Source organism: Curtobacterium sp. C2H10 (assembly GCF_025407985.1).
In the GTDB taxonomy this organism is placed as follows: Bacteria; Actinomycetota; Actinomycetes; order Actinomycetales; family Microbacteriaceae; genus Curtobacterium.
Genome location: NZ_JABXGF010000001.1, coordinates 1 through 57671, shown reverse-complemented (window position 1 = coordinate 57671; position 57671 = coordinate 1). Strand labels below are relative to the sequence as shown.

50 protein-coding genes and 1 tRNA gene (1 of these 51 running past the window's edge) are annotated in these 57671 nt (G+C 71.7%); 35 read left to right on the top strand and 16 right to left on the bottom strand.

The genetic code is table 11. From position 1 onward, the window contains the following. Positions 1–358 carry the 3' portion of a GNAT family N-acetyltransferase gene (locus HWD93_RS00255; protein WP_261645675.1) on the top strand. It extends 227 nt beyond the left edge of the window, so the window shows 358 of its 585 coding nt (coding positions 228–585); the start codon falls outside the window, past its left edge; its stop codon occupies positions 356–358. Here the strand turns inward: HWD93_RS00255 and uxaC are convergent. Continuing rightward, positions 348–1787, bottom strand: coding sequence for a glucuronate isomerase (gene uxaC / locus HWD93_RS00250; RefSeq protein ID WP_261645674.1), 1440 nt, complete (start codon positions 1785–1787; stop codon positions 348–350). The genes HWD93_RS00255 and uxaC overlap by 11 nt on opposite strands. 11 nt (positions 1788–1798) lie before the next feature. Continuing rightward, entirely contained in the window at positions 1799–2836 is a 1038-nt protein-coding gene (locus HWD93_RS00245; protein ID WP_261645673.1) for a LacI family DNA-binding transcriptional regulator, read from the bottom strand. Positions 2837–3023: 187 nt separating this feature from the next. On the opposite strand from HWD93_RS00245, the gene HWD93_RS00240 reads away from it, so the two are divergent. From HWD93_RS00240 to mfd, 13 genes are all read left to right on the top strand, one after another. Further along, positions 3024–4382, top strand: coding sequence for an extracellular solute-binding protein (locus HWD93_RS00240; RefSeq protein ID WP_229086828.1), 1359 nt, complete (start codon positions 3024–3026; stop codon positions 4380–4382). Then, complete coding sequence (locus HWD93_RS00235; protein WP_092384320.1) at positions 4382–5413, top strand: carbohydrate ABC transporter permease; 1032 nt, start codon at positions 4382–4384, stop codon at positions 5411–5413. Before HWD93_RS00240 ends, HWD93_RS00235 begins: the two co-directional genes overlap by 1 nt. After that, the gene (locus HWD93_RS00230) at positions 5410–6363 is read left to right on the top strand and encodes a carbohydrate ABC transporter permease (protein WP_071303147.1); all 954 of its coding nucleotides are present in this window, start codon (positions 5410–5412) and stop codon (positions 6361–6363) included. The genes HWD93_RS00235 and HWD93_RS00230 overlap by 4 nt, the downstream gene beginning before the upstream one ends. 93 nt (positions 6364–6456) lie before the next feature. Next, positions 6457–7293, top strand: a complete 837-nt coding sequence (locus HWD93_RS00225; RefSeq protein WP_261645672.1) for a sugar phosphate isomerase/epimerase — start codon at positions 6457–6459, stop codon at positions 7291–7293. Then, positions 7290–8486: a Gfo/Idh/MocA family protein gene (locus tag HWD93_RS00220; protein ID WP_071303149.1), complete on the top strand. Its 1197-nt coding sequence runs from the start codon at positions 7290–7292 to the stop codon at positions 8484–8486. Before HWD93_RS00225 ends, HWD93_RS00220 begins: the two co-directional genes overlap by 4 nt. Continuing rightward, positions 8483–9370: a sugar phosphate isomerase/epimerase gene (locus HWD93_RS00215; RefSeq protein WP_261645671.1), complete on the top strand. Its 888-nt coding sequence runs from the start codon at positions 8483–8485 to the stop codon at positions 9368–9370. The genes HWD93_RS00220 and HWD93_RS00215 overlap by 4 nt, the downstream gene beginning before the upstream one ends. Then, positions 9367–10653 (top strand): mannitol dehydrogenase family protein, encoded by a 1287-nt coding sequence (locus HWD93_RS00210; RefSeq protein WP_261645670.1) that lies wholly within the window; start codon positions 9367–9369, stop codon positions 10651–10653. Before HWD93_RS00215 ends, HWD93_RS00210 begins: the two co-directional genes overlap by 4 nt. Continuing rightward, positions 10650–12002, top strand: coding sequence for a D-mannonate dehydratase ManD (gene manD, locus HWD93_RS00205; RefSeq protein ID WP_229086823.1), 1353 nt, complete (start codon positions 10650–10652; stop codon positions 12000–12002). Before HWD93_RS00210 ends, manD begins: the two co-directional genes overlap by 4 nt. Before the next feature lie 17 nt (positions 12003–12019). Continuing rightward, a complete protein-coding gene (locus tag HWD93_RS00200) occupies positions 12020–12979 on the top strand; it encodes a hypothetical protein (RefSeq protein WP_261645669.1) in 960 nt (319 codons plus the stop codon). A 321-nt stretch (positions 12980–13300) separates the two neighbouring features. Continuing rightward, the gene (locus HWD93_RS00195; protein ID WP_261645668.1) at positions 13301–14686 is read left to right on the top strand and encodes an RbtT/DalT/CsbX family MFS transporter; all 1386 of its coding nucleotides are present in this window, start codon (positions 13301–13303) and stop codon (positions 14684–14686) included. Between the two features lie 278 nt (positions 14687–14964). Then, positions 14965–15597: a 50S ribosomal protein L25/general stress protein Ctc gene (locus HWD93_RS00190; protein WP_261645667.1), complete on the top strand. Its 633-nt coding sequence runs from the start codon at positions 14965–14967 to the stop codon at positions 15595–15597. A 30-nt stretch (positions 15598–15627) separates the two neighbouring features. Further along, positions 15628–16212: an aminoacyl-tRNA hydrolase gene (gene pth / locus HWD93_RS00185; RefSeq protein WP_070416779.1), complete on the top strand. Its 585-nt coding sequence runs from the start codon at positions 15628–15630 to the stop codon at positions 16210–16212. A 79-nt stretch (positions 16213–16291) separates the two neighbouring features. Then, on the top strand, positions 16292–19903 hold the full coding sequence (mfd, locus tag HWD93_RS00180; protein ID WP_261645666.1) for a transcription-repair coupling factor: 3612 nt from the start codon (positions 16292–16294) through the stop codon (positions 19901–19903). A gap of 286 nt (positions 19904–20189) precedes the next feature. Here the strand turns inward: mfd and nhaA are convergent, their stop codons facing one another. Further along, positions 20190–21368 (bottom strand): Na+/H+ antiporter NhaA, encoded by a 1179-nt coding sequence (gene nhaA / locus HWD93_RS00175; protein ID WP_261645665.1) that lies wholly within the window; start codon positions 21366–21368, stop codon positions 20190–20192. A 121-nt stretch (positions 21369–21489) separates the two neighbouring features. Between nhaA and HWD93_RS00170 the strand changes: the two genes are divergently transcribed. The 8 genes from HWD93_RS00170 (at position 21490) to HWD93_RS00135 (ending at position 29740) form a co-directional block, all read left to right on the top strand. Beyond that, positions 21490–22272 carry a MazG family protein gene (locus HWD93_RS00170; RefSeq protein WP_261645664.1) on the top strand — a complete coding sequence of 261 codons (783 nt, stop codon included), beginning with the start codon at positions 21490–21492 and terminating at the stop codon, positions 22270–22272. Between the two features lie 304 nt (positions 22273–22576). Then, complete coding sequence (gene hisS / locus HWD93_RS00165; RefSeq protein WP_261645663.1) at positions 22577–23821, top strand: histidine--tRNA ligase; 1245 nt, start codon at positions 22577–22579, stop codon at positions 23819–23821. A gap of 98 nt (positions 23822–23919) precedes the next feature. After that, on the top strand, positions 23920–25203 hold the full coding sequence (gene eno / locus HWD93_RS00160; protein WP_071294716.1) for a phosphopyruvate hydratase: 1284 nt from the start codon (positions 23920–23922) through the stop codon (positions 25201–25203). A 299-nt stretch (positions 25204–25502) separates the two neighbouring features. Next, the gene (locus HWD93_RS00155) at positions 25503–26036 is read left to right on the top strand and encodes a septum formation initiator family protein (protein WP_070416773.1); all 534 of its coding nucleotides are present in this window, start codon (positions 25503–25505) and stop codon (positions 26034–26036) included. A gap of 35 nt (positions 26037–26071) precedes the next feature. After that, complete coding sequence (locus tag HWD93_RS00150; RefSeq protein WP_229085142.1) at positions 26072–26620, top strand: DUF501 domain-containing protein; 549 nt, start codon at positions 26072–26074, stop codon at positions 26618–26620. Positions 26621–26663: 43 nt separating this feature from the next. Next, positions 26664–28151, top strand: coding sequence for an NAD(P)/FAD-dependent oxidoreductase (locus HWD93_RS00145; protein ID WP_070416771.1), 1488 nt, complete (start codon positions 26664–26666; stop codon positions 28149–28151). A gap of 72 nt (positions 28152–28223) precedes the next feature. After that, positions 28224–28297, top strand: a tRNA-Leu gene (locus HWD93_RS00140). 102 nt (positions 28298–28399) lie between these two features. Then, complete coding sequence (locus HWD93_RS00135; protein ID WP_261645662.1) at positions 28400–29740, top strand: threonine/serine exporter family protein; 1341 nt, start codon at positions 28400–28402, stop codon at positions 29738–29740. Positions 29741–29834: 94 nt separating this feature from the next. Here the strand turns inward: HWD93_RS00135 and HWD93_RS00130 are convergent, their stop codons facing one another. Both HWD93_RS00130 and HWD93_RS00125 read right to left on the bottom strand, forming a co-directional pair. Continuing rightward, positions 29835–31508, bottom strand: coding sequence for a class I adenylate-forming enzyme family protein (locus HWD93_RS00130; protein ID WP_261645661.1), 1674 nt, complete (start codon positions 31506–31508; stop codon positions 29835–29837). Between the two features lie 145 nt (positions 31509–31653). Further along, positions 31654–34047, bottom strand: a complete 2394-nt coding sequence (locus tag HWD93_RS00125; RefSeq protein WP_261645660.1) for an Ig-like domain-containing protein — start codon at positions 34045–34047, stop codon at positions 31654–31656. Positions 34048–34285: 238 nt separating this feature from the next. On the opposite strand from HWD93_RS00125, the gene HWD93_RS00120 reads away from it, so the two are divergent. Together HWD93_RS00120 and HWD93_RS00115 are read left to right on the top strand one after the other, a co-directional pair. Continuing rightward, entirely contained in the window at positions 34286–34867 is a 582-nt protein-coding gene (locus HWD93_RS00120) for a LemA family protein (RefSeq protein ID WP_070416768.1), read from the top strand. Positions 34868–34889: 22 nt separating this feature from the next. Then, entirely contained in the window at positions 34890–35789 is a 900-nt protein-coding gene (locus HWD93_RS00115) for a M48 family metalloprotease (protein ID WP_071302385.1), read from the top strand. A 73-nt stretch (positions 35790–35862) separates the two neighbouring features. Here the strand turns inward: HWD93_RS00115 and HWD93_RS00110 are convergent, their stop codons facing one another. Further along, positions 35863–37122, bottom strand: coding sequence for a winged helix-turn-helix domain-containing protein (locus tag HWD93_RS00110; RefSeq protein WP_261645659.1), 1260 nt, complete (start codon positions 37120–37122; stop codon positions 35863–35865). A 95-nt stretch (positions 37123–37217) separates the two neighbouring features. Here HWD93_RS00110 and HWD93_RS00105 point away from each other — a divergent pair, with 95 nt between their 5' ends. Both HWD93_RS00105 and ilvA read left to right on the top strand, forming a co-directional pair. Next, complete coding sequence (locus HWD93_RS00105) at positions 37218–38483, top strand: AI-2E family transporter (RefSeq protein WP_261645658.1); 1266 nt, start codon at positions 37218–37220, stop codon at positions 38481–38483. Positions 38484–38528: 45 nt separating this feature from the next. Continuing rightward, entirely contained in the window at positions 38529–39773 is a 1245-nt protein-coding gene (ilvA, locus tag HWD93_RS00100; RefSeq protein WP_070416764.1) for a threonine ammonia-lyase, read from the top strand. A gap of 82 nt (positions 39774–39855) precedes the next feature. Here the strand turns inward: ilvA and greA are convergent, their stop codons facing one another. Both greA and HWD93_RS00090 read right to left on the bottom strand, forming a co-directional pair. Continuing rightward, complete coding sequence (greA, locus tag HWD93_RS00095; RefSeq protein WP_070416763.1) at positions 39856–40344, bottom strand: transcription elongation factor GreA; 489 nt, start codon at positions 40342–40344, stop codon at positions 39856–39858. 67 nt (positions 40345–40411) lie between these two features. Next, positions 40412–40903, bottom strand: a complete 492-nt coding sequence (locus HWD93_RS00090; protein ID WP_175473661.1) for a DUF4307 domain-containing protein — start codon at positions 40901–40903, stop codon at positions 40412–40414. Between the two features lie 33 nt (positions 40904–40936). Here HWD93_RS00090 and mca point away from each other — a divergent pair, with 33 nt between their 5' ends. Together mca and HWD93_RS00080 are read left to right on the top strand one after the other, a co-directional pair. Beyond that, positions 40937–41827: a mycothiol conjugate amidase Mca gene (mca, locus tag HWD93_RS00085; protein WP_139201848.1), complete on the top strand. Its 891-nt coding sequence runs from the start codon at positions 40937–40939 to the stop codon at positions 41825–41827. Then, positions 41824–42171: a hypothetical protein gene (locus HWD93_RS00080; RefSeq protein ID WP_261645657.1), complete on the top strand. Its 348-nt coding sequence runs from the start codon at positions 41824–41826 to the stop codon at positions 42169–42171. The genes mca and HWD93_RS00080 overlap by 4 nt, the downstream gene beginning before the upstream one ends. Positions 42172–42296: 125 nt before the next feature. On the opposite strand, the gene HWD93_RS00075 is transcribed toward HWD93_RS00080, so the two are convergent. Then, positions 42297–43031, bottom strand: a complete 735-nt coding sequence (locus tag HWD93_RS00075; RefSeq protein ID WP_070419188.1) for a hemolysin III family protein — start codon at positions 43029–43031, stop codon at positions 42297–42299. Positions 43032–43130: 99 nt separating this feature from the next. On the opposite strand from HWD93_RS00075, the gene HWD93_RS00070 reads away from it, so the two are divergent. The 3 genes from HWD93_RS00070 (at position 43131) to HWD93_RS00060 (ending at position 46662) form a co-directional block, all read left to right on the top strand. Then, positions 43131–43916, top strand: a complete 786-nt coding sequence (locus HWD93_RS00070; protein WP_229085150.1) for an isoprenyl transferase — start codon at positions 43131–43133, stop codon at positions 43914–43916. Positions 43917–44002: 86 nt separating this feature from the next. Further along, complete coding sequence (locus HWD93_RS00065) at positions 44003–45112, top strand: aminotransferase class V-fold PLP-dependent enzyme (protein WP_071294707.1); 1110 nt, start codon at positions 44003–44005, stop codon at positions 45110–45112. Between the two features lie 188 nt (positions 45113–45300). After that, positions 45301–46662 (top strand): PhoH family protein, encoded by a 1362-nt coding sequence (locus HWD93_RS00060; protein WP_175473660.1) that lies wholly within the window; start codon positions 45301–45303, stop codon positions 46660–46662. A gap of 155 nt (positions 46663–46817) precedes the next feature. Here HWD93_RS00060 and HWD93_RS00055 read toward each other — a convergent pair whose 3' ends face one another. The 4 genes from HWD93_RS00055 to HWD93_RS00040 form a co-directional block, all read right to left on the bottom strand. Continuing rightward, complete coding sequence (locus HWD93_RS00055; RefSeq protein ID WP_092384906.1) at positions 46818–48218, bottom strand: aspartate ammonia-lyase; 1401 nt, start codon at positions 48216–48218, stop codon at positions 46818–46820. Between the two features lie 119 nt (positions 48219–48337). Then, positions 48338–48952 carry a carbonic anhydrase gene (locus HWD93_RS00050; RefSeq protein ID WP_070416758.1) on the bottom strand — a complete coding sequence of 205 codons (615 nt, stop codon included), beginning with the start codon at positions 48950–48952 and terminating at the stop codon, positions 48338–48340. Positions 48953–49020: 68 nt separating this feature from the next. Next, positions 49021–49659 carry a DUF4245 domain-containing protein gene (locus HWD93_RS00045; protein ID WP_261645656.1) on the bottom strand — a complete coding sequence of 213 codons (639 nt, stop codon included), beginning with the start codon at positions 49657–49659 and terminating at the stop codon, positions 49021–49023. Further along, positions 49656–49901: an exodeoxyribonuclease VII small subunit gene (locus HWD93_RS00040; protein WP_022906010.1), complete on the bottom strand. Its 246-nt coding sequence runs from the start codon at positions 49899–49901 to the stop codon at positions 49656–49658. Before HWD93_RS00040 ends, HWD93_RS00045 begins: the two co-directional genes overlap by 4 nt. 85 nt (positions 49902–49986) lie before the next feature. On the opposite strand from HWD93_RS00040, the gene HWD93_RS00035 reads away from it, so the two are divergent. Next, a complete protein-coding gene (locus HWD93_RS00035; protein WP_261645655.1) occupies positions 49987–50730 on the top strand; it encodes an alpha/beta hydrolase in 744 nt (247 codons plus the stop codon). A 76-nt stretch (positions 50731–50806) separates the two neighbouring features. Here the strand turns inward: HWD93_RS00035 and xseA are convergent, their stop codons facing one another. Then, complete coding sequence (xseA, locus tag HWD93_RS00030) at positions 50807–52042, bottom strand: exodeoxyribonuclease VII large subunit (protein ID WP_261645654.1); 1236 nt, start codon at positions 52040–52042, stop codon at positions 50807–50809. Between the two features lie 124 nt (positions 52043–52166). Between xseA and HWD93_RS00025 the strand changes: the two genes are divergently transcribed. After that, positions 52167–53231, top strand: coding sequence for a 4-hydroxy-3-methylbut-2-enyl diphosphate reductase (locus HWD93_RS00025; protein ID WP_083295030.1), 1065 nt, complete (start codon positions 52167–52169; stop codon positions 53229–53231). Further along, a complete protein-coding gene (locus HWD93_RS00020) occupies positions 53228–53959 on the top strand; it encodes a DUF6264 family protein (protein ID WP_261645653.1) in 732 nt (243 codons plus the stop codon). Before HWD93_RS00025 ends, HWD93_RS00020 begins: the two co-directional genes overlap by 4 nt. Positions 53960–53982: 23 nt before the next feature. On the opposite strand, the gene HWD93_RS00015 is transcribed toward HWD93_RS00020, so the two are convergent. Beyond that, entirely contained in the window at positions 53983–55242 is a 1260-nt protein-coding gene (locus HWD93_RS00015; protein ID WP_071302380.1) for a M18 family aminopeptidase, read from the bottom strand. Positions 55243–55336: 94 nt separating this feature from the next. Further along, complete coding sequence (fbaA, locus tag HWD93_RS00010; protein ID WP_261645652.1) at positions 55337–56365, bottom strand: class II fructose-bisphosphate aldolase; 1029 nt, start codon at positions 56363–56365, stop codon at positions 55337–55339. A 160-nt stretch (positions 56366–56525) separates the two neighbouring features. On the opposite strand from fbaA, the gene glpX reads away from it, so the two are divergent. After that, positions 56526–57515 carry a class II fructose-bisphosphatase gene (gene glpX, locus HWD93_RS00005; RefSeq protein WP_079238384.1) on the top strand — a complete coding sequence of 330 codons (990 nt, stop codon included), beginning with the start codon at positions 56526–56528 and terminating at the stop codon, positions 57513–57515. Positions 57516–57671 lie beyond the last annotated feature (156 nt).

Genomic DNA, 57671 nt, shown 5'->3' with positions numbered 1-57671 from the left:
AGCGGTGCACCCCCGTCCGGACACCACGTTCGCGCGGAACCGGAAGATCCCGCACCTCGACGACCCGGGCGACCGGAGCGTGTGGAGCGTCTGGTGCATCCGGGTGCGGCCGGGCCACCGGGGCGAGGGCATCTCGCACGCGCTCCTGGCGGGCGCGGTCGACTTCGCCCGCGAGCACGGCGCCCGCACGGTGGAGGGCTACCCCGTCGACAACCGCGGCGAGCGGGTCGACCTGACGATGGCGTACGCCGGGACCCGCGCACTGTTCGAGCACGCCGGCTTCGAGCACGCGGCGGACACGACGTCCGTCCTGAACGGCTTCCCCCGCGTGCTCGTGCGCAAGCGCCTCAGAGCTTGAACGTCGCCCTCGGGATGTCCGACACGATCCGACGCGCCGTCCGTACCGCGTCCTCCTCGGACAGCTCGTGCGTGACCACGAGCGACGCCAGGTAGGCCGCGTCCGCTCGGCGAGCCATGTCGTGCCGCGCCGGGATCGAGCAGTACGCCCGGGTGTCGTCGATGAACCCCGAGGTCTTCGTGAACGACGCCGAGTCGGTGATGGCCGCCCGGTACCGGCCGATCGCCGCGGGCGTGTCGATGAACCACCAGGGAGCGCCGGCGTACACGGCGGGGTAGAAGCCGGCGAGCGGGCCGATCTCGCGCGAGAACACGGTCTCGTCGACGGTGAAGAGCACGAGGTGGAACCCCGGCGCGGTCCCGAACGACTCGAGCAGCGGCCGCAGCGGTTCGGTGAAGGACCCGACCGCGGGCAGGTCGTGCCCGGTGTCCGGCCCGAAGCGCTCGAGCGTGGGGGCGTGGTGGTTCCGCAGCACACCGGGGTGGAGCTGCATGACGAGACCGTCCTCGACGCTCATCTCGGCCCACCGGTAGAGCATGTCGTGCCGGTACGCGACGGCCTCCGACGCGGTCACAGCGGACGGACCCTGCATCGCGGCCGTGTGGATCCGCGAGCGCTCCGAGGCCGACAGCGGCGTGGACCCGGCGTCGAGGACCCCGGTGTCCGTGGCGGTGGCACCGTGCTGGATGAAGTACTGGCGACGTGCGCGCAGAGCCGCCAACAGCCCGTCGTGGGTTCCCGTGTCGATGCCGGCGGCCTCACCGATCGACGCGACCACGTGCCTCCAGTCCGACCCCGACGGGTCGAACACGGCGTCCGCGCGGAACGTGGGGACCACCCGGCCGGTGAAGGTGGGGTCGGCGGCGAGCCGCGCGTGCGCGGCGAGGTCGGCGGTGGGCGCGTCCGTGGTCGCGAGGACCTCGATGCCGAAGGCGTCGAACAGGGCGCGCGGACGGAACGCGGACGTGGTGAGGAGCTCGGCGATGTGGTCGTACTGGGCGTCCGCGTTCGCGGCCGACGGCTGTTCCGTCAGTCCGAAGACGTCGTGCAGCTCCGTCTCGAACCAGTAGCGGACGGGGGTGCCGAGGAAGTCGTCCCAGTGCTCGGCCAGGTTCCGCCAGATGGATCGTCCTGGAGGCACGGTGCCGGTTCCCGACAGGTCGACGCGACCCAGCGCCTCCAGTCCGACACCGTTCGCGTGCAGGAGCCGCAGGACGTAGTGGTCCGGCGTGATGAGCAGCGACGCGGGGTCCTCGAAGGGCTGGTCGTCCGCGATGAGGGCGGCGTCGACGTGCCCGTGGGGGGAGATGATCGGCGCGTCCTTGACGGCGTCGTAGACCGTGCGGGCGACCGCTCGCGCTCCCGGGTCGGCTGCGAAGAGCCGGTCCGGGTGCGGGGCGAGCGGTGTGGCGGTGGTGGTCTGGGTCATCGTCGACTCCTTCATGACGCGTGGGGGACGGGTGCGGGACCGGTGGACTCGCGGACGGTGAGGTGGGTCGGCAGCGCGACCGCGCCGCTCATGTGCTCGCCGGGCAGTTCGTCGGCGGGGATCGCGCCGAGCCGTCCGAGGAGCATCCGGATCGCGACCCGGCCGGCGCGCTCGATCGGCGACGTCATCGTGGTGAGCGGTGGGTTGCAGAAGTCCGCGCCGAAGATGTCGTCGCAGCCGACGATGCTCATGTCCTCGGGGACGCGGACGCCCCGCTCCCGGAGTCTGGCGAGCATGCCGATCGCGATGAGGTCGTTGAACGCGATGCAGGCGGTGGCACCGGCGTGCACGGCGGCGTCGGCGGCCGCTGCTCCGGAATCGACGAACGGCGCGTGCGGCCCGGCGCGGCCGACCCGCACGCCGAGGCGCTTGGCGACGCGGACGAGGGCCTTCCACCGGCGTTCGTTCGACCACGAGCTGTCCGGGCCGGCGACGTAGAGGATGTCCCGGTGGCCGAGGGACACCAGGTGCTGCACGGCCTGCTCGACCCCGCCGGGGGTGTCGATCAGCACGGAGGGGACCCCGGCGGGCCGGCGGTTCACCACGACGAGCGGGGTGCGTTCGGCGAACCGGGCGATCTGCGCGTCGGACAGTCGCGACGCGGTGAGCACGGCCCCGTCGGCCTTCCCGGCGATCGCGCTGAGGGCGGCCATCTCGGCGTCGGCGGACTCCTCGGTGTCGACGAGGAGCTGCGTCCACCCGGCACCGGCGAGCTGGTGCTGCGTCCCGCGGATGACGTCGAAGTAGAAGGGGTTCGTGATGTCGGACACGAGCACGGCGACCGCGCGGGTCCGGCCGGACGTGAGCGCCCGGGCCTGCGAGTTCGGGACGTAGCCGAGTTCCCGGGCCGCCTGCTGGATGCGCTGCTGCGTCGCCTGGTTCACACGGTCGGGCAGGGAGAGCGCCCGGGACACCGTGGACGGCGCCACACCGGTGGCGTCGGCGATGTCGCGGATGGTCACCCGCCGGGCGGTGTCGGTGTCGGTCACGGTTCCTCCGTCGTCCGGCCTGCGCGTCGGTGCGCCGGTGCGGTCTGCCGGTGCCTCGGTGCGCCGGTGCAGCGAACGTAAACCGGTCTGGCAACAAGTGGCAACCGATTGCCGCATGTTGCCAACCGCGGGACAGTGGATCGACCGGGCAGTGCCGCCCGGAGGAGGTCTCGAGGAGGAAACCCCCGTGAACACGCGAAGACTTCATGCCCGCACCGTGATCGGTGCCGCGGCCGTGGTCGCCCTCGCCGCGCTGTCCCTCCAGGGATGCGCCGTGGTGAACGGCAGCGGCGACGACCCGAACACCCTCCGCGTCATGATGGGCGCGGACACCACCTACCCCAAGGAACGCAAGCAGTGGCAGCAGGACGTCGCCGCTGAGTTCAAGCGCACCACCGGTGCGAACGTCCAGTGGGAGACGTACTCGTCCGCCCAGGAGGAGCTCACCGCCATCCAGACCAGCGTCATCTCCGGGCAGGGTCCGGACGTGTACGCGATCGGCAGCACGTTCACGCCGACCGCGTACGCCACCGGCGCCTTCGTCGAGATGGGCTCGAAGGAGTGGAAGGCCGTCGGGGGCAAGGACCAGTTCGACCCCGCGTCCTTCGGGATCTCCGGACCGAGCACCTCGAAGCAGATCGGTATCCCGTTCGCCAGCCGACCGTTCGTGATGGCGGTGAACAAGGACCTGCTCGCCGACGCGGGGATCACGGAGATGCCCACGACCTGGGACCAGCTGACCGAGGACGCCAAGGCCACCACCACGGGCGGCCGGCACGGCCTGGCGATCGCCTACGCCGACGGCTTCGACCCGTGGAAGTTCGTCTGGGGCATGGCGCAGAACGCCGGCAACACGATCGTCTCGAAGGACGGCAAGGCGGAGATCGACTCCAAGGCCGTCGAGAACGCCTACCGCACCTACTTCGACTGGGTCACCAAGGACGGCGTCGTCGACAAGGCCGCGATCGGGTGGAACAACGCCCAGGCCCTCGCGCAGTTCACCGAGGGCAAGGCGGCGTTCTTCCCGATGACGACCACCACCGCGATCAACTCGTTCAAGAACACCCCCGTCGACGGCAAGTACGAGTTCGCTCTCCTGCCGACGGTGCCCCCGGGAGCGACGTCGCGTCCGTCCGGCGGCATCGAGGCGGCGAGCATCCTCTCCGGCGACAACTGGGTCGTGGCCGACTACGGCAAGAAGCAGGACCTGTCGTTCGACTTCATCAAGCAGCTCAGCACGCCCAAGGCGCAGCTCGAGTACTACAAGCTCTTCGGCAACCTGCCGACGAACTCCGACGCCGCGGCCGAACTCGCGGCGGCGAACCCCCAGCTCAAGCCGATCATCGACGCCGGCAAGCTCTCGAAGCCGACCGCCTTCACCGGTGCCTGGTCGGACATCCAACTCTCCCTCGTGGACGTCGTCGTGCAGTCCATCCCGTCGCTCAAGAGCGGTGAGGTCACCGACGACCAGCTCCGGAAGCGTCTGCAGGACGCCCAGAAGGACGCCCAGTCCACGCTCGACCGGCAGAAGAACGGAGGCCTGTGATGACGCAGGTCCAGACCCCCGCGCCGCGCGCGACCGAGCCGCGGGACCGCGAGGTCCGTCCGCACGGCACGACCCCGCTCTACAAGCGGGAGCGTCCCCTCTGGATGCTCCTCCCAGGCGGCGTCCTCATGCTCGCCGTCATCGTGGTGCCGCTCCTCGTGGGCTTCTACATCGCGATGCTCGACCTCGACCAGTACACGCTCCGCCAGTGGTTCAGCGCCCCGTTCGTCGGGTTCGCGAACTTCGCCGAGGCGTTCACGGACTCGCCCCTGCTCCACTCGATCTGGATCTCGGTGTCCATCTCGGTGCTCGTCACCGCGGTCACCGTCCCGATCGGCGTCGCCGCGGCGATCTCGACGCAGAACCGGTTCCCCGGTCGCGGACTCGTCCGGTCGATCTACCTCATCCCGTACGTGCTCCCCGCCTTCGTCGTCGGCACGTTCTTCCGGACGATGCTCCAGCCGCAGGGCGTCGTGAACTCGATCCTGCACACCGACGTGCTCTGGTTGAACGGCTCCGCGTCGTACTGGGCGCTCGCCGGCGTGATGATCTGGACGAGCTGGCCCTTCGTCTACCTGCTCTCCCTCGCCGGACTGCAGGCGGTCGACAACGAGGTGCACGAGGCCGCCGCACTCGACGGGGTGACCTGGTGGGCGAAGCTCCGCTACATCATCTTCCCGTACCTGCGCGGACCCCTGAGCCTCGCGGTGATCATCGCGATCCTGCACAACATCAACAACTTCACCCTCCCGTTCGTGCTGTTCGGCATCCCACTGCCGTCGAGCGTCGAGGTCATGCCCGTCCTCACCTACATCGCGAGCTTCCAGTCGTTCCGCTTCGGCCTGTCCGCGGCGATGGCGATCTGCTCCCTCGTGATCGTCGCGATCCCGCTGTTCGTCTACCTGCGGGCCGTGAAGCTCGACACCGGTGACGACGCGGGCCCCAACCGCAAGCAGCGTCGTGCCGACCGGCGCACCCTCGCGGCAGCGACCCCGGCCGCTGCCGCCGACATCGACGGAGCCCGAGCATGAGCGCCTTCACCACCTCCACGCGGACCCGCCCCACGGCGACGCTGACCGAGAGCATCACCGCCGGCGACCGCGGCCGTCGGCACAAGCGCCCGTACGACACCGACGTCACCCGGCTCCTGCCGCGCTGGCTGCTCATCCTCGTGATCGCGGTGATCATCGCGTTCATCGCCGTCCCCGTGCTCTACATCCTGTTCGGGTCGGTCAACTCCGACGTCGCGGTGGCCCGGGGCGAGTACTTCCCCTCGGAGTTCACGCTCGCGAACTACGTGGACATCTGGTCGACGGTCGCACTCGGCGAGGGGCTCGTGAACTCGATGCTCACCGCCGGTGCCGTCGCCGTCGCCAGTGCGGCGCTCGCCGTCTCCACCGCGTACGTGCTGGTCCGGTTCCGCTTCCTCGGACGCCTGACGTTCCTCCGCGGCCTGCTCGCGCTGCAGTCGATCCCCGGCACGCTCCTGCTCCTGCCCGTGTTCGTGGTGTTCTCGAACATCGCGAGCGCCACCGGCGTGCAGATCATCGGCACCCGCTGGGGACTGTTCGTCACGTACCTGACGTTCGCCCTGCCGTTCTCGACGTGGGTGATGGTCACGTACCTGCGCGGCCTGCCGAAGGAACTCGAGGAGGCCGCCCGCATCGACGGCGCGTCCAGCACCAAGATCCTCACGAAGATCGTCCTGCCGCTCTCGTGGCCCGGCATCGTCGTGTCGGCGATCTTCGCCTTCCTGCTCGGCTGGAACGACGTCCTGTTCTCGACGATCATGACCACCCCCAACACCCGCACGGTGGCGGTCGTCCTGCAGGTCCTCGGCACCACGCAGGAGGGCGGCGCCGTCCCGATCTACGGCCAGATGATGGCCGCCTCGATCGTCTGTGCGGTCCCGGTCGTGGCGCTCTACCTGATCTTCCAGCGCTACCTGGTCGGCGGTCTCACCGCCGGCTCCGTCAAGTAGCGCTGTGCAGTCTGCCGACTTGTCCACAGACTGCCTGGAGGCGCGGTGCCAGCCCGCCCCGCGCCTCCAGGCTGGTCGCATGAAGGGAATGCAATGACCCAGCCCAGTTGGGAACTCTCCGGTTTCGGCGACGAGATCGACGCCGATCCGGCGATCCAGGTCGCGGTGCTGCAGGCGCTCGGCGCCAGCGCCATCGAGGTCCGCAGCGCGTGGGGGGTGAACGTCGTCGACCTCGACGAGGACCAGCTCGCCGGCCTGCACCGCCTGTTCGAGGAACGCGGGCAGACCGTGTCCGCCATCGCCTCGCCGATCGGCAAGGTGTCGGTCGACGAGCCCGTCGAGCACGAGGTCGGTCGACTCGGCCGCGCGATCGCCGCCGCGCACGCCCTCGGCACCACGAACATCCGGATCTTCTCGTTCTACTTCGAGGGGCGGCAGCCCGAGGACGTCCGCGACGACGTCCTCGTGCGGATGCGGGCCCTGGCCGACCTCGCCGAGCGCGAGGGCGTGACGCTGCTGCACGAGAACGAGAAGGACATCTACGGCGACGTCCCCTCGCGCGTGCTCGACATCGTCGAGAGCGTCGACTCGCCCGCGCTCCGCCTCGCCTGGGACAACGCGAACTACGTGCAGTGCGGCGTCAAGCCGTTCACCGACGGATGGGCGCAGCTCGCGCCGTACGTCGACTACCTGCAGGTCAAGGACGCCCTCGCCGCCGACTCGTCGGTGGTCCCCGCGGGTGAGGGCGACGGCGAACTGCTGCAGACCCTCACCGCGCTGCGCGACGCCGGGTACTCCGGCTACGCCTCGCTCGAGCCGCACCTCAGCGACTTCACCCACCTCGGCGGGTTCTCCGGCCCCGCGGCGTTCGGCCGCGCCGGTCGTGCCCTCCGGAAGCTCACCGACCAGATCGGAGTCACCCTGCGATGACCGAACCCACCCCGCTCAAGCTCGCCGTCGTCGGCGCCGGCGTCATCGGACGCCACCACGCCAAGGTCGCCGTCCACCACCCGGACCTGCAGGTCGTCGCCCTCGTCGACGCGATCCCCGCAGCGGCCACGAGCGCCGCCGACGAGATCGAGGCGATGGGCGTCACCCGCCCCATCACGACGTCGACCATCGAGGAAGCGATCGCGCAGACCGACATCGACGTCGTCGCGATCTGCTCGCCGTCCGGCATGCACGTCCAGCTGGCCGAGGCCGCCCTCGCCGCCGGCAAGCACGTCGTCATCGAGAAGCCCCTCGACACCACGATGCCCCGCGCACGGCAGATCGCCGCCCTCGCCGCCTCCGCACGAGCGCGCGGACTGGTGACGAGCGTCATCAGCCAGCACCGCTTCGACCCGGCCTCCGCCGCCGTCGCAGCAGCCGCCCACGACGGCGGGTTCGGCACCGTGACCTCCGGCCTCGCGAGCGTCGCCTGGTACCGCTCGCAGGGCTACTACGACTCCGGCGACTGGCGCGGCACCTGGGCGCTCGACGGCGGCGGCGCGGTGATGAACCAGGGCGTGCACACCGTCGACCTGCTCGTCTGGGCGCTCGGACGTCCGGTCGAGATCTCGGCGCAGACCGGCCTGCTCGCGCACGACCGGATCGAGGTCGAGGACACCGCGGTCGCCACCGTCCGGTTCGCCGGGGGAGCGCTCGGCGTCATCCACTGCACGACCGCCGCGTACCCGGGCCTCTCCGCCCGGTACGCCGTCTACGGCACGCACGGGTCCGCGATCGTCGACGACGACCGCCTGGCGTACTTCCACATCGCCCCCGACGCGGCGACGCTCGAGTCCGCGTCCACCACCGCGAACGCCACGGCGGTCGCCGGTGCGGTCGACCAGAAGGACGAGGTCGTCCCGCCGGAGCACGTCGTCGGCGGTCCGGCCGAACCCGACCACTTCGCCGCCGGTCACGCCCGGCAGTACACCGACATCGTCGAGGCGATCCGCGACGGCCGCGAACCCGGCGTCACGGTCGACGCGGCCCTCGTGTCCCTCGCCACCGTCCGCGGCCTCTACGTCAGCGCGACGCTCGGCAAGCCCGTCCGGATCGACGACGTGATCGAGGGCGCGTACGACGACGTCGTCCCCGTCGTCGGCGCACACGCAGCAGAAGGAGCCACCCGATGAAGTTCTCCGTGTTCACCGCCTCCACCCCCGACTGGACCCCGTCACAGGCCGCGCAGACGCTCGCCGAGCAGGGCTGGGACGGCATCGAGTGGCGCATCGTCGACGACCGTCCGGCCTCCGGCGAGGCCGTGCCCGCCGGGCGCTCGTTCTGGGCCGGCAACGACTCCACGTGGCAGTTCACCGGCATCGAGGACCAGGTCGGCGAGATCGCCCGCACCACCGACGCCGCCGGGCTGGAGTACTCCGGCATCGGCGGGTACCAGCAGGCGTCGAACCGTGACGGCGTCGACACCATGCTCCGCGTCACGAGCGAGCTCGGCGCCCGCCAGGTCCGCGTCTCGATGCCGATGTACCGGCAGGAGAAGGAGCGCACCGGCGAGACCTACACGCAGATCTTCGACCGCACCCGGGCGGACCTCGAGTGGGCCGTCTCCCGTGCGACGGAGCTGGGCGTGAAGGCGCTCGTCGAGCTGCACCACATGACGATCACGCCCTCGGCCTCGGCGGCGCTGCGGCTCGTCGACGGCCTCGACCCGGAGCACATCGGCGTCATCCACGACCTCGGCAACCTCGTGATCGAGGGCCACGAGGACCACCTCGCCGCGTTCGAGCTCCTCGGCCCGTACCTGGCCCACGCGCACGTGAAGAACGCCCGCTGGGTCGACACCGGCGACACCCGGGCCGACGGCAGCACGGTCTGGCAGAACGAGTGGGCACCGCTGCGCACCGGCCAGGCGTCCGTCTCCGAGTACCTCGACGCGCTCCGCCAGGTCGGCTACGACGGCTGGGTCACGATCGAGGACTTCTCCACCGACCTCCCGCTCGAGGCCCGCACCGCCGACAACCTGGCGTACCTGCGGTCCCTCGTACCGGTGTCGGCATGACCGATCGCCGACCCGGCATCGTGCACCTCGGGGTGGGTGCGTTCGCGCGCGCCCACCTCGCCTGGTACACGGCGCACGCCGACGGCGAGCCGTGGGGCATCACCGCCTTCACCGGACGCTCGCCGGACACGGCCGACGCGCTGGACGCCCAGGGATGCCGGTACACGCTCGTCACCCGGGCCGCCTCGGGCGACGACGCCGAGGTGGTCGACACGATCGTGGCCGCCCACCCGGGCAGCGACTCCTCGACCTGGAGGCACGTGGTCGCGTCCCCGGCGACCACCGTCGTCACGCTGACGGTCACCGAGCAGGGCTACCGGTCCGGTTCCGACGTCCCGGCCCGCCTGGTCGAGGGGCTCGAAGCCCGCCGCGCCGCGGGGTCGGGGCGCATCGCGCTCGTGAGCCTCGACAACCTGACCCACAACGGCGACGTGCTCCGTGACGCGGTGACGTCCGCCGTGTCCGACCCGGCGCTGCAGGACTGGGTCGACGCGAACGTCTCGTTCCCCTCGTCGATGGTCGACCGGATCACCCCGGCCACGACCGACGACGACGTGGCGGCACTGGCGGAGCTCCCCGGTGCGCTCGACGGCGACCGGGTGCCCGTGGTCACCGAACCCTTCGCGGAGTGGGTGCTCGAGGACGGCTTCGCGGGGATCGACCGTCCGGCGTGGGAGACCGCCGGCGTCCGCATCGTCGACGACGTCACCCCGTACGAGCAGCGGAAGCTCTGGCTCCTGAACGGGTCGCACTCACTGCTGGCGTACCTCGGCCTGCAGCTCGGCCACGAGACGGTCGCGGCAGCGATGGGCGACCCCGTCTGCCGGGCGGCCGTCGAGCAGCTCTGGGACGAAGCGGCGGTCGAACTCCCGCTGCCCGCGGCCGAGGTCGCCGCGGCACGCGACGCCCTGGTCGACCGGTTCGCGAACCCCCGGATCCGGCACACCCTCCGGCAGATCGCCGCCGGCGGCTCCGAGAAGCTCCCCGTCCGCGTGGTCGACGTGCTCCGGCACCGGCTGGACCGCGACCCGTCCGCGGGCATCGGTCCCGGTGCCGCGACCGCCATCGCGGCGTGGTGGCTGCACCTGACCGAGCAGCCCGACCTGGTGAGCGACGACGGAGCCCCCGGGGCAGACTCGGACGCGCACGACGTGCTGCGCGTCATCGCCCCCGACCTCGACACCACCCCCGTCGTCGCGGCGATCACCGCCGCGGCCGACCGCATCCGTGCCGCGCGGGACACCGCGGAGCGCACGAGAACCGACGAAGGAGTCCACGCATGACCGACACCACGACGAACCCCGCGGCCCCGGTGCCGGGTGCGACCGACGCCGGCGCGGCGACCGACCCGACCGCCGGACGTCCGGACACGTGGGCGTCGGCCGACCGTGGGCAACTGATCGACCGCGCCGAGGTCATCGTCACGAGCCCGAACCGCAACTTCGTGACGCTGAAGCTCACCACCGCCGACGGCGTCACCGGTCTGGGCGACGCCACCCTGAACGGTCGTGAGCTCGCCGTCGCCACCTACCTGTCCGAGCACGTCGTGCCGCTGCTGGTCGGCCGCGACGCGAGCCGGATCGAGGACGCCTGGCAGTTCCTCTACCGCTCGTCGTACTGGCGGCGGGGTCCGGTCACCATGGCCGCGATCGCCGCGGTGGACATGGCGCTCTGGGACATCAAGGGCAAGGTCGCGGGGATGCCCGTGTACCAGCTGCTCGGCGGCGCCTCCCGGACCGGGCTGATGGCGTACGGCCACGCCTCGGGCAAGGAGCTGCCGGAGCTGTTCGACTCCATCCGTGAGCACCAGTCCGAGGGCTACCGCTCGATCCGCGTGCAGACGGGCGTCCCCGGCCTCGAGTCGATCTACGGCATCGCGTCGAACAAGACGACGACGGGGAACGAGGGCGTCCGCTACGACTTCGAGCCCGCGCAGCGCGGTGCGTTCCCGGCGATGGAGGACTGGGACACCCGGGCGTACCTGCGCCACGTGCCCACCGTGTTCGAGGCCGTCCGGAACGAGTTCGGCCCCGAACTGCCCCTGCTGCACGACGGCCACCACCGGATGACCCCGCTGCAGGCGGCGAAGCTCGGCAAGTCGCTCGAGCCCTACGACCTGTTCTGGCTCGAGGACTGCACCCCGGCCGAGAACCAAGAGGCCCTGAAGCTCGTCCGGCAGCACACCACGACGCCGCTCGCGATCGGCGAGGTCTTCAACACGATCTGGGACTTCAAGGACATCATCCGCGACCAGCTCATCGACTACGTCCGCGGCGCCGTGACCCACATGGGCGGCATCTCCCCGCTGAAGAAGACGATGGACTACGCCGCGATGTACCAGATCAAGTCCGGGTTCCACGGGCCGACCGACATCTCGCCGGTGGGCCTCGCGGCGCAGATGCACCTCGGGCTGGCGATCCACAACTTCGGCATCCAGGAGTACATGCAGCACGGCCCGAAGACGAACCAGGTGTTCCGGCAGACCTTCACCTTCACAGACGGGTACCTGCACCCCGGCGACGAGCCGGGCCTCGGGGTCTCGCTCGACGTCGACGAAGCGGGCAAGTACCCCTACGAGCAGGCGTACCTGCCCTTCAACCGCCTCGCCGACGGCACCGTCCACGACTGGTAGCGGGCAAGCTGGGCCGCATGGGGTTCGCGGACGTGGCGAGGGAACTGCTCCTCGTCGCGCCCGCGGACTTCGTCGCCGAGCGGACCGCGCGTCAGCGGGCGGTCCGGAAGGACGACCGTGCGCTCGCGACGGCGATCGGCGGCCTCAGGAAGCCCGCGCCCGCCGCGTGGGTCATCGACCTGCTGGCGCACGAGGGTGCACTGGACGAGGCCGTCGACCTCGGACCCGCCATCCGGCAGGCACAGGCGGACGCCGACCCGGCCGTCATCCGGAAGCTCCGGCGTCAGCGAGCGGGCGTGGTCGACGCGCTCACCCAGGCCGGTGCCGACCTCGCGTCCGATGCCGGGCACCCGGTGACGCCGGCCGTGCTCGACCAGGTGCGGGCGACGATCGAGGCCGCGATGGCGGACCCGCACGCCGGTGCCGCGGTGCGCTCCGGGCTCCTCGTCCGCGCGCTCGAGAGCGCCGGGTTCGACGACGTGGACCTCGACGGGGCGCTCGCCGATCCGGATGCGGTGCCCGATGCGTGGTCGGGCAGCGGCGCGGCGCCGATCCCCATCACGGAGGGGAGACGCGCGGCGGGGACGACCCGCGCCTCCCGGAAGCCCGACCGCGAGCCCGAACGTAAGCGGGACCGCAAGCCGGACCGCGAGCCGGACCGTACGCCGGACCGCGAGCCCGAGCCTGCCCCGGACTCCTCACCCGAGACCGACCCGGCCGCCGAACGCCGCGCAGCGCGCGAGGCCGAGACGGCCGCACGGACGGAGTCCCGCGACGCCGACGCCGCACTCGACGCGGCCGAGGACGCCCTCGCGACCGCCGAGGCCCGCCGGGCCGACCTCGAACGCCAGCTCGCCGAGGCCACCGCCGAGGTCACGCGACTCGAACACGCCCGCGACGATGCCGAGACCACGAGCGACCGACCCCGCGAGCTCCTCGCGGCCGCCCAGCACCACCGACGCGAGGTCGGCCGCTGACCGGAGCCCCTCCGACGTGGACTGACCAGTACCCCTCGAGCGGCCCCGGAGCCCACATCGTTACCCAACAGTTGTCGTTCTTGACGGACTGCGTTGGAGCGGTCTAATCTCGGGCACCATGCTTCGGGCCGGCGATGGTCCGCCGGGTCCGCCCCGACGACAGCACCGGGCGGCCCGGGTACAGGACTCGCATCATCGCCGACGCAGCACCCCACCCGCAGCCCCTGCGCGGGCGAGGTGCTGCGCGGCGCGCGGCGCACCCCGGAGACATGCCGCGATGCCGGGTCGAGCACTCCGGGGCCCCTCCAGGAGAGACGACACATGTCGGAACCCCGCACCGCCCGCACCACCACCCTCACGCCGCCGAACGGCGTCACCGCTCCCGAGTCCGGCACCGCCGCACCACCGCCCACACCACCAGCCGCCGCCGCCCGCGAGGGACTCCTCGCCCGCCTCGGCATCCCGCACCCGCTGCGCTGGGGCTTCCTCGGCGTCCTGGTCTTCATGACCGGCGACGGCATCGAGTCCAACTTCATCTCCCCGCACATCGCGGCTGCGCTCGGCTCCGGCGGGGTCGACAGCGCCGCGATGGTGATCGGCCTCTACGGCGTCGCGGTCCTCGTCGCGTCGTACTTCGCCGGCGTGCTGTCGGAGCTCTGGGGCCCGCGCCGGGTGATGACCATCGGCGCCGTGCTCTGGGTCGTGTTCCAGGTCGCGTTCCTCGCGGCGCTGCCCACCGGGTCGGTCGGCCTCATCGCGCTGACGTACTTCCTGCGGGGCCTCGGCTTCCCGCTGTTCGCGTTCTCGTTCCTCTGCTGGGTGAACCACACGGTCGCTCGCGAGCGGAACGCCACCGCCGTCGGCTGGTTCTACGTCGTGTTCACCGGCGGCCTGCCGACGCTCGGCTCGCTCATCGCGATCGGTACCATCCCCGCGTTCGGCGGCGGCCACACCGGGGAGACCTGGTCGATGGCGCTGTCGCTGCTCCTCGTCGCGGTCGGCTGGGCGGTCGTCCGGTTCGGCGTGCACGAGCCCACCGGCCTCGGTCGGATCGCGCCGCGCTCGCACTCCGCCGCCCGGGTGATCGCGAGCGGCATCGAGGTCTGCGTCAAGCGCCCGAAGGTCCTGCTCGCCGTCCTCATCCGGCTCGTGAACACCGCCCCGGAGTTCGGCATGTTCGTGATCATGCCCGCGATCATCGGCACGGAGCTCGGCTGGGGGCAGTCGAAGTGGCTGACGATGACCGTGATCGTCTACGCCGGCAACATCCTGTTCAACGCGTTCTTCGGCGCCCTCGGCGACCGCATCGGCTGGATCCGCACCGTGAAGTGGTTCGGCATCGGCGCCTCGGCGATCGGCCTGCTCGCGTGGTGGTACGTCCCGCACCTCGTGCCGGCCGGGTCCGAGTGGGGCTTCTGGCTGGCGACCGCCGCCGGCACCGTCTTCGGCATCATGCTCGCCGGGTTCACGCCGATGGGCGCGATCGTCCCCGCCTTCGCCGGCGAGGACCGCCGTGGCGCCGCGATGGCCATGTACGCCACCGCAGCGGGTGGTGCGACGTTCCTCGGCAACGCCGTCGTCAGCGCCGTGCTGCCCTGGGGCGGCCCCGGCGGCGTCGTCTGGACGTTCGTCGGCCTCTACGTGCTCGCGTTCGTGGTGCTGTCCTTCCTCAAGGTGCCGAAGGGCGCCGAAGCGGCGGGCCACTGACGCGACCACCTGCGGCCTGGAGGCGCGGTGCGGGCCCGCACCGCGCCTCCAGGCCGCCTGTACCGACGTCCAGGGCACGGTGCGACACGCCCGGATCGGTCCTGCTAGACTCGGTGACTGACTTCGGCGAGGGCCGCGCATGCGCGGCCGTGATCGACGCGGTGGGAGACCCGGCCCAGCTTGGGAACGTTCCTCACGCGTGCACGCGTTCGAGTTGCAACACCACAGACCCCCACGATGCCGGCACCCCGGTGTCGTCCCCGAGACCAGGAGACACCATGGCCGACTACACCAAGCTCGCAGCGGAAGTCCGCACCAAGTTCGGCAAGGGCGCTGCTCGCAAGTTCCGTGCCGCCGACAAGATCCCCGCGGTCGTCTACGGCCACGGCACCGAGCCGAAGCACATCACGCTGCCCGGCCACGAGACCATGCTGCTCGTCCGCACCGCCAACGCGGTCGTCGACCTCGACATCGAGGGTGCGGCCCAGCTCGCCCTCGTCAAGGACGTCCAGCGTGACCCGGTGCGCCAGATCATCGAGCACATCGACCTCGTGGTCCTGCGCCGCGGCGAGAAGGTCACGGTCGACGTGCCCGTCGTCGTCGAGGGCGAGTCCTTCTCCGGCACCATCCACGTGCAGGACCTCAACACGGTCTCGCTCCTGGTGCTCGCCACGTCGATCCCCGAGCACGTCGTCGTCGACGTCGAGGGCCTCGAGGACGGCACGCAGATCCACGCCTCGCAGCTCCAGCTCCCCGAGGGCGCCGAGCTCGAGACCGATGCCGAGGCACTCGTCGTCGCGATCGTCACCCCGCGTGGCACCGCGGACGACGACGCCGCCGACGAGGCCGCTGCCGAGGCGGGCGCCGAGGCCGGTGCCGAGGGCGGCTCCGCCCCGGTCGACGGCGAGTAACACCCCTTCGCGGACATCTGGCCGACGCTGATGACAGGCAAGACGCTCGTCGTGGTCGGGCTCGGGAACCCCGGGCCCGGCTACGCGGGCAACCGTCACAACGTCGGCCAGATGGTCCTCGACGAACTCGCCGCCCGCATGGGCGCGACGTTCAAGAAGCACAAGACCCCGAACCAGGTCGCCGAGGGGCGCCTGGTTCCCGGGGGACCCCGCCTGGTGCTCGCCAAGCCCGGGTCGTTCATGAACACCTCGGGTGGCCCGGTCTCGAGCGTGCTCGGGTTCTACAGCGCCACCCCGGCCGACCTCGTCGTCGTGCACGACGAGCTGGACCTGCCGTTCGACACCGTCCGCCTGAAGGGCAGTGGCGGGCACGGCGGCCACAACGGCCTGCGCGACATCATCAAGGCCACGGGGACCAACGAGTTCACCCGCGTGCGGATCGGCATCGGCCGACCCCCCGGGCGCCAGGACCCGGCCGACTACGTGCTGCGCGACTTCTCGCCGACCGAGAAGAAGACGCTGCCGAACCTGCTGGCGGACGGCGCGGACGCGGTCGAGGCGATCGCGGACCTCGGGCTCCTCGCCGCACAGCAGCGCGTGCACGCCCCGTCCTGAGCGGCGCTGCCCGGTGCCGTGCGTTCGCCGGTCGCGCACACAGCGGCCGGTGTCAGTGGTGGCCGGTACCATCTCGTGAGTGACGATCTCGGGCATCATCCCTGCGCTCTCGCGCGCCTCCGCGTTCGATCGCGTCCTCCGTGCCGCTCCCCGTGACGCCGACTTCTCGGTCGTCGACGGTCTGCGCGTGCCGCTGCTCGGCGCCCTGCTGGCCGAACGCACCGGGCCGCAGTGCGTCTTCGTGATCACGGCCACCGGGCGAGAGGCCGAGGCCGTCCGCGCATCGGTCGGCAGCTACCTCCCCGATGCCGAGGTCCTCGAGTTCCCCGCGTGGGAGACCCTGCCGCACGAACGGCTCAGCCCGAGCGCGCAGACCGTCGGCACGCGCATCGCGACCCTCCGGAAGCTCGCCGCGTGGCAGGACGCCCCCGTGACCGAGCGCCGCACGACCGTGGTGGTGGCGAGCGTCCGGGCGGCGCTGCAGCCGATCGCGGGCAACCTCACCGCCCTCGCGCCGATCGCCCTTCGCACCGAGTCCCGCGGCAACGACCTCGGCACCATCGCCGGGCAGCTCGTGGACATGGCGTACGCCCGGGTCGACCTCGTCACCCGCCGCGGTGAGTTCGCCGTGCGCGGCGGCATCCTCGACGTCTTCCCGCCGACGGCCGACCACCCGGTCCGCGTCGACTTCTTCGGTGACGAGATCGAGGCGATCAAGGCCTTCTCCGTCGCTGACCAGCGCACCACCGACGACGACCTCGGCTCCGTCGAGCTCACGGCCTCGCGCGAACTCCTGCTGAGCGACGACGTCCGGCAGCGGGCGCGCGAGATGCTGCACGAGTTCCCGAACCTCTCCCAGATGCTCGCGAAGATCGCCGAGGGGATCCCGGTCGAGGGCATGGAGTCCCTCGCCCCCGCGCTCGTGCAGGACCTCGTGCCGGTCACGAACTACCTGCCGGACGACTCCGTCATCGCGGTGTTCTCGCCCGAGCGGGTGAGCGGCCGCGCGCACAGCCTCGCCGAGACGAACACCGAGTTCCTGCAGGCCGCCTGGAGCGCCGCGGTCGCCGGTGCGCAGGCGCCGATCGACCTCGACGCCGGCAACTTCCTCACCGTCCAGCAGCTCAAGAACGGCCGTGGGCAGCGCACCTGGTGGACGGTCTCCCCGTTCGACTCCGGGCTGGACGAGGGCGACGCCGAGCGCGTGCTCACCGACGCCGAAGCCGTGGCCGAGGCGGGCGACTACATCCGCGTCCGGGCCGAGGCGATCCCGAGCTTCGCCGGCAGCGCGGACGGCGCGATCGCGCACGTGAAGCAGCTCACCGACGACGGGTGGGCCGTCGTGGTGACCGCCCAGGGCCAGGGGCTGGTCGAACGGGCGGTGCAGGTGCTCGCCGACGCGGGGGTCGCCGCCCGTGCCGAAACCGTCACCGCGCCTCCCGAGCCCGGCGTCGCCGTCGTCACGACCGCCACCGTCGAGCACGGCTTCGCCACCCCGGATCCGCGCATCGCGGTCCTCAGCGAGGCCGAGTTCTACGGCCGCAGCGTCCAGCAGGGCGCGCGCACCGTCAAGAAGCTCGCGAGCCGGCGGAAGAACGTCGTCGACCCGCTGCAGCTCAAGCCCGGGGACGTCGTCGTGCACGCCACGCACGGCATCGGCAAGTTCGTCGAGCTCGTCTCGCGCGAGGTGAGCTCCGGCGGCCGCAACGCGGTGAAGACCCAGCGCGAGTACCTGGTGCTCGAGTACGCGCCGTCGAAGCGCGGGTACCCGGGCGACAAGCTCTTCGTGCCGACCGACCAGCTCGACCAGCTCTCGCGGTACGTCGGCGGCGAGTCCCCGACCCTGTCGAAGATGGGCGGCTCGGACTGGGCCTCGGCGAAGTCGAAGGCGCGCAAGGCCGTCCGCGACATCGCCGTCGACCTCGTGAAGCTCTACTCCGCGCGGATGGCGTCGAAGGGGCACGCGTTCGGCCCGGACACCCCGTGGCAGCGCGAGTTGGAAGAGGCGTTCCCGTTCGCCGAGACCGCCGACCAGCTCACCACCATCGACGAGATCAAGCGCGACATGGAGCGGCCGATCCCGATGGACCGCCTGCTCTCCGGCGACGTCGGCTACGGCAAGACCGAGGTCGCGATCCGTGCCGCGTTCAAGGCAGTGCAGGACGGCAAGCAGGTCGCGGTGCTCGTCCCCACGACACTCCTCGTGCGCCAGCACATGGAGACCTTCCAGGAGCGCTTCGCCGGCTTCCCCGTGCACCTGCGCGCCCTCAGCCGGTTCCAGACCGAGAAGGAGTCGAAGGAGACCATCGCGGGCCTCGCCGACGGCACGGTCGACATCGTCATCGGCACCCACCGGATCCTGTCGCAGGGCATCCAGTTCAAGGACGTCGGCCTGGTCATCATCGACGAGGAACAGCGGTTCGGCGTCGAGCACAAGGACCAGCTCAAGAAGCTCAAGACGAACGTCGACGTCCTGGCGATGTCCGCGACGCCGATCCCGCGCTCGCTCGAGATGGCGGTCACCGGCATCCGCGAGATGTCCACCCTCGCCACCCCACCAGAGGACCGCCACCCGATCCTCACCTTCGTCGGGCCGCAGTCCGACCTGCAGGTCGCCGCCGCCATCCGCCGCGAGCTCCTGCGCGAGGGACAGGTGTTCTACGTGCACAACCGCGTGAAGGACATCCAGTCCGTCGCCGCGCACCTCGCCGAGATCGTCCCGGACGCCCGCATCGCCGTCGCGCACGGGCAGATGTCCGAGTCGACGCTCGAGCAGGTGATGGTCGACTTCTGGGAGCGCCGGTTCGACGTCCTCGTCTCGACCACCATCATCGAGACCGGCCTCGACATCGCGAACGCGAACACGCTCATCATCGACAAGGCGGACAAGTACGGGCTGTCGCAGCTGCACCAGCTGCGCGGTCGTGTCGGCCGAGGGCGTGAGCGCGGGTACGCGTACTTCCTCTACGACGCCGAGAAGCCCCTGTCCGAGACCGCCCAGGACCGCCTCGAGACCATCGCCGCGAACAACGAGCTCGGCGCGGGCATGCAGGTCGCCATGAAGGACCTCGAGCTCCGCGGGGCGGGCAACCTGCTCGGCGGGGAGCAGTCCGGCCACATCGCGGGCGTCGGGTTCGACCTCTACCTGCGCATGATCGGCGAGGCCGTCTCGCAGTTCCGCGGGGACGTCGCCGAGGGGCAGACCGAGCTCCGGCTCGAGATCCCCGTCGACGCGCACATCCCGGACGACTACGTCGAGTCCGAGCGGCTCCGGCTCGAGGCGTACCAGAAGCTCTCCGCCGCCTCCGCCCCCGCGGCGCAGGCCGAGGGCATCGACATGGTCCTCGACGAGCTCACCGACCGGTACGGCCAGCCACCGCAGGCCGTGCTCACCCTGGTCGAGGTCTCGCGCCTCCGCCGGATGGCGCAGCAGGTCGGGCTCTCCGACGTCGTCGTCATGGGGTCGAACCTGCGCGTCGCGGGCAAGGAACTCGCCGACTCGGCGCAGGTGCGGCTCAAGCGGATGTTCCCGGGCGCCCGGTGGTTCCCGCAGCAGGACGCGGCGAGCATCCCGCTGCCGAAGCCGCACGGTGAGACCCTGCCGGACGCTGCGCTCATCCAGTGGGTCGAGAGCATCCTGACGGCCGTGTACGGGGCGTCGAAGGCGCCGGCGGAGACGCCGGCGGCGTAGTAAGGCGGGCTGCCGTCGCGCGCGTGCGTGGCGACGGACGGGAGGCGCGGTGCCAGCTGGCGCCGCGCCTCCCGTCCGTCGGTGGTCGCGTCGTGGGCGCGTGCGCGCCGGTGTGCGCGGGACGCTTGCGTCCGTGCGCATCATCCGACGTTCCGCCGGTCGATCGACGCGTGCAAAGTCGGAACGTGCGCGCGCATCTCTTGCGCGTGCATCGTCCGACGTTCCGCCAGTCGATCGACGCGTGCACTGTCGGAACAGGCGCGCGCACGGACCCCGCGCGACCCCGCTACTCGGTCGCCTCGGCCTCGGAGAGCTCCCGCCGCGCCCGGTACCGCCGCGCCCGCAGGCTGACCACGACGGCGGAGGCCACGATCGCGATGCCCGAGCCGACGAGGACGGCGAGCACCCCCTCGTCGAGGATCGCCTCGTTGCGGGCGAAGGCGAGCTCGTTCATGAGCAGCGAGACCGTGAACCCGATCCCGCCGAGCACGCCCACCGTGACGATCGACCAGAACGACAGCGTCGAGCGGCCCGGCGCCCGGAAGATCCGGGTCGCGACAGCCCCGAACAGCGTGATGCCGATCACCTTGCCGACCGGCAGCGCGAGCACCACCGCCCAGAACGTCGGCGACAGCTCCCCGATGCCGACGGCGGGCACCACCACGGCGGCCGACGCGAAGGCGAACACCGGCAGGACGATCGCGTTCGACCACGGCTCGACGTTGCCGTGCAGCGTGTGCCCGGGGCGGCGCGGCAGGACGAGCCCGAGCGCCACGCCCGCGATCGTCGCGTGCACGCCCGAGTGGTACACGAGCCACCACGTCAGGACACCGAGCACGACCATGCCCGCGATGACCCAGGCCTGGCCGGGACGCCCGGGGCGCAGGGCGTTGCCGAGCAGCCAGAAGAGCGCGAGCACGACGACGGCGCCGGCGAGCGCGAGGAAGTCGGTGTCGTGCGCGAACACGACGGCGATGATGATGATCGCGATGAGGTCGTCGAGCACCGCCAGGGCCAGCAGGAACACCCGGAGCGTCGAGGGCAGCCCACGACCGAACATCGCCAGGACGCCGAGTGCGAAGGCGATGTCCGTCGCGGTCGGGATCGGCCACCCGTGCCCGTACGGCGTCCCCGCGGTCACGACGAGGTAGATGCCGGCCGGGACGAGCACGCCGCCGACCGCCGCGATCGCGGGGACGACCGCCGTCTTCGGGTTCGACAGCTCACCGGCGACGAGCTCGTGCTTCAGCTCGATCGCCACGAGCAGGAAGAACACCGCGAGCAGCCCGTCACTGATCCAGTGCGACACCGAGAGGTCGAGTCCGACCGCACCCCACGGGGCCTGCACGTGCAGGAGGTGCTCGAGGCCGGGGCCGAGCGGCGAGTTCGCCACGACGAGCCCGAGGACCGCCGCGGTGAGGAGTGCGATGGCGCTGAAACGGGGGGAACGGACGATTGCCGGCATGGAACTCCGTCGGAGAAGGGTCGGGTGGGAGATCGTCGACCAGACTTCCCGACACGCCACGTACAGCATACCGGCCGACCCTCCGCGGCGTCCACGGTGTGCTGCGTGGCACGATGAGCGCATGACCGCCGTCTCGGACCTCGTCACCGTCGTCGACCGCCTGCTCGACCCCGCCGGAGGGTGCGTCTGGAACCGCGCCCAGACCCATGCCTCGCTGGCGCGGTACGCGGTCGAGGAGTCGTACGAGCTGGTCGACGCGATCGACTCCGGGGACGACGACGAACTCCGCGAGGAGCTCGGCGACGTGCTCTACCAGGTGGTCCTCCACGCGGGACTCGCGGAGTCGTTCGACCTCGAGGACGTGGCCGCCGGCGCCCGGGACAAGATGGTGCGCCGGCACCCGCACGTGTTCGGGGACGAGCGGGCGGACACCGTGGAGGACGTCGTGCGCGTCTGGCGGGCGGCCAAGGCTGCGGAGAAGTCCTCGCGGCGGAGCGTCTTCGACGGGGTCCCTCGGGCGATGCCGCCGATGGAGCGGGCCGTGAAGCTGCTGGAACGCCTGGAGGAACGGGGGGACTCCGACGCGGTCGTCGCCTCCGTCGTCGCGGCGGCGGGCGCGGGGGCGCGGTCGGGAGGCGCGGGTGGCGTCCCGGACGCCGGTGCTGCGGGTGCGGGGGCGCGATCGGGGGCCGCGGGTGCGGTTCCGGACGCGGGTGCGGTTCCGGACACGGGTCCTGGTCGGGAGGTGCGGGTGGAAGGCGCCGGTGGTGCCGTCGTGGACGCCGGGTGGGGGACCGCCGTGCTCGCGATGATCGCGGAGGCGCGTGGCACCGGGATCGACCCGATCGCGAGTCTGCGTGCCGCGGTCGCGGAGCTGGAGTCGGCCGGCCGCGTCGGAGAGTGAGGCGACCTGCCGCGCGCGAGCGGTGCGGGTGCGGGTGCGGGGTGCTGGGGGCGTACGCGAGGGAAGTGCGGGCGTCCTCCCAACCCGAAAAAAGGAGGACGCCCGCGAGTGGGCCGACGGCACCACCAGGGATGCGGTGCCGATGGAGCAGCCCACTCGAACCGCGGGGCACACTGCAGCACGTTGCCCACGCGATCGGTTCGTCGGATGGATCAGGCACCCGTCGAACCGAGGTTCTGGATGAAGAATATCAGCCGGTCGGAACGTGTGCAAGCCGGGGAGGTCGATCTGCCAGAATCGACCCATGGCTCCGACCGTGACGGCTCCCCGTGGCATGCGTGACTTCCTCCCGGCAGACAAGGCCCGGCGCGAGCACGTCCTCGGCGTGATCCGCGACGTGTACGCGCGCCACGGGTTCGACGAGATCGAGACCCCGGTCGTCGAGGACGCCGCCCGCCTGCACTCGGGCCTCGGCGGCGACAACGAGAAGCTCGCGTTCGCGGTCATGAAGCGCGGGCTCTCCACCGAGGACCTGCAGCACGCCGGTGCGCCGCTCGACCTCGCCGACCTCGGGCTGCGGTTCGACCTCACCGTGCCCCTCGCGCGCTTCTACGCCACGCACCGGGCCGAGTTGCCGTCGGTGTTCCGGTCGGTGCAGATCGCCCCGGTCTGGCGTGCCGAACGCCCGCAGAAGGGGCGCTACCGGCAGTTCGTGCAGTGCGACATCGACATCCTCGGTGAGCCCGGGCAGCTCGCCGAGATCGAACTCATCCGGGCGACGACCGCTGCCCTCGACGCGCTCGGGATCCAGGGCACCACGATCCGGATCAACGACCGCCGGATCCTCCTCGCGCTCCTCGGGTCGTGGGGGATCACCGACCCGACCGCGGCCGACCGTGCGCTCATCGCGATCGACAAGCTCGACAAGATCGGGCCGGACGGCGTGGCGGCAGAGCTCCGCGAGACCGTCGGCGTCGAGCTCCCCGGGCGCGAGGACACGATCCGCACGCTCGAGACCGCCGACTGGGACGCCGTCGGAGGAGCCACGTGGCTCGACACCGACGCGTTCGAGGACCTGCAGCGGCTCCGTTCGGCGCTCCCGGGCGTCGACCTGCGCTTCGACCCGACACTCGTCCGTGGCATGGGCTACTACACGGGCACGATCTTCGAGGTCGCGCACCCCGACTTCGGCTACAGCCTCGGCGGTGGTGGGCGCTACGACGGCATGATCGGCCGGTTCCTCGGTCAGGACGTGCCCGCGGTCGGGTTCTCCCTCGGGTTCGAGCGGCTCGTCGACCTCGTCACGCTCCCGGAGTCCGCTGAGTCCGACGCCGTCGTGCTCGTGTACGACAAGGACGTCGACCCGGTCCGGCTCGCGGCGCTCAAGGCCGAAGCGCTCGAGGGGCACCGTCGTGTCCGGCTCGAGCGACGCACGAAGAACATGAAGAACCTGCTCGCGGGACTCGTCGCGCAGGGCTTCGACGCGTTCGCCTCCGTGGGTGCCGACACGCACTCGCTCGAGGGTGTGGAGTTCCGCCCGCTGGCGTGAGTTCTCCACAGTCGCCCGTCATGCACGCCTCGTGTTCACCCGCGCCTCGCTAGGATCGACTCCGCAATCACCACAACCGAACGTGTAGGGAGTACCCCGTGGCCCAGATCGACGCCGTAGGCGCACGCGAAGTCCTCGATTCCCGAGGCAACCCGACGGTCGAGGTCGAGGTCCTGCTCGACGACGGGGTCGTCTCGCGCGCACTCGTCCCGTCCGGCGCCTCCACCGGTGCGTTCGAGGCGTACGAGCTCCGTGACGGAGACGCTTCCCGCTACGGCGGCAAGGGTGTCCTCAAGGCCGTCGACGCGGTCCTCGACGAGATCGGTCCGGCGCTCGAGGGCTTCGACGCCACCGACCAGCGCCTCGTCGACGCCGCGCTCATCGAGCTCGACGGCACCGAGAACAAGTCGCGCCTCGGTGCGAACGCGATCCTCGGCGCCTCGCTCGCCGTCGCACGCGCGGCCGCCGACTCGGCCGACCTGCCGCTGTTCCGCTACCTCGGCGGCCCGAACGCGCACACGCTGCCCGTCCCGCTCATGAACGTCGTCAACGGTGGCGCGCACGCCGACACCAACGTCGACATCCAGGAGTTCTTCCTCGTGCCCTACGGCGCCGAGTCGTTCTCCGAGGCGCTCCGCTGGGGCGTCGAGACGTACCACGCGCTCAAGGGCGAGCTGAAGAAGCAGGGCCTCGCGACCGGCCTGGGCGACGAGGGCGGCTTCGCCCCGGAGCTCGCGTCCAACCGCGCCGCGCTGGACTTCCTGCTCGCCGCGATCGAGAAGGCCGGGTTCACGCCGGGCAAGGACATCGCGCTCGGCCTCGACGTCGCCTCCACCGAGTTCTTCCACGACGGCAAGTACGCGTTCGAGGGCAAGCAGCTCTCCGGCGAGGAGTTCACGGCCTACTTCGCCGAGCTCGTCCGCGACTACCCGCTCGCCACGATCGAGGACCCGCTGGCCGAGGACGACTGGGCCGGCTGGTCGCACCTGACCGCCGAGCTCGGCGACAAGGTGCAGATCGTCGGTGACGACCTGTTCGTCACGAACCCGACGCGCCTGCAGCGGGGCATCGACGAGAAGGCCGCGAACTCGATCCTCGTCAAGGTGAACCAGATCGGCACCCTGACCGAGACGCTCGACGCCGTCTCCCTCGCGCAGCGCCACGGCATGACGGCGATCCTGTCGCACCGCTCCGGCGAGACCGAGGACACCACGATCGCGGACATCGCGGTCGCGGTCGACGGTGGCCAGATCAAGACCGGCGCCCCGGCCCGCTCGGACCGTGTCGCGAAGTACAACCAGCTGCTCCGCATCGAGGAAGAGCTCGGCGACGCCGCGGTCTACGCGGGCCGCTCGGCCTTCCCGCGCTCGGCTTCCCTGTAACCAGCGCCTCCGCGAGACGCCGTCCTCCCGCGGGAGGGCGGCGTCTCGTCGTTCGGGCGCCGAGGTCGCACGGCATGCCGCGCGCCGACCGTCGAGGTCGCACGAACGGCCGCCTCAGCCGGACGCGGGCGACCGATCGTGCGACCTCAGCGGATCGCCCGCGGCGTGTTGCGCGACCGCGTGCCGGGCGCTGGCAGCGTTCCGGGGGTGCGCCGCGCCTCCTGGATCGCCCGCTGAGAGGGCGCCGAACGGCCGCGTGCCGACCGCCAGCAGGCCCGCCGGCGGGTTATCGTCGGACCGTGCCCAGCCAGAAGCCCCGTGTCCGCCGCGTCCCCGTGGCGCTGCCCGAGGGCGGCTCGTCCGAGCAGCCGTGGTACCGCTCGATCCGGTTCTCCGGGTTCAGCCTGCTCATGCTGGCCATCATCGTGCTGTTCGTCGTCGTGCTCGCGCCGTCACTCCGGACCCTGATCCAGCAGCAGGAGCAGATCGCCCAGCAGCAGCGCGAGGTCGCGAGTCAGAAGGCCGACGTCGCCCAGAAGAAGAAGGACGTCGCGCGCTGGGACGACCCCGCGTACATCGAGGCGCAGGCTCGGGACCGACTGCTCTACGTGTACCCGGGCGAGGAGAGTTACCTCGTGATGGGCAGCGAGAACCGGAAGGCCGAGTCGACGCCGACGACCGATTCCGGCACGCCCGTGAGCTCGACCGTGCAGACGCCGAAGGTCGACTGGGTGCAGGCGATGCTGTCGTCGGTGCTGACCTCAGGGCTCACCGACGAGACCACGCAGCAGCTGGTCGCACCGGACGTCTCCGGCACCGGCGACACGAAGTAGGACGACGCGCGGGACTCCGGTAGGCTCACGTACCCGTGACGACCCCTCCCTTCGACCCGCCCTCCGAACGCGACATCCAGGTCGTCTCGGCGCAGCTCGGCCGACCGGCGCGTGACGTCATCGGGATCGCTGCTCGCTGCGTCTGTGGCAACCCCACCGTCGTGTCCACGAAGCCCCGGCTGTCGAACGGCACCCCGTTCCCGACGCTGTACTACCTGTGCCATCCCGCGGCCACCGCTGCGGTCAGCACCCTCGAGGCCAACCAGGTCATGCCCGAGCTGGCAGCCCTGCTCGAGGACCCGACCGTCGCCGAGCAGTACCGCGCGGCGCACGAGTCCTACCTCGCCGATCGCGAGTCGATCGAGCACGTCGACGAGATCGACGGCATCACCGCGGGTGGCATGCCCACCCGCGTGAAGTGCCTGCACGCCCTCGTCGGCCACGCCCTCGCCGCCGGACCCGGCGTCAACCCCATCGGCGACCTCGCGCTCGAGCGCGTGAGCTGGTCGCCTGCCCGGTGTGAGTGCCGGGCGTATGATGAGGGAGCAGACGCCGGAGTCGGGGCGGGTGGCGGCGAATTCTGACCAGCCTCCCGGCAACCACCCCACTCCAAGGAGATCATCCACCGTGCCCAAGATCCTCGTCGTCGGCGGCGGTTACGCCGGCTTCTACACCGCCTGGAAGCTCGAGAAGCACCTTCGTCAGGGCGAAGCCGAGGTCGTCATGGTCGACCCGCTGCCGTACATGACGTACCAGCCGTTCCTCCCCGAGGTCGCCGCCGGTTCCATCGAGCCGCGTCACGCCGTCGTCTCCCACCGCCGTCACCTCAAGAAGACGCGCGTCGTCACCGCCAAGGTCACGAAGGTCGACCACGCCAGCAAGACGGCGACGATCACCCCGGCCGAGGGCGAGGCGTGGGAGGAGTCCTACGACCAGATCGTCATGACCGCGGGTGCGGTCTCGCGTACCTTCCCGATCCCGGGCGTCGCCGACGAGGCGATCGGCCTGAAGACGATCGAAGAGGCCGCGGCGATCCGCGACAAGATCCTCACGAACTTCCACAAGGCAGCGACCCTGCCGGCCGGCCCGGAGCGTGACCGCCTGCTGACCGTCGTCGTCGTCGGTGGTGGCTTCGCCGGCATCGAGGTGTTCGCCGAGCTCCGCTCGTTCGTCTCCGACCTGCTCAAGAGCTACCCCGAGCTGTCGTTCGACGACACGCACTTCCACCTCGTCGAGGCGATGGGCCGCATCATGCCCGAGGTGTCGCTCGAGACGTCGCACTGGGTGCTCAAGAACCTCGCGCAGCGCGGCGCCACGGTGCACCTCGAGACGCAGCTGGCCTCGGCGGTCGGCGGCGTCTGCGAGCTCAAGACCAACGACGGCGCGATCGAGAAGATCGAGTCCGACCTCATCATCTGGACCGCCGGTGTCATGGCGAACCCGATGGTCAAGGGCACGGACCTCCCGCTCGAGCAGCGTGGCCGCATCCGCGTGCAGCCCGACCTGCGCGTGGTCGACGACAACGGCGTGATCGCCGACGCGTGGGCCTGTGGTGACGTCGCGGCCGTGCCGGACCTCACCGGTGGTGGCGTCGGCGGGTTCTGCGTGCCGAACGCCCAGCACGCCGTCCGTCAGGCGAAGCAGCTCGCGAAGAACCTCGTCGCGACGATCCGCGGCGAGGCGACGACCGACTACAAGCACGAGAACCTCGGTGCCGTCGCCGGCCTCGGTCTCGGCATCGGTGTCTTCCAGTCCGGCAAGTTCGCCATGAAGGGCTTCCTGGCCTGGGGCGCACACCGCGGCTACCACGGCCTGGCGATGCCGTCGTGGGAGCGCAAGTGGCGCGTCATCGGCGACTGGGTCGGTGGCTTCTTCCTCGGCCGCGACATCGCGTCGCTCGACGACCGCGAGACCCCGCGTGCTGCGTTCGAGGCGTTCGCGTCCCGTCCGAAGCCTGCAGCCGAGGCCCCCGCGGCACCGGTCGAGGCGTCGAAGCCGACCACCGCTCCGGAAGAGGGCAAGCCTGCCGGTGCGGCCGGTCCCGCGTACGGCGAGCCGGCGAAGGACGTCTCGAACGACGCCGAGCCGGTGAAGGCCGAGGCGGACGCCAAGTAGCGACACGCTCCAGACGAGGCGGTCACCCCACGGGGTGGCCGCCTCGTCTTCGTCGGTAGGCTGTTGCGGCCCGCCCCCGTGGCCCAATCGGTAGAGGCATGCGACTTAAAATCGCCGAGTTGTGGGTTCGAGTCCCACCGGGGGTACCGAGGTGGCGGACGACGTTTCGCGCTCGGCGACACTTCACGGCGTCACCCGCGCGTGCACTGTCGCGCAGCGCGAAACCCCGCCCCCGCTACCATTCTCGGGTGGTCGGATTCGGAAGCGCGCTCGCGAACCTGCGGAACGCCCTCGGCCGACCAGAGGCCCACGTCGAGGTGGTCGACGGCGAGACCGTCCCCACCGGCATGCTGCTCGGCACGCTGGGCGCCCTCCTCCTCGACGCCGGCAGCTCGGTGACCGACGTCCGTTCGGCGCTCGAGAAGGCCCGCGACGCCGCCGGGGTCGGGCCGACGCTCGCCGTCGGGGTCCTCCCCGCCCTCGTCATGGTGAGCGAGGTCGCCACCGGCGCCGCCACCATCGTCAACGCCGAGGGCGTCGAGCTCTCGAGCCGCCAGGCCGCCCGGGCGAACCGGCTCGTGCTCGGCCTCGAGAGCGGCTCGATCGCCCTCGCCGAGATCCCCGCACGCGTTCGTGCGATCCGCGCCGGGACCGTCCCACCGCCGGCACTGCCGTGGATCCTCGGCAACGCCCTGACCTCGGCCGGACTCGCGGTGGTGTTCCGCTGCCCGTGGTGGGCGATCCTCGTGGCACTGGCCGTCGGAGCCCTCGTCGGCGTGATCGGCCTCCTGCTGCGCCGCTTCCGCGAGGCCGTGGCGATCATCCCGTTCCTCGCGGCGTTCGTGTCCACGACGATCGTCGGGCTCGTCGCCGCCGGCACGGGCTTCGACCACGTCCCGCTCTTCGCCGTGTGCGCCCCCGTGGCCGTGTTCGTGCCGGGAGCCCTCATCACCAACGCCCTGCTCGAGCTCACCGCGGCCGACATCGTGACCGGGTCCTCGCGGCTCGTGCAGGGGCTCATCATGCTCGGGTTCATGGCCGCGGGCATCGCGTCGGGGAGCGCGCTGACCGGGCTGCACGTCGACCCGTCCTCGGCGGCACTCGTCGGCGAGGTCGCCGGCGTCGGCACGGACCGCGGCGGGTGGGAGGCCGTGCCGTCCTACTGGGTGTCGTGGGTGGCGGTGGTCGGACTGGCCGTCGGCCTCGGCCTGGTCTTCCGGTCGGGGTGGCGGCTCACGCTCGTGTCCGTTGCGGTCATGGTCACGGCCTACGCGCTGGTGAGCGGGACGACGCCGCTGTGGGGGAGCGTCGTCGCCACCGGTGCGACCGCCGCGCTGCTGTTCGTCGCGACGCGACTGCTGGAGCGGCTGGTGCCGGCGATCCCGGCGACGGTCTCGTTCTTCCCGGCGTTCCTGCTGCTCGTGCCGGGGACGGTCGGGCTCGTCGCGGTCGCCACGTTCGACCCGGAGGCGCTGGCGAACCCGCTCGCGACGTTCGTCAGTCTCTGCATCGGCACGAAGATCGGCGGCCTGCTGCCGGGGCTGTTCGCACGGAACGCACCGCACCGCGGGGCCGACGCGACCCAGTAGACGCGCGCAGCGCGGAGAGCGCGGCAGTCGCCGTGGACGCGACCCACTGCGGGACGGGAGGCGCGGTGCCGGCCCGCACCGCGCCTCCAGGCCGTCACGGCGCGAGCAGGAGCCCCGCAGCCTGGTCGTCCACAGCCGTCGCCTTCGCGAGGTAGTGCACCTTCTTGCCCGTGGCGTTGTACGGCAGCTCGGTGACGAACCGGTAGAGCCGCGGCCGCTTGTAGCGGGCGAGGCCGGGGTGCGACGCGGTCCACTCCTCGAGGGCTGCGGCGGCTTCGACGTCGTCCTCCGGCAGCCGCCCGGGCGCACGGACGACGTACGCCGTCACGACCTCGCCCCAGCGCTCGTCGGGGACGCCGACCACGATCGCGTCGGCGACGCCCGGGTGCTCCTGCAGTGCGGCCTCGACCTGCACGGGGTGGACGTTCTCGCCGCCGGAGATGATCATGTCGTCCTTGCGCCCGACGACCGTCACGCGCTCGTGCTCGTCCCACGTGGCGAGGTCGCCCGGGTAGAACCAGCCGTTCGCGAACTTCTCGGCCTCGAGCCCGGGGTTGCGGTACGAGTAGCCGGACTTCACGGTGCGGACCGCGAACTCGCCGATCTCCGAACCGTCCTTCGGCACGGTGTCGCTCGGGTCGGCGAGGCGGTCCTCGTAGACGCGGACAACGGCGACGTCGTCGTCGGTGGAGGCTCGGCCGGTCGACCCGGCACCGTCGGGGAAGTCCTCGGGGCGGAGGAAGGTGTTCCAGAAGGTCTCAGTCGTGCCGTAGCCGTTGAAGATGCGGGGCGACAGGAGCTCCTGGTACCGGAGCGCCGCGGCCCGGTCCAGCGGTGCGCCCATCGTCACGATGCCGTTGAGGGAGGACAGGTCGCGGGGCCGCTGCTCCTGGGCGTTCGCGAGCTGCACGAGGTTCGGCGGGGCGCCGATGAGGAACGTCAGATGCTCGGACTCGACCAGGTCGAGCACACGGTCGGCGTCGAAGTGCCGGAGCGTGGTGAGTTCGGCGCCGACGTAGAACACCGGGTTCGGGCCGCCGGAGTAGAGACCGCCGCGGTGGAAGAGCGGCGACATGTTGAGGGTCTTGTCGAACGGGCTCAGCGGGAAGTGCATGATCACGTCGTGGGCGCTGAGGACCTCGACGAGGCTCGGCAGCGGCACGGGCTTCGGCCGCCCGGTCGTGCCGCTCGTGTACAGGCGCGTCGTCTCGTCGTAGGTGCTGCGGGGCTCGGACTCGGCGAGCTCGTCGGCGGTGACGGGGTCGCTGGTGAGGAGCGCGGCGAAGTCGACGTCGCCGGGCCGGGTTCCGTCGCCGACCACGACGACGTGCTCGGGCGTGTGGTCGGAGCTGGCGAGCGCGGCCGTGATGTCGGTCGAGCGGGCGGCGTCGTGGACGAGGACCACGGGGGCGGAGTCCTCGATGATGAACGCGACCTCGTCCGACGCGAGTCGGAAGTTGGTGGGGGAGAACACCGCGCCGATGCGGTGGGCCGCCAGGTACAGGATCGCGAACTCGGGGGAGTTGAACAGCTCGACCATGACCACGGAGCCGCGACCGACCCCGTGGCGCACGAGCCACCCGGCGACGCGGTCGACGTCGGCGCCGAGCTCGGCGTACGTCCACGAGCGGTCGGTGTCGGGATCGCGGAGCGCCGGTCGGCCGGCGAAGCGGTGGGTGTTCCGGGCGAAGCCGTTGGCGTACGTGTAGCTGTGCTCGAAGACGTCGCGGAAGCGGGTCGGGTCGTAGTCGGATCGGGTCTCGGTCATCGTCGCTCCCAGCAGCGGTCGTGGTGCTGCACGCACCGTCCGTGGTACGGCGCGCTCCGTTCGTGGTGTCGCGCGCACCGCTCGTCAGCGTATCCGTGCAGCGAGCCTCGGCGGCAGCCCGATCCGGGCCCTGACGGTGCCACGTTCAGGCGCGCTGGTCGACCCGGGCCGCCCGCTGCCAGCACCAGACGGCGACGGCCCCGGCGGTGCAGACCGCGGCGACGACCACCAGTGCGACGGGGGAGACGTGCGTCCCGGCGGACCCGGAGTACACGGCGGCGGCCAACGCGACGGCGACCGCGGCGATGGCGGCGTACCGACCACGGGACCGCGCGAGCAGGGACTGCCCGGCGGACCCGGCCACCGGCAGCAGCGTCACGACGACGGCGCCGAGGCCGCCGACGCACAGGGTGATCGCGAACTCGGACACGAACGACACCCAGAAGCCGGACCCCGGCGTGACGGAGTGCAGGACCCAGCCGGCCGCCGCCACGACGAGCAGCGCGATCGACCGCCAGGTGGCGCTGCGGGCGCCGGCAGCGATCGAGGAGCCGAGCCGGAGCGCCCGGGTGTCGAGGTCCGGTCGGCCGATCGGCACGAGGACGGCACCGACGATGACGGCGGGTGAGAGGTCGAAGGTCCGGGTGACGCCGCACGCCACGAGGGCGGCGAGCACCAGCCAGGGGGAGACCCGGAACCCGATCGTGCTGCGGTCGGTGCCGGCTGCCCAGCGGGTGGCGAGGACGATCGTCGTCGTGAGGACGGCCGCGCCGAGCAGGACCGCGATCGCCAGGCGGACGTAGCGGGCTTCGAGGGAGATGCCGACGCCGAGGAGCGTGCACAGTCCGACGACCAGCACCGCGACGGTGATCGAGGCCCAGGTCGGGAGCACGTCCTCGCCGCGGCGCCGCTCGTCACGGGGGCGGTTGCGACCGAGGAGTCCGGCGAACGGCGAACGGATCCGGCCCCGGGCGACGCCGGCGACGAGTGCGAGCGGACCCGCGATGAGCACGAGGAAGCCGGCGGCGACGGCCGTGGCGACGAGGACGGTGCGCCACGAGAACGCCGCCTGGATGGTCGGCACGGTGGTGTCGTACGCGGTGGAGGCGGTCCAGTCGCCGGCGGGGCCGGACCAGTCGAGCCCGCGGCCGTGCCCGCCCGTGGTGGTGCCGGACCCGCTGCCGGCGCCGGTGCTGCCGCCGGAGCCTCCATCGGAACCGGAACCGGAACCGGAACCCGAACCCGGACCGGAGCCGGGACCGGAACCTGGGCCGGTGCCGGGGCCGGAGGAGCCACCGGTCGCGGTGCCGTGGCCGTTCGGGCCCGTCGTCGTGCCGGTGCTGCCCGTTCCGGTACCAGGGGTCCCGGACGGCGAGCCGCTGCCGGTGGACCCGTCACCCGGCGTGCCCGGTGCCGCGGACGCACGGGAGACGACGACCCGGACGGCCGTCGAGGTCGGCGAGAAGTTGCCGGCGGCGTCGTGCTGCGTCGCCGTCACCGTCCGGCTGCCGGCGCCCAGCGTCGAGCCGGCCGTGGTGCAGGACCACCGGCCGGAGGCGGGCACCTCGGTCCGGCACACGGGCGCACGGTCGACGTACACGGTGAGCACGGCGCCCGCCTCGCCCGTCCCGCTGACGGTCAGGGGCTGGACGCGCACGCGGTCGCCGGACCCGGGCGCGGTGATGCGCGGTGCCGTCGGTGCGGTCCGGTCGAGCGTCACGGTCACCGGGGTCGACGCGGCGCTCCGCAGGTCGGACCGGTATCCGTCGGCCGTGCTCGCGGTCTGCGTGGCGGTGACGGAGAGCCGTGCGTCGCCGCCCGGGGTGCCGCCGCGGAGGGACACCGTCCACCGGCCGTCGGCACCGACCGTGGCGGTCCGGTCCGTCGACGACCCGGACACCGAGAGCGTGACGGTCGACCCGGCGTGTCCGGTGCCGGTCACCGGACCGTTCGTGGGCCGTGCGGTGGTGACGACCGGCGGGACGATGACGTCGGACGCCGGGGTGCGCGCCGAGCCGAGCCCGGGGAAGCTCTGGTCCGCCACGGTGAAGACCTGCTGCGGTCCGCTCCGGACGGTCGCGAGGCAGGACCAGGCACCGTCGTCGTGGACGGTCGCGGTGCACCCGGTCGACCCGGTCGTCGCCGGACCGGTGACCCGCAGGGCGTGCCCGGGGGTGCCCCTGCCGCTGAAGCGCACGGTCCCGCTGGTGATGTCGCCGGGGTCGTCGATCGACGGGCGCACCGGGGGCCGGCTCGGCGACGTGGTCGGGGGTGCCGGGGTCAGGTGGTCCTGGGGCGCTGGCGTGGGGGTGGGTGTCGTGCCCGGATCGGGGTCGGCCCCAGCGGCAGCACCGGTGGACGTCACGGCTGCGGACGTCCCGGCTGCGGACGTGACGGCGGTGGCCGGGGCCACGGCGAGGGCGAGCAGGCCCACGACGAGGGCGGCCCCCGCGGCGACGGCCAGCGTGATCCGGGTTCGGCGAACGGGGCCGTCGCCCCCGACAGCCCGGTCGTCCACGTTCTCCCCGCGCGCGTTCATCCGAGTCCATCCCACGTGATCGAGCCGCTCGGGTCAATACGTCGATCGGATGATGTCCGTGGACCGAGCGACACGCCGAGCAGCCCGAGCGCGCGGTGTGTGCGACTCGGGAATCGCCCGTGAACCGGGGCCGTGGACGAGAGGGCACCCCGCTGGTCGATACAATCGTCCTCGGCCGTGACGCCGGCCCGACGGCCCCGTCACACCGCGATCCCGACGCGCAAAGGAGTACGCCCTCATGGACACCGGACTCATCACGACGCTGATCGTCGTCGGAGTGGTGGTGGTCCTCCTCGTCGTCGTGGGGATCTACCTGTGGGTCACGTACAACTCGCTCGTCACGCTGAAGGTCCGCGTCGACGAGGCATGGAGTGACATCTCCGTGCAGCTCAAGCGCCGCGCCGACCTCATCCCGACGATCGTCGAGACGGTGAAGGGCTACGCCACGCACGAGAAGTCCGTGTTCGAGGCCGTGACGAAGGCCCGCGCCGAGACGCTCAGCGCCGGGGACGCCTCGAGCGCCTCCACGGCAGAGGGGCACATGCAGAAGGCGCTGAAGAGCGTGTTCGCGGTGGCCGAGGGGTACCCGCAGCTGCAGTCCAGCCAGAACTTCCTGCAGCTGCAGTCCGAACTCGTCGACACCGAGGACAAGATCCAGTCCGCCCGTCGCTTCTACAACGGCGGCGTCCGCGAACTGAACACCAAGATCCGGGTCTTCCCGAACTCGTCGTTCGCGAAGAGCCGTGGCTTCACCGAGGCGTCGTTCTTCGAGACCGCCGAGCCCGCGGCGATCGCCGAACCGCCGCGCGTCCAGTTCTGACCCGCCGGGCGACGGCTGCGACGTGTACAGCGCGATCGCGCGCAACAAGCGCAACACGGTCCTCATCGTCCTGGTCTTCCTGCTGATCATCGGGGCGCTCGGGTTCCTCGGCGGCTACCTCGCCGGCAACGTGTCGATCGGCGTGATCGTCCTCGTGGTCGCCCTCGGGTACGCGCTGGTGCAGTACTTCGCCGCGGGTCGCCAGGCCACGGCGATCGCGGGCGGCATCGAGATCGACCGGAACACCGAGCCACGACTCTGGCGCACGGTCGAGAACCTCGCGATCGCCACCGGGATGCCGATGCCGCGCGTCTTCGTGATCGAGGACCCGTCGCCGAACGCCTTCGCCACCGGCCGTGACCCCGACCACGCGATCGTCGCCGCGACCACCGGGCTGTTGGCGATCATGGACGACCAGGAGCTCCAGGGCGTCATGGCCCACGAGCTCGGGCACGTCCGGAACTACGACATCCGCGTCTCCACGATGGTGTTCGGGCTCGTGGTCGCGGTCGGTCTCATCGCCGACGTGCTCCTCCGCATCTCGATCTTCAGCGGGCTCGCCGGCGGTCGGAACCGGAACAACGACAACGGCGGCAACAACCCGATCCTGCTCATCGCCGGCCTCGTGGCGGTCATCGTGGCACCGATCGCCGCGGCGGGCGTGCAGGCCGCGGTGTCCCGGCAGCGGGAGTACCTGGCGGACGCGACCGGCGCGATGACCACCCGCCACCCCGAGGGGCTCGCCCGTGCGCTCGAGAAGCTCGGCGCGTACGGCCGGCCGATGCAGACGCAGAACTCGTCGATGGCGCACCTCTGGATCGCCGACCCGATGCGGCCCGGCCTGATGGACCGGCTGTTCTCCACGCACCCGCCCCTGCCGGACCGGATCGCGCGGCTGCGCGGGAGCCTCGACCGGTTCTGACCCGACGGCGGGTGCCAGCGACCGGGTGTGGCCCAGGAGGCGCGGGCCGGCCCCGCCCCGCACCACCGGCCCGTCAGACGGCCGGTTCCAGCGCCACGCTCGCGTCCGCGTCGTCGGCCGCGACGTGCGGCACCAGCCGGACGCCGAGCGCCCCCGCGACCGCAGTCGCGGCGGTTCCGCGGTCGGTGACCTCGACCCCGTCGAGCCCCTGCCACGCGGCCGTCCGTCGGAGTGTCTCGGCGAGCCGCCCGGCATCGAGCCGCTCGCCCGGCTCTTCCCACGCCGTCCGCACGCGCAGGACCCCGCGTTGCCGGTCGCTCTTCAGGTCGACCCGCCCGACGAGCCGGTCGTCCTGCAGGACGGGCAGGACGTAGTAGCCGAAGACCCGCTTCGGGGCCGGCGTGTAGATCTCGATCCGGTAGTGGAAGCCGTACATCCGCTCGGCCCGCCGCCGGAACCACACGACCGGGTCGAAGGGACTGAGCACGGCGTCGGCCGTCACGTGCCGCGGGACCCGGGCATCGGCGTGCATCCAGGCGCGCTCGCTCCAGGACTCGACCCGCACGGGCACGAGTTCCCCGGCGGCGACGAGTTCGGCGATCGCCGCGGCGGTGTCGTCGGAACGGAGCCGGTAGTAGTCGGCGATGTCCGCGCGGGTGCCGACGCCGAGCGCCCGGGTGGCCCGGCGGACGAGTTCGAGGACGGCTGCGGGTCGCGCCGGTGCGGCCTCGAGCGTGCCGGCAGGCAGGACCTGCCCGGGGAGCGCGTAGACCCGCTCGAAGCCAGCCCGTCCGGCGCTCACGACGTCGCCCCAGCGGAACATCTGCTCGAGCCCGAGCTTCACGTCGCTCCAGCCCCACCACGGCCCCCGACGGACGTTCGACTCGTGCTCGACCGCGCTCGCCGGCATCGGCCCCTCGGCCGCGAGCAGCGCCCGGAGCTCGCGCCGGACCCCCTCGGTCCGCCGGACCCCGTCGATCCGGTTCGGCCACGAGTCCCGCTCGCGCAGCGCGTCCATCCGCCACCGGAAGAGGGGGAGGTCGGCGCGGTCGACGAAGGCGGCCTCGTGCGCCCAGTACTCGGCGTAGGGACCGCGCTTCGACATCGTCAGACGGTCGAGCGTGGACCGGTCGTAGGCGCCGAGCCGGGCGAAGAGCGGCAGGTAGTGGCTGCGCTCGAAGACGTTCACGGAGTCGATCTGCAGCAGGCCGAGGCGCGCGAACCCAGCGTTCAGCGCCCGGGTCGACACGGCGTCGGCAGGCGGCTGGCCGAAGCCCTGGGCAGCCAGTGCGACGCGGCGGGCCTCGGCAGCGGAGAGCGTGGTCCTGACCATGTCCCGAAGGCTACCGATCGCCGCCGACACCCCGGGTCCGGTGACGTATGCCGTATCTGGTACCTGTCGGGCCGCACATCGGTACACTCGCGATCATGGCATGGGGCAGAAAGCAGCAACCGACGCATCCGGACCCCGTGGTCGAGGAGTCCGTCCCGACCGGCATGCGGATCGCCGGCGCGTGGTCGTGGCGGATCCTGGTCGTCATCGGGGTGATCGCGGTCTTCATCTGGCTGATGACGATCTTCAGCCAGATCCTCATCCCGTTCCTCGTCGGCATCGTCGTCTCGGCGCTGCTCGTGCCGATCTCGAACTGGATGCAGCGCCACCACGTGCCGAAGTGGCTCGCGGTCGTCATCAGCCTGCTCGGCGGACTCGCGGCGATCGGCGCGCTGGTGTGGCTCGTCGTCGACCAGATCATCGCGTCCTACCCGTCGCTCCGAGACCGCACGGTCGACCAGTACGCGAACATCAAGGACCTCGTCCTGAACTCCGGCCTGGGGATCACGCAGGGCGACGTCAACGGCTGGCTCGACGACGGCACGAAGTGGCTGCAGGACAACAGCGCGTCGATCCTCTCCGGGGTCGCGAGCGCGGGGTCCGGTGCCACGCACGTGTTCGAGGCGCTCTTCATCATCCTGTTCACCACGATCTTCCTGCTCATCGACGGCAAGAACGTGTGGCGGTGGGCCGTGCGGCTCTTCCCGAAGAAGGCCCGTGCGACCGTCGACGGCGCCGGTGTCGCGGGGTGGATCACCCTGACGAGCTTCATCCGCGTGCAGATCTTCGTCGCCTTCGTGGACGCCGTCGGCATCGGGCTCGGCGCCTTCATCGTCGGCCTGTTCTTCGGCGGCATGCCGCTGGTGATCCCGATCGCGGCGTTCGTCTTCCTCGGTGCCTTCATCCCCGTCGTCGGTGCGATCGTGACCGGGTTCCTGGCCGTCTTCGTCGCACTCATCTTCAACGGCCCGCTCGCGGCCGTCCTCGTCCTCGCGGTCGTGCTGCTCGTGCAGCAGATCGAGGGACACATCCTCCAGCCGCTCGTCATGGGCAACGCGGTCAAGGTCCACCCGCTCGCGGTGGTCCTCGGCGTCACGGCGGCCTCCGGGCTCGCGGGCATCGCCGGTGCCTTCTTCGCCGTGCCGCTGATCGCCACCGTGAACACGATGGTCATGACGATCGCGAGCGGCCGCTGGCGTGGACTCGACTCCGAGCACGTGCTCGAGGCCACCCCGAAGCGCGGCCAGCACGGGCAGCTCCAGCTCCGGCGTGGCCGCCGCCACAAGGTCGGCGACGCGGTCCCGGCACCGGGCAGCAAGCCGGAGCCGGCGGCGGCTGAGGGCACTGCCAGCACCAACTGACGTCACGGGTTCGTCAGGAGTGCCGCGAGCGACGATGATGGACCCGTGACCGACACCACCACGCCGCTGATCCCCACGCTCGACGACATCGAGAAGGCACGTGTGACGATCGCCGGGGTCGCCCGTGTCACCCCGATGGAGACCTCGCAGTTCCTCGCCGAGGTCCTCGGGTCGCCGGTGCACCTCAAGTGCGAGAACCTGCAGCGCACCGGTGCGTACAAGGTCCGTGGCGCGTACAACCGCCTGTCGACCCTCACCCCGGAGCAGCGGGCCGCGGGGGTCGTCGCCGCCAGCGCCGGCAACCACGCGCAGGGGGTCGCCCTCGCCGCGCGCGAGCTCGGCATCCCCGCGACGATCTTCACGCCGGTCGGCGTCGCCCTGCCGAAGCTCCAGGCCACGCGGCACTACGGCGCCGAGGTCGTCCTGCGCGGGCACTCGGTGGAAGAGGCGCTGAGCGCGGCCAAGGACTTCGCGACACGGACCGGAGCGGTCTTCATCCCGCCGTTCGACCACCCCGCGGTCATCGCCGGCCAGGGCACGCTCGGGCTCGAGATCCTCGACCAGGTGCCCGACGCCGACACGGTCATCGTGCCGATCGGCGGCGGCGGCGTCATCGCCGGCATCGCCCTCGCCGTCAAGGGCGTCGCCGAGCGCCTCGGACGCACCATCCGGGTCATCGGGGTGCAGGCCGAGAACGCCGCCGCGTACCCGAGCTCGCTCGAGGCCGGCGAACCCGTCACCGTCAGCACGAAGCCGACGATCGCGGACGGCATCGCCGTGGCCAGACCCGGCGACCTGAACTTCCCGATCATCCGCGACCTCGTCGACGACATCGTCACCGTGTCCGACGACGACGTCGCCCGGTCGCTCCTGGTGCTGCTCGAACGCGCCAAGCTCGTCGTCGAGCCCGCCGGAGCCGTCGGCGTCGCGGCGATCATGTCCGGTGCCGTCCGCGACACCGGTCGCACCGTCGTCCTGCTCAGCGGCGGCAACATCGACCCGCTCATGATGGAACGCGTGATCACCCGCGGCCTCGTCGCGGCGTCGCGCTACATCGGCATCCGGATCATGCTGCCGGACCGCCCCGGTCAGCTCGCTCGCGTCTCGCAGGTCATCTCGGACGCCGGTGCGAACGTCGTCGAGGTGCTCCACACCCGGCACGGCCAGGGGCTCGTCATCAACGAGGTCGCGCTCGACCTGTCGATCGAGGCGCGCGGTCCCGAGCACGCACAGGAGGTCATCCACCGCCTGCACGAGGTGGGCTTCCAGCCGGAGCTGCTCGAGCACTGAGACGGGCACTGAGCTGAGCCGGAGACGGACAGGAGGCGCGGTGCCAGCTGGCACCGCGCCTCCTGTCCGTCAAGGGTGGCGTCTACGGCTCGTAGCGCTCGACCTTCGTCACCTCGACGGCGATCTCCTTGCCGTTGGGCGCGGTGTACGTGGCCTTCTCGCCGGCGCGCAGGCCGACGATGGCCGCGCCCACCGGGCTGACCGGGCTGTAGACGGTGAGGTCCGAGCCCTCGCCGACGATCTCGCGGTTGCCGACCAGGAACGTCGACTCGTCACCGGCGATGACGGCGGTCACCACGGTGCCGGGCTCGACGGTGCCGTCGAAGTCCGCTTCGCCGACGGTGGCGTGCTTGAGGAGCTCGGTGAGCTGACGGATGCGGGCCTCGATCTTGCCCTGCTCGTCCTTGGCGGCGTGGTAGCCGCCGTTCTCCTTGAGGTCGCCCTCTTCGCGAGCGGCTTCGATGCGGTTCGCGATCTCCTGGCGACCTTCACCGGACAGCGTCTCGAGCTCGGCCGTGAGGCGGTCGTGCGCCTCTTGCGTCAGCCACGTGACCTGGGTGTCGTTGCTCATGGTGATTCCCTTCAGCAAAGAACAAGACCGGCCGGTGTGGCCGGTCTTGTCCGCGAATCACAGCAGTCTAGGGAACCCAGCAGTCGTGGATCAAGCCGGTCACACCGCGTGACACGGTGTTCACGGGCGTGCTGATGCTCCGGACGCGCTGATCGGATGCCGGCACCCGGATCTCGCGCCAGCCGACGATCGTGTACGACTTGTCGAGGACCTGGACGGCGCACTTCGCGACCGTGCCGGGGTCGACGGAGATCTGCGTGTGCACGACCACCTGGTGGTCGGAGACGACCTGGTACCCGACGTCGTCGGTGTCGAGGCCGTGGCTGGTCTGCCCGGGACCGGCCCAGACCACCCAGACGATGAACACCAGGGCGACGGCGGCAGCGGCGACGATCCCGATCAGCCGCGTGCGACGAGCGCGTCCGGGGGTGCGGCCGTAGCGGTCGTCCAGCGTCGCGGTGGTGCTGGCGGACGGCTGAGGTGCCGGTTGGTGCTGCGGTTCGGACAGTTCGGGGCTCCCGGGGTGATTATCCTGATCCCAGGGTAGTTCACGTGACACTGTGTGCTGCCACGCGATCAGTGAGGAAGACCAGTGCCGTACCGCTTGATGGCCGTCCACGCCCATCCCGACGACGAGTCGAGCAAGGGAGCGGCGACCGCGGCGAAGTACGCGGCCGAGGGCAACGAGGTCCTCGTGGTCTCCTGCACGGGCGGCGAGGCGGGGGACATCCTCAACGACCAGCTCGGCGAGCCCGCCACGAGCCGGGCGCACCGCGACATGGCCGGGTACCGCCGCACCGAGATGGCCGGGGCCCAGGCGGCGCTCGGCATCGACCACCTGTGGCTCGGGTACCACGACTCCGGCCTGCCCGACGCCGACAAGGGCGAGACGGTCCGCCCCGGCACCTTCTCGACGGTGCCGCTCGAGTACTCGACCGAGGCCCTCGTGCGGGTCATCCGGCGCTTCCGCCCGCACGTGCTCGTCACCTACGACGAGAACGGCGGCTACCCGCACCCGGACCACATCCGGACGCACGAGGTCTCGGTGGCCGCCTGGCGCGACGCCGCGGACCCCGAGAAGTACCCCGACGCCGGGCCCGCGTGGTCCGTCGCGAAGCTCTACTACGAGCGCACCATGAACCCCCGGCGCTTCCGGACGGTCTTCGAGGCCCTGCAGGAACGCGACCCGGACAGCCCGGCGGTCGAGCAGCTGCGCGAGTGGGTCGAACGGTTCGCCGACCGGCCCGACCTCGCCACGACCCACGTCGACGTGCACGAGTACTTCGACGCGCGTGACGCGGCGCTCCGGGCCCACGCGAGCCAGGTGCCGCCGGACAGCGCCTTCTTCTACTGGCCGAACGACCTCCTCGCGACGGTGTGGCCGACCGAGGACTACCAGCTCGTCGAGGCCCGCGTGCCGACCGAGCTCCCCGAGTCCGACCTGTTCGCGGGGATCCCTGCCGACAAGGACACCACTGCGTGAGCACCCTCCACGCGGCACTCGCCGCGACCCCCAGCCAGAGCCCGACCTCGAGCGTCCCGGACGTCGACGTGACGCCCGGGGTCGCGGGCTTCATCGCGATCGCGGTCGTGGCCATCGTGACGATCCTGCTCGTGATCGACATGACGCGGCGCATCCGGCGGACCCGCTACCGGGCGGAGATCCGGGAGCGGCTCGAGGCCGAGGCGAACGGCACCGCGGGTGGCGATCGTGACGGCGTCGACCGTGACGGCATCGATCGCGACGGCGTCGCGACGGACGAGCCGGAGCGGCGTGCGGCCGAGGACGGCCGGGCCGGCGTCGGGGACGACACCGAGCGCGGCTGACGCCACGGGCGCGGCTGACGCGACCGGCGCGGCTGACGCGATCTGTGCGGTGGACCCGCGTGTGTGCGGGACGGGAGGCACGGTGCGGGCCCGACCCGCGCCTCCCGTCCGACGGACCGTCGCGGTCAGCGCACCGGGTCCAGCGCCACGATGAGGACACCCGCCCACTGGGCGGCGAACGCGACGACCGTGAGTGCGTGGAAGACCTCGTGGAAGCCGAACACCGTCGGCGACGGGTTCGGCCGCTTGAAGCCGTACACGAGCGCACCGAGGATGTAGGCCACGCCGCCGGAGAGCACGAGGACCGTCATCGGGACGCTCGCGGCGAAGAACTGCGGCAGCAACCCGAGCGCCGCGCAGCCGAGCACGAGGTAGATCGGCACGTAGAGCCACCGGGGCGCCCCGATCCAGAGGACCCGGAAGGCGATGCCGAGCGCCGCGCCGGACCACATCACCCAGAGCACCACGACCATCAGGGTGTGCGGCAGGGCGCAGATCGCCACGGGTGTGTACGTGCCGGCGATGAGCAGCAGGATGTTCGTGTGGTCGATGCGCTTGAGCACCGCCTTGACCGTCGGGCCCCAGGGGAACCGGTGGTAGGTCGCCGAGACGCCGAACATCGCGAGCGACGTCGCCATGAACACGGCGCTGCCCACCTTCGCCGCGGGTGAGCCCGCGAGGACGATGAGCACGATGCCCATCGCGATGGCGAACGGGAACGCCCCGAGGTGGATCCAACCGCGCCACGCGGGCCGGGGTTCGGACGCGCTGGCGGTCGTCCGTCCGGCGGTCGCGGTGCTCGCGGCCTCGTCGGTGAAGGGGACGTGGGGGAGGGTCCCGGTGTCGTGCTCGGCCTGCATGGTCCGACCGTAGGGGCCGATGCCGAACGAACGCCGAACACGGGCGGACGGCCCGGGGAACGCGGCTCGCTCCGAGGCACCGTGCACTATGTTCGTTCCGTGACCGGCAGGGTGGGATGGGCAGGACGAGGGATCCTCTACCGCGCCTACCAGAACCGGATCCGCCGGCAGATCGACGGCTCGGCGATGCCGAAGCACGTCGCCATGATCGTGGACGGCAACCGTCGCTGGGCGAAGCAGCTCGGTCTCGAGTCCGCCGCGCACGGGCACCGCGCGGGCGCCGCGAAGATCCCGGAGTTCCTGACGTGGTGCGACGACCTCGGCATCGAGGTCGTGACGCTCTACCTGCTGTCGTCCGACAACCTCAAGGGTCGTGGCGGCGACGAACTCGAGCAGCTCGTCGGCATCATCGCCGACCTCGCGGGGACCCTGGCCGACCACCGGGACTGGCGGGTCCAGCACGTCGGCTCGAACGAGGGCCTGCCCGAGCCCCTCGTCGCCGCGCTCTCCGCCGCCGAGCAGCGCACGGCGGAGCACACCGGGCTGCACGTGAACCTCGCGGTCGGCTACGGCGGCCGTCGGGAGATCGCGGACGCCATGCGCAGCATCGTGCAGGCGCACGACGAGGGCGGCGGCACGCTCGACACCCTGGCCGAGGTCCTCACGCCCGAGCTCATCGGTGACCACCTCTACACCCAGGGGCAGCCGGACCCCGACCTGGTCATCCGGACGTCGGGCGAACAGCGGTTGTCGGACTTCATGCTGTGGCAGAGCGCGCACAGCGAGTTCTACTTCGTCGAGGCGCTCTACCCGGACCTGCGCGAGGTCGACTTCCTGCGCGCCGTCCGCGACTTCGGGTTGCGGTCCCGCCGGTACGGCGGCTGACGACCGCCGTTCCCCGCACTGCGGCGGCTGTCGGCCGTTCATCCCAGTAGACTCACAGGGTTTTCGTCCCACGGAAGGTTGCCCCTGTGAACATCGCCGAGTACGCCTCAGGCTTCGCCGAGGAGCCCGGCTACCTCGACCACGCCGCGTTCGGTCCCGTCCAGACCGCGGTCCTCGAGGAGCAGCGCGTGCTCGGGACGATCCAGGAGCACATGCGCTTCGGCGCCATGGAGACGCTCGACGAGCAGGACGCCCGGGTCCGCACCGTCGCCGCACGGCTCGTCGGCCGGCGCGAGGACCAGGTGGTCTCGCAGACCGCCACGACGCCCGGGCTCCTGCACACCGCGTTCGGGCTCACCGGAGGCGTGCTCGTCTCCGCCGACGAGTACCCCTCGCTGCCGTTGGCCCTCGCGAGTGCCGCCTCGGCCACAGGTGGTCGCGTGCAGCCCGTCGTGATCGAGTCCGGCGCCGGGTGGATGACGCCGTCGCTCATCGAGTCGCGCCTGTCCGACGACGTCACCGCGGTCGCCGTCTCGCTCGTCGACTGGCAGACCGGCTACCTCGCTGACCTCGCCGCCATCCGCGAGGTCATCGGCGACCGCCTCCTCATCGTCGACGCCATCCAGGGCTTCGGCGTGGTCGACGCCCCGTACGAGCTCGCCGACGTCGTCGCGACCGGCGGCCAGAAGTGGCTGCACGCCGGGTGGGGGACCGGGTTCACCGCGTTCAGCGACCGTGCCCTGAACCGCCTCCGGCCCGCACTGTCCGGCCCGCACGGCACGACCGGGTGGCCGACCGAGGTCCCGTCGGTCCGTCCGGGTGCCGCCGGCTTCCAGATGACCCGCACCGACCCGGTGTCCCAGGCACGCCTGGCGGTGTCGCTCGACCGGCTCACGGCGGTCGGTGTCGCCGCCGTGCAGGAGCGGGTCACCGACCGGGTCGAGCGGGTGTTCGACATCGCCGACGAGTTCGGCCTCTCCGTCGAGTCCAGCCGCGACCCCCGGGAGCGCGCCGGGATCGTGGTGCTCCGACCGCCGCAGGGACGGCTCACCGCGCTGTCCGCGGCGTTCCACAACCACGGCGTGACGGTCACGACGCGGCTCGGGGTCGCGCGGGTGTCGGTGTTCGCGTCCACCACGGACGAGACGCTCGACATGTTCCGCGACGCCTGCCTGTCGTACGCCACGATGCAGTAGCGGCCGCGTTGTTCACGTGACCGTAACTCGGGGAACCGCGTGTCGCTGGTGCCGTGTCGGGGGTCGGACGTAGCTTGTCCCCATCGGGCACCGCGCCCGATCGAAGCGGCCACAGTCGGTGCTTCGCAGACCCGCTCCACGGCCGCGTTCGAGGACATGGACCGGGCCGAGCGCGGCCCGGGGATGGAGTGGTCGTGACCTCTCAGAACGTCTCTCGCGGAACACAGCAGCAGCACACCGCGGACTCGTCCACATCGGTCGCCCAGCGCACGTACGTGCTCGACACCTCGGTGCTCCTCAGCGATCCGCGGGCACTGTTCCGCTTCGCGGAGCACGCGGTGGTCCTGCCCGTCGTGGTCGTCAGCGAACTGGAGTCCAAGCGCAACGACCCGGAGATCGGGTACTTCGCCCGGCAGGCACTCCGACTCCTCGACGAGCTCCGGATCGAGCACGAGCGGCTCGACTTCCCGATCGCGATCGGCGACGGCGGCTCGTTCCGGGTCGAGCTGAACCACTCGAACCAGTCCGTCCTCCCGTCCGGGCTGCAGCTCGGCGACAACGACTCGCGGATCCTCGCGGTCGCCTCGAACCTCAAGAACGACGGACTCGACGTGGTCGTCGTGTCGAAGGACCTGCCGCTGCGCGTCAAGGCGTCCTCGATCGGCATGGCGGCCGAGGAGTACCGCGCCGAGCTCGCGGTCGACTCCGGGTACACGGGGATCGCCGACCTGCAGGTGTCCGGCGAGCAGATGTCCGACCTCTACGAGAAGGAGGAGATCCGCTCGTCGCAGCTCGACGGCGTCCCGGTCAACACCGGCGTCGTCATCCACTCCGAGCGCGGCTCCGCCCTCGGCCGGGTGCACACCGCCGGCGCGGTGGCGCTGGTGCGTGGCGACCGCGAGGTCTTCGGCCTCCGCGGGCGCTCCGCCGAACAGCGGCTCGCGATCGACGCGCTGCTCGACCCGGAGATCGGCATCGTCTCCCTCGGCGGCAGCGCCGGCACGGGCAAGTCGGCGCTCGCGCTCTGCGCCGGTCTCGAGGCCGTCCTCGAACGCCAGCAGCACAAGAAGATCATGGTGTTCCGGCCGCTCTACGCGGTGGGCGGCCAGGAGCTCGGGTACCTGCCGGGCGACGCGTCCGAGAAGATGAACCCGTGGGCACAGGCGGTGTACGACACGCTCGGCGCACTGGTCTCCGACAACGTCCTCGACGAGGTCGTCGAGCGGGGCATGCTCGAGGTACTCCCGCTGACGCACATCCGCGGGCGCTCCCTGCACGACGCGTTCGTGATCGTGGACGAGGCGCAGTCGCTCGAGCGGAACGTGCTGCTCACGATGCTGTCCCGCATCGGGCAGAACTCGCGGGTGGTCCTCACGCACGACGTGGCGCAGCGTGACAACCTGCGGGTCGGTCGGCACGACGGGGTCGCGTCGGTGATCGAGCGGCTCAAGGGACACCCGCTGTTCGCGCACGTGACGCTGACGCGCTCGGAGCGGTCCGCGATCGCGGCGCTGGTGACGGAGATGCTCGACTCGCCCGACCTGGTCTAGCGGCGGCGCGCGGCACGCTGCGCGTCAAACCACGAAACCGACGTCGAACCGGCCCTGGATGCTGGTTCGATGTCGGTTTCGTGGTTCCGAACAACCTGACGGACAGGAGGCGCGGTGCCAGCTGGCACCGCGCCTCCTGTCCGTGACGGGGTGCGTCAGTTCGGGTGCGTCATGCTGAGCACGTCGAGGGCGCTGTCGAGCTGCTCCTCGGTGACCTCGCCCCGCTCGACGTGGCCGAGTGCGATCACGGCCTCGCGCACGGTGACGCCTTCCTGCACCGCGAACTTCGCGACCTTCGCCGCCGCCTCGTACCCGATCACGCGGTTGAGCGGGGTGACGATGGACGGCGAGGACTCGGCGAACGCGCGGGCGCGGTCGAGGTTCGCCTCGAGCCCGTCGATCGTCTTGTCGGCGAGCACCCGCGAGCTGTTCGCGAGCAGGCGGATCGACTCGAGCAGCGCGGTGCCCATCACGGGGATCGCGACGTTCAGCTCGAACGCACCGGAGGCGCCCGCCCACGCGATGGTGGCGTCGTTGCCGATCACGCGTGCGGCGACCATGAGCGTGGCCTCGGGGATGACGGGGTTGACCTTGCCGGGCATGATCGACGAGCCGGGCTGGAGGTCCGGGATGTGCAGTTCGCCGAGGCCCGTGTTCGGCCCCGAGCCCATCCACCGGAGGTCGTTGTTGATCTTCGTCAGGCTGACCGCGATGACCTTGAGCGCTCCGGACGCCTCGACCAGGGCGTCCCGGGCGCCCTGCGCCTCGAAGTGGTCGAGCGCCTCGGTGACGGGCAGCCCGGTGTCGCTCGCGAGCTGGGCGATCACCCGCTGCGGGAAGCCCTTCGGCGTGTTGATCCCGGTGCCGACGGCCGTGCCGCCGAGCGGGACCTCGGCCACGCGGGGGAGCGTCGCGTTCACCCGCTCGATGCCGAGACGGACCTGGCGCGCGTAGCCGCCGAACTCCTGCCCGAGGGTGACGGGCGTGGCGTCCATGAGGTGCGTGCGGCCGGACTTCACCGCGTCGGCCCAGAGCGTGGCCTTCGCCTCGAGCGACTCGGCGAGGTGCTCGAGCGCCGGGACGAGCGTGCGGATGAGGGCCTCGGTCACGGCGACGTGCACCGACGTCGGGAACACGTCGTTCGAGGACTGCGAGGCGTTCACGTGGTCGTTCGGGTGCACCGGGGCACCGGCGACCTCGGACGCGAGGGTCGCGAGGACCTCGTTCATGTTCATGTTCGACGAGGTCCCGCTGCCGGTCTGGTAGACGTCGACGGGGAACTGGTCGTGGTGGGCGCCACCGATGATGGTGTCCGCCGCCTCGACCACGGCAGCGGCCAGGGTCGGGTCGACGATGCCGAGCTCACCGTTGACGATCGCGGCCGCCCGCTTGATCCGGGCGAGGGCGACGATCTGGGCCGACTCGAGCCCGCTCCCGGAGATCGGGAAGTTCTCCACCGCACGCTGCGTCTGCGCCCGGTAGAGCGCGGACACCGGCACCCGGACCTCGCCCATGGTGTCGTGCTCGATGCGGTACTCGCCGGAGCTGTCGGTCACGGTGGTCGGGGTGGTGTCGGTCACGTCGTCGTGGTCCTTCCTGGGGTGCTCGCCGGCCGCGGTCGCGCCGGCTGGTGGGTGTCCCGATGGTGTCCGGGACGGGTCGTCGTGGCGGTCGGTCAGGCCTGGCCCACGACGGTGTCGACGGCGACCTCGCCCGTGGTGAGGTCGTAGGTCGCGCCGACGACGGCCAATCTACCCTCGGCGATCGCGTCCGAGACGGCGCCGGAGCGTTCGATCACCTGACGGAGCGTGGCTTCGAGGTGGGCGGCGCCGACGGATTCCTGGGGGACGTCGGCGTCGGTGGTGCGGACGCGCTCGACGCTCGGGGCGATGGCGTCGACGAGGGCCTGCAGGTGCGGGGCGGGGACGGGCTCGCCGGAGCGGGCGGCCGCGACGGCGCCGCACTTGGTGTGCCGGAGGACGACCACGAGCGGCGTGCCGAGCGCGACGACGGCGAACTCGATCGATCCGAGCACGACGTCGTCGACGATCTGGCCGGCGTTGCGGATGGCGAAGAGGTCACCGATGCCGGCGTCGAACACGTGCTCGAACGGCACGCGGGAGTCCGAGCAGCCGAGGACGGTGGCGAACGGTGCCTGCGACCCGGCGAGCTCCGAGCGGCGGTCCGGGTCGATCCGGCCGGTGCGGCGCTTGTCGGCGGCGAAGCGGGCGTTGCCCTCGACGAGGAGTCGGAGGGCGTCGGACGGGGTGGAGGCGGCGCGGTCGGGCATGGGGCTCCTCGGGTGCTTCGGGTGGTTCGGGTCGTGGTCGTGCTGCTGCTGCGGCGGGTCTTGGCTCGTCAGTTCGCGAACTGCTTGCTGACGGCGGTCGCGACGGTCCGGAAGGAGGTGTCGTCGGCGGTGCCGGACAGGACGACGGTGCCCTGGTCGAACGTCGACACGAGCGAGTACGCCTGGTTGCCCGCGTCGTCGCCCTCGGCCCGGCGGTCGTACACGGTCCACTTCGTCCCGGCGATCGTGCGGGTGCCCGTGGCGGCGTGCTGGTCGAGCTCGTTCGACACCCAGGTCGCGTTCGCGTCGATGCCCTGCTGCAGGCCGATGTACTGCTTGTCCGGCGTGAGCAGGCCGACGGTCCAGACGCTCACCCCGTCGGACGTCTTGTCCTGGTAGTCGGCACGGTTGGACGAGAAGTCCCTCGGCAACGCGGGCGCGGCGAGCGTGACGCCCGGCACCTGGGCCTGCGAGGCCACCTGGCGAAAGTCGACCGTCCGGTCGCCGATCGTGGTGTCCGGACGCACGACGACCGCGACGAGGAACAGCACGATGCCGAGCGACGCGATGAGTGCGAGCACGAGGTTGAACGCGGTCTGGTGCTGCCGCCGGGCGGTGCGGGCAGCGTCCTTGCGCGCCCAGGTCTCCTCCGGTGTCTCGGGGCGGCCCAGCTCGGCGACGATCGGGCGGCCGTCGGCGTCGGTCATCGCGCTGCGCCGTCCTCGGACTCGGACGCGGCGCGTGCGGCGTCGAGCCGGGCCCGGGCGCCGACGAGCCACTCTTCGCACCGGGCGGCCAGGGACTCGCCCCGTTCCCACAGGGACAGCGAGCGTTCGAGCGTGGCCGATCCCTGTTCGAGCTCGGCGACGACGCGCACGAGTTCGTCGCGCGCCGCTTCGTAGCTCAGCGACCGGACGTCGGGCTGCTCGGGTTCCTGCTGGGATGACACCCCTCGATCCTACCGAGCGCCCACCGACGTGCCGCCCGCGGGGACGAACCCGTGGACAACTCCCGGCCGCGTAGGGTCTGGGGGCATGACGGACCTCCCCGACGGCGCGACCTGGTACCCGGCCCCGACCGCCCCGGACCCCGCGGACGCGCGACCCGACGTCGCCCTCGTCCTGCCCGGCGGCGGGTACCACGGCCACGCCGCCCACGAGGGTGAGGGCTACGCCCGGTGGCTCAACACGATCGGCATCCCCGCCGTGGTCTTCGCGTACCCGGTCGCCCCGCACCGGCACCCCGACGCCGTGGTGGCGACCAGGACGCTCGTGCGGGACCTGCGCGCCGGAAGGTACCCGGGCCTCCCGTCCGCTCCACGCGTCCTGCTGGTCGGCTCGTCCGCGGGTGGCCACCTCGCTGCCCTCGTCTCGAACGCGCCGACGCCCGACGAACGCGCCGTGTCGGACGTGGACGACCGACCCGACCTCGCGCTGCTCTGCTACCCGGTGGTCTCGATGACCGACCACCAGCACCGGGGGAGCGCGGACAACCTGCTCGGCACGGGGGCGACGGTGTGGGCGCTGGGGGCGCTCGACACGGAGCTCATGGTCGACGGCGCGACCCCGCCGACGTTCCTCTGGCACACCGCCGAGGACCCGGCCGTCCACGTCACGCACTCGCTGCGCTACGGGCAGGCTCTCGCGCGCCGGGCGGTGCCGTTCGAACTGCACGTCTTCGAGCGTGGCGCGCACGGGATCGGGCTCGCTGAGGGCACCGGGACCGCTGCCGCGTGGCCGGGCGTCGCCGAGGCCTGGCTGCGCGACCGCGGGTGGTGACCGCTCGCCGCCGCGACACCCGCCGCGACGCCCGCCGCGACGCCCGCCGCGACGCCCGCCGTGACGTCGACCGGGGTCAGGCCCCGTCCGGACCGGGACCGTCCGGCTCGAGCGTCCCGGTTGCGGTGCCCGCGCCGAGCGTCACGTGCACGGGCGTCGCACCGCTGAGGTCCCCCGAGCCCCGCACCACGCCGCCGTCGGCCGTCTGCACGATCGCGTAGCCGCGCCGCAGGGTGTCCCGCGGCGACAGCGCCCGGAGCCGGGCGGTGAGGTGCCCGACCTCGGAGTGGGAGCGTTCGAGCCGGCGGTCGAGGAGTTCACGGGCGCGGGAGAGGTCGCGCGCCACCTCTTCCGCGCGGGTGTCGACGAGCCACGCGGTGGACGCCAGGGCGGGGCGGGAGCGCAGGGCCGCGATCCGGTCCGCCTCGACCGAGAGGGTGTGCGACAACCGGAGCCCGAGTCGTGCCCGCGCCTGCCGGACGTTGGCGAGTTCCTCGGCGACGTCGGGGACCACGCGCTTGGCCGCGTCGGTCGGGGTGGAGGCACGGAGGTCGGCGACCTCGTCGAGGATCGGCCGGTCGGCCTCGTGCCCGATCGCCGAGACGATCGGAGTGCTCGCAGCGGCCGCGGCACGGACGAGTCCCTCGTCGCTGAAGCCGAGCAGGTTCTGGAAGTCGCCGCCGCCGCGGGCCACGATGATGACGTCGACGGTCGGGTCGGCGTCGAGCTCGAGGATCGCCGCGGTGACCTCGCTCACGGCGCGCTCGCCCTGCACGGCCGTGTGGACCGTCCGGAACTCGACCTGCGGCCACCGGAGCTGGGCGTTGCGCTTGACGTCCTTCTCGGCGTCGGAGTCCTTGCCGGTGATCAGCCCGATCCGGTGCGGCAGGAAGGGCAGGCGCTTCTTCCGGGACGGGTCGAACAACCCTTCCTCGGCGAGGGCGCGGCGCAGGCGTTCGAGCCGCTCGAGCAGGTCGCCGAGTCCGACGTGCTTCATCTCGACGACCTGCATCGTCAGCGAGCCGCCCTTGACCCAGTAGTTCGGCTTGACGGCCGCGACGACCCGGTCGCCCTGCTTGATGTCCGCGGGGACCCGGGAGCGCACGCTCGACCAGATGGAGAACGACACCGTGGCGTCGACGTCGACGTCCTTGAGCTTGCCGTAGACGTTGCCGCCCGCGACGTTCCACTGGGTGATCTCGCCCTCGACCCAGGCGGTGCCGAGCCGGTCGATCCAGTCGCGGAGCTTCGCGCCGAGCAGCGCGACGGGCCACGGGTCGTCAGCCGTCGGGGGACCCTGTTCGATCGCCAATGTCGTTCCTTCCACGCGGGACGTCCATGCTGCCCGAGACCGGTGACAGCGCGCTCCGGACGGGTTGTCCACAGGTCCGTGCGCGCTCAGCCCGCGCGCGTCCCGCTCACCTATCATCGGGGACGTGACGATCACCAACGGCCACACGGTCCCGCTCGCCCCGCCGCGGGTCCTCGCGGCGCGCGGCCGGCTGCGGGACGAACCGGTCGCCGGTACGAAGAAGGTCCTGCTCGCCGCCCCCCGCGGGTACTGCGCGGGCGTCGACCGCGCCGTGGTCGCGGTCGAGAAGGCGCTCGAGCAGTACGGCGAGCCCGTGTACGTGCGCAAGCAGATCGTCCACAACGTCCACGTCGTGTCGACGCTCGAGCAGCGCGGAGCGGTCTTCGTCGACGACGTCGCCGAGGTCCCGCGCGGTTCGCACGTGGTCTTCAGCGCGCACGGCGTCTCACCGGCCGTGGTGGCCGGCGCCGCCGACCGCGACCTGCACGCCATCGACGCCACGTGCCCGCTCGTCACGAAGGTCCACAGGGAGGCGACGCGCTTCGCGAAGGCCGACCGCACCATCATCCTCATCGGGCACGCCGGCCACGAAGAGGTCGAGGGCACCATGGGCCATGCACCCGACCGCACGATCCTGGTCAACGGACCGGACGACGTCGCCGCGCTCGAGGTCCCCGACCCCGAGAACCTCGTCTGGCTCTCGCAGACCACGCTGAGCGTCGACGAGACGATGGAGACCGTCCGGCTCCTGCGCGAGAAGTTCCCCGCGATCGAGGACCCGCCCTCCGACGACATCTGCTACGCCACCCAGAACCGCCAGGTCGCGATCAAGAAGGTCGCCCCCGGAGCCGACCTCGTGATCGTGGTCGGCTCGGCGAACTCCTCGAACAGCGTCCGCCTGGTCGAGGTCGCGTTGGAGCACGGCGCGAAGGCCGCACACCGCGTCGACTACGCCGCCGAGATCCAGCAGGACTGGCTCACCGGAGTCGGCACCGTCGGCGTCACGAGCGGCGCCAGCGTGCCGGAAGAGCTCGTCACCGAGGTCCTCGACCAGCTCGCGGACGCCGGCTACGCCACGGTGGAAGAGGTCGTCACGGCGCACGAGGACCTCATGTTCTCGCTGCCGAAGGAGCTCCGCACGGACGCGTCGGGCAACCCGACGCGCGCACTCGGCGGGCGTCGACGGTGAGCGGGGGCACGGACGGCTGGTCCGCGGTGCCCGCCCGCGAGCCGGGTCAGGTCGTCGATCCCTCCCTCGGCCAGGAGGCGCGGCGCACCCCCGCCACGTCGGCTGACGGTGACGCGCACGGTCGCGTCCACGGCCGTCCGGCACCGCAGTACGGCGAGTACGCGCCCGACGGTTGGGTGAACCCGGTGCTCGTCGAACAGGAGCGCCTCGAGCACGAGGAGCGCTCCCGAGCCGCAGGCGAACGCGAGACCCGCGACCACCCCGATCGCGACCGCGATCCCCGTGCCGGCGCCCAGCGGCCCGGCCCGGCAGCCGACGGCGGGACGGCTCGCCCGACACCCCTCGCCGGACGCTTCGGCCGCACCCCGCTCGACTTCGTCCTGACGGTCGGGCTGCTCGTGATCGGGCTCTGGTCGGTCGTCGAGTCCCTCGCCGTCGGCACGACCGCCTCGACCATCCGGACCCTCGTGGAGCGCCAGTACACCGAGCTGTCCGACCCGGCGGCGCTGTCGACCGCCGTGCTCGTGCGGGCGGTCGTGCTGGTCGTGGTGTTCGTGCTCGTGGCCTGGTGGTCGATCCGACGGCTCCGTGCCCGGCGCTGGACGTTCTGGGTCCCGCTCGTGGGCGGTGTCGTCGCGTCGGTGCTCGGCATCGTGCCGGTGATGGTCGTGCTCTTCCAGGACCCGGCGTTCACGGCCTACGTGCAGCGGATGGCCGCCGGCGGCTGACCCGCCCGCCGGGCGCTCCCGCGTCAGCCAGCCAGGAACGCGGCGACGGCGCCGTGCAGGGACGCGAGGTCGTCGACGTGCACGAGCTCGCGGATCGAGTGCATCGACAGGAGCCCGACGCCGATGTCGATCGTCGGGATCCCGAGCCGGGTCGCCGCGATCGGGCCGATGGTCGAGCCGCCCGGGATCGTGTTCACGTTGACGAACGGCTGCCACGGCACGCCCGCGGCAGCACACGCGGTGGCCCAGACGGCCTCGCCCTTCGCCTCGGTCATGTAGCGCTGGTTCGCGCTGATCTTCAGGAGCGGGCCCGCTCCCGGACGCGGACGGTTCGTGGGGTCGTGCTTCTCCGGCTGGTTCGGGTGCACGAGGTGCCCGGCGTCGCTCGACAGCAGCCACGAGGCACGGAACGCCCGCGCGGCTTCGGAACGGGTGGCGCCGAGGCCCTCCTGCACGCGACCGAGGACGTCCTCGAGGAAGGGACCGCCGGCACCGGACGGCGTCGAGGACCCGATCTCCTCGTGGTCGAACGCCGCGAACACGGGGATGTGGTCGCCGTCGGCCGGGGCCTCGACGATGCCGCGGAGTCCGGCGTGCACGCTCGTCAGGTTGTCCATCCGGCCCGAGGCGAGGAACTCGCGGTCGATGCCGATCCGGGCCGGCACCTGGGTGTCGGCGAGGAAGAGGTCCCACGACACGGCACCGTCACCGAGCCGGGCGCGCAGCCACGACACCACGTCGGTCCCACCCGTGTCGCCGTCGACCCCGACGATCGGCAGGGTGTGCCGCTGGCGGTCGATCTCCTTGCCGTCGTTCACGCCGCGGTCGAGGTGGATCGCGAGGTTCGGGATGCGGGCGACGGCGTCGGTGGACACCAGGCGGACCGTCCCGTCCGCGTCGACGACCCGGCCGGCGATGCGGAGGTCACGGTCGAACCACGTGGAGAGGAGCGCGCCGCCGTAGACCTCGACGTTCAGCTGCTCCCAGCCGCCGGTGCGCACGCCGGGGTTCGGCTTGATGCGGAACCCGGGGGAGTCGGTGTGGGCGCCGAGGATCCGGAACGGGGTGGTCGGGGTGGCCCCGGACGGCAGACGCCAGGCGATGACGGCACCGTCACGGACCACCACGTACGCGCCGGGCGTCGTCGGCCAGGCGCCGAGCTCGTCGAGCTCCTCGAACCCCGCGGCGACGAGGCGGTCCCGGGCGGCCGCTGCCGCGTGGAACGCGGTGGGGGACTCGGTGACGAACTGGGCGAAGTCGGAGGCGATGGCGTCGGCGGTCACCCGACCATCGTGGCACGGCGGTGGCGGCGACCGGACGCGGAACGGGGCGCGTCCGTCGGACGCGCCCCGTTCCTCCAGGCCGTTGCTCGGGGTGTCAGCCCTTGGTGTGGCCGGCCGAGCCGAGCACCTTCGCGGCCTCGCCCACGCGAGCCGCCATGGCGGTCTCGGCGACCTTGCCCCAGGCGCGCGGGTCGTACTGCTTCTTGTTGCCGACCTCGCCGTCGATCTTCAGGACGCCCTCGTAGTTCCGGAACATCGAGTCGGCGATCGAGCGCGTGAACGCGTACTGCGTGTCCGTGTCGATGTTCATCTTGATGACGCCGTTGCGGACGGCCTCGTGGATCTCGTCGTCGGTCGAGCCGGAGCCACCGTGGAAGACGAGGTCGAGGGGGTTCTCGCCGGTGCCGTGCTTGGCCGCGACCGAGGCCTGGATCTCGCCGAGGAGCTCGGGGCGGAGCTTGACGTTGCCCGGCTTGTAGACGCCGTGCACGTTGCCGAACGTGAGCGCGGCGATCCAGCGGCCCTTGTCGCCCAGGCCGAGTGCGTCGACGACCCGCTCGACGTCGTTCGGGGTCGTGTACAGGGCGTCGTTCGTGCCCTCGTGCTCGACGCCGTCCTCTTCGCCGCCGACGACGCCGATCTCGACCTCGAGGATCGCGTTGATGTTCCGCGTCTTCTCGATCATGGTCTTGGCGATCTCGATGTTCTCGTCGAGCGGCACGGCCGAGCCGTCCCACATGTGCGACTGGAAGATCGGGTTGCGGCCGGCGCGGACCTCTTCCTCGCTCGCTGCGATGAGCGGCAGGACGAAGCCGTCGAGGGCGTCCTTGGGGCAGTGGTCGGTGTGCAGCGCGACCGTGATGTCGTAGTTCTTCGCGACCTCGTGGGCGAACTTCGCCATCGCGAGGGCACCGGCGGCGCGGTTCTTGATCGTCTGGCCGGCGAAGTAGTCGGCACCGCCCGTCGTGACCTGGAGGATGCCGTCCGAGCCGGACTCCTGCAGGCCCTGGAGGACCGCGTTGATGGTCTGCGACGAGGACACGTTGACCGCGGGGTACGCGAACTTGCCCGCCTTCGCGCGTTCGATCATCTCGGCGTACTGTTCCGGCGTTGCGATGGGCACGTGGATCTCCTTCGACTTCGGTGATGTCCCCGCCGATCGTAGTCAGCCGGACTGGAGGCGCGGTGCGGGTTACGCGGTCGGCCCGCGCCCGGCGTGCACATGCGTCCACGGGCCCGTTGTCCGGACCGTCGGTCGGCTGCCGGTCGGTAGGCTGGCGGTCGTGACTCCCACGACGGAAACCGGCTCCCTGTTCCTCCAGCCCGACCGCAACCTGGCGCTCGAGCTCGTGCGTGCGACGGAGGCCGCGGCGATCCGTGCGCAGCCGTGGGTCGGGCGTGGTGAGAAGAACCTCGCGGACGGTGCCGCCGTCGACGCGATGCGGAAGTTCCTCGGCACGGTGAACTTCGACGGCGTGGTCGTCATCGGCGAGGGCGAGAAGGACAACGCCCCGATGCTCTACAACGGCGAACACGTCGGCAACGGGCACGGCCCGGCCTGCGACATCGCGGTGGACCCCATCGACGGCACCTCGCTGACCGCCGCGGGTCGCCAGAACGCGATCTCGGTGATGGCCGTCTCGGACCGCGGCTCGATGTACGACCCGTCCGCCGTGTTCTACATGGACAAGATCGCCGCCGGCCCCGAGGGTCGCGGCGTCCTCGACCTCGAGAAGCCCATCGGTGACAACATCCGTGCGCTCGCGAAGGCGAAGGGCAAGGACCTCGAGGACATGCAGATCGCCGTCCTCGACCGTCCCCGCCACGACGAACTCATCCGTGCGATCCGTGCGACCGGTGCCGGCACCCGGCTGCTGCTCGACGGTGACGTCGCCGGTGGCATCGCGGCGGCGCTGCCCGGGTCGACGATCGACATGTGCGTCGGTGTCGGCGGCACCCCGGAGGGCATCATCACCGCGTGCGCGATCAAGGCGCTCGGCGGTGTGATCCTCGGCAAGCTCCAGCCGAAGGACGACGAGGAGCGCGAGAAGGCGATCGCCGCCGGACACGATCTCGACAAGGTCCTCGACCAGGACGACCTGGTCACGGGCGACAACACGTTCTTCGTCGCCACCGGTGTCACCGACGGGGTGCTCGTGGACGGTGTCCGCCGGTCGCGCGGCGTCATCCACACGGATTCGCTCGTGCTGCGGTCCCGCTCGAACACGATCCGTCGCATCCAGGCGGACCACCGCGCCGAGAAGTGGTTCTGATCCGCTGACGCCGGGGCGCGGCCGCGCGGACGCCGCTGCGCGGCGGCGCGGCGCACATCGCGTTCGCACAACCGAAGTCCGTCCGAACCACGTTCCCGCGTGGTTCGGACGGACTTTCGTTGTGCGGGGCGGGGCGGGGCGGGGCGGGGCGGGGCG

What these genes read in the sequence shown, in the direction of transcription:
- uxaC (WP_261645674.1), bottom strand. Translation starts at nt 1,787, where the DNA reads ATGACCCAGACCACCACCGCCACACCGCTCGCCCCGCACCCGGACCGG.
- HWD93_RS00235 (WP_092384320.1), top strand. Translation starts at nt 4,382, where the DNA reads ATGACGCAGGTCCAGACCCCCGCGCCGCGCGCGACCGAGCCGCGGGAC.
- HWD93_RS00230 (WP_071303147.1), top strand. Translation starts at nt 5,410, where the DNA reads ATGAGCGCCTTCACCACCTCCACGCGGACCCGCCCCACGGCGACGCTG.
- HWD93_RS00225 (WP_261645672.1), top strand. Translation starts at nt 6,457, where the DNA reads ATGACCCAGCCCAGTTGGGAACTCTCCGGTTTCGGCGACGAGATCGAC.
- HWD93_RS00220 (WP_071303149.1), top strand. Translation starts at nt 7,290, where the DNA reads ATGACCGAACCCACCCCGCTCAAGCTCGCCGTCGTCGGCGCCGGCGTC.
- HWD93_RS00215 (WP_261645671.1), top strand. Translation starts at nt 8,483, where the DNA reads ATGAAGTTCTCCGTGTTCACCGCCTCCACCCCCGACTGGACCCCGTCA.
- HWD93_RS00210 (WP_261645670.1), top strand. Translation starts at nt 9,367, where the DNA reads ATGACCGATCGCCGACCCGGCATCGTGCACCTCGGGGTGGGTGCGTTC.
- manD (WP_229086823.1), top strand. Translation starts at nt 10,650, where the DNA reads ATGACCGACACCACGACGAACCCCGCGGCCCCGGTGCCGGGTGCGACC.
- HWD93_RS00200 (WP_261645669.1), top strand. Translation starts at nt 12,020, where the DNA reads ATGGGGTTCGCGGACGTGGCGAGGGAACTGCTCCTCGTCGCGCCCGCG.
- HWD93_RS00195 (WP_261645668.1), top strand. Translation starts at nt 13,301, where the DNA reads ATGTCGGAACCCCGCACCGCCCGCACCACCACCCTCACGCCGCCGAAC.
- HWD93_RS00190 (WP_261645667.1), top strand. Translation starts at nt 14,965, where the DNA reads ATGGCCGACTACACCAAGCTCGCAGCGGAAGTCCGCACCAAGTTCGGC.
- pth (WP_070416779.1), top strand. Translation starts at nt 15,628, where the DNA reads ATGACAGGCAAGACGCTCGTCGTGGTCGGGCTCGGGAACCCCGGGCCC.
- nhaA (WP_261645665.1), bottom strand. Translation starts at nt 21,368, where the DNA reads ATGCCGGCAATCGTCCGTTCCCCCCGTTTCAGCGCCATCGCACTCCTC.
- HWD93_RS00170 (WP_261645664.1), top strand. Translation starts at nt 21,490, where the DNA reads ATGACCGCCGTCTCGGACCTCGTCACCGTCGTCGACCGCCTGCTCGAC.
- hisS (WP_261645663.1), top strand. Translation starts at nt 22,577, where the DNA reads ATGGCTCCGACCGTGACGGCTCCCCGTGGCATGCGTGACTTCCTCCCG.
- HWD93_RS00130 (WP_261645661.1), bottom strand. Translation starts at nt 31,508, where the DNA reads ATGACCGAGACCCGATCCGACTACGACCCGACCCGCTTCCGCGACGTC.
- HWD93_RS00125 (WP_261645660.1), bottom strand. Translation starts at nt 34,047, where the DNA reads ATGAACGCGCGCGGGGAGAACGTGGACGACCGGGCTGTCGGGGGCGAC.
- HWD93_RS00120 (WP_070416768.1), top strand. Translation starts at nt 34,286, where the DNA reads ATGGACACCGGACTCATCACGACGCTGATCGTCGTCGGAGTGGTGGTG.
- HWD93_RS00110 (WP_261645659.1), bottom strand. Translation starts at nt 37,122, where the DNA reads ATGGTCAGGACCACGCTCTCCGCTGCCGAGGCCCGCCGCGTCGCACTG.
- HWD93_RS00105 (WP_261645658.1), top strand. Translation starts at nt 37,218, where the DNA reads ATGGCATGGGGCAGAAAGCAGCAACCGACGCATCCGGACCCCGTGGTC.
- greA (WP_070416763.1), bottom strand. Translation starts at nt 40,344, where the DNA reads ATGAGCAACGACACCCAGGTCACGTGGCTGACGCAAGAGGCGCACGAC.
- HWD93_RS00075 (WP_070419188.1), bottom strand. Translation starts at nt 43,031, where the DNA reads ATGCAGGCCGAGCACGACACCGGGACCCTCCCCCACGTCCCCTTCACC.
- HWD93_RS00050 (WP_070416758.1), bottom strand. Translation starts at nt 48,952, where the DNA reads ATGCCCGACCGCGCCGCCTCCACCCCGTCCGACGCCCTCCGACTCCTC.
- HWD93_RS00045 (WP_261645656.1), bottom strand. Translation starts at nt 49,659, where the DNA reads ATGACCGACGCCGACGGCCGCCCGATCGTCGCCGAGCTGGGCCGCCCC.
- HWD93_RS00035 (WP_261645655.1), top strand. Translation starts at nt 49,987, where the DNA reads ATGACGGACCTCCCCGACGGCGCGACCTGGTACCCGGCCCCGACCGCC.